This is a genomic window from Inquilinus sp. Marseille-Q2685 (assembly GCF_916619195.1).
In the GTDB taxonomy this organism is placed as follows: domain Bacteria; phylum Pseudomonadota; class Alphaproteobacteria; order DSM-16000; family Inquilinaceae; genus Inquilinus.
In genome coordinates, this window is sequence record NZ_CAKAKL010000012.1 from 111,001 (window position 1) to 164,791 (window position 53,791).

General features: G+C 70.0%; 56 protein-coding genes (1 of these 56 cut by a window edge). 30 read left to right on the plus strand and 26 right to left on the minus strand.

Features of this window, described 5'->3' with window-relative positions; genetic code table 11:
• Positions 1-574, plus strand: the 3' end of a protein-coding gene (locus LG391_RS32225; protein ID WP_225772849.1) for a nitrogen regulation protein NR(II). The gene continues 575 nt to the left of window position 1, outside the view; the window shows 574 of its 1,149 coding nt (coding positions 576-1,149); the start codon falls outside the window, past its left edge; it ends in the stop codon at positions 572-574.
• A 16-nt stretch (positions 575-590) separates the two neighbouring features.
• Here the strand turns inward: LG391_RS32225 and LG391_RS32230 are convergent, their stop codons facing one another.
• The 10 genes from LG391_RS32230 to LG391_RS32275 are packed head-to-tail and all read right to left on the minus strand — an operon-like array spanning position 591 to position 11,613.
• A complete protein-coding gene (locus LG391_RS32230) occupies positions 591-1,691 on the minus strand; it encodes a Xaa-Pro peptidase family protein (RefSeq protein ID WP_225772851.1) in 1,101 nt (366 codons plus the stop codon).
• 45 nt (positions 1,692-1,736) lie between these two features.
• Entirely contained in the window at positions 1,737-2,699 is a 963-nt protein-coding gene (locus LG391_RS32235) for an isoaspartyl peptidase/L-asparaginase family protein (RefSeq protein WP_225772853.1), read from the minus strand.
• Positions 2,700-2,713: 14 nt separating this feature from the next.
• Positions 2,714-3,532 (minus strand): M55 family metallopeptidase, encoded by an 819-nt coding sequence (locus tag LG391_RS32240; protein WP_225772856.1) that lies wholly within the window; start codon positions 3,530-3,532, stop codon positions 2,714-2,716.
• On the minus strand, positions 3,529-4,569 hold the full coding sequence (locus LG391_RS32245) for a P1 family peptidase (RefSeq protein ID WP_225772858.1): 1,041 nt from the start codon (positions 4,567-4,569) through the stop codon (positions 3,529-3,531). Before LG391_RS32245 ends, LG391_RS32240 begins: the two co-directional genes overlap by 4 nt.
• 11 nt (positions 4,570-4,580) lie before the next feature.
• A complete protein-coding gene (locus LG391_RS32250) occupies positions 4,581-5,468 on the minus strand; it encodes an ABC transporter permease subunit (protein ID WP_225772860.1) in 888 nt (295 codons plus the stop codon).
• A complete protein-coding gene (gene gsiC, locus LG391_RS32255; RefSeq protein WP_225772861.1) occupies positions 5,465-6,385 on the minus strand; it encodes a glutathione ABC transporter permease GsiC in 921 nt (306 codons plus the stop codon). The genes LG391_RS32250 and gsiC overlap by 4 nt, the downstream gene beginning before the upstream one ends.
• A 58-nt stretch (positions 6,386-6,443) precedes the next feature.
• Positions 6,444-7,973 carry a glutathione ABC transporter substrate-binding protein GsiB gene (gene gsiB, locus LG391_RS32260; protein WP_225772863.1) on the minus strand — a complete coding sequence of 510 codons (1,530 nt, stop codon included), beginning with the start codon at positions 7,971-7,973 and terminating at the stop codon, positions 6,444-6,446.
• Between the two features lie 45 nt (positions 7,974-8,018).
• Entirely contained in the window at positions 8,019-9,881 is a 1,863-nt protein-coding gene (locus LG391_RS32265) for an ABC transporter ATP-binding protein (RefSeq protein ID WP_225772865.1), read from the minus strand.
• A complete protein-coding gene (locus LG391_RS32270; RefSeq protein ID WP_225772868.1) occupies positions 9,878-10,726 on the minus strand; it encodes a D-amino acid aminotransferase in 849 nt (282 codons plus the stop codon). The genes LG391_RS32265 and LG391_RS32270 overlap by 4 nt, the downstream gene beginning before the upstream one ends.
• Positions 10,723-11,613, minus strand: coding sequence for a MurR/RpiR family transcriptional regulator (locus LG391_RS32275; protein ID WP_255646966.1), 891 nt, complete (start codon positions 11,611-11,613; stop codon positions 10,723-10,725). Before LG391_RS32275 ends, LG391_RS32270 begins: the two co-directional genes overlap by 4 nt.
• A gap of 288 nt (positions 11,614-11,901) precedes the next feature.
• Here LG391_RS32275 and LG391_RS32280 point away from each other — a divergent pair, with 288 nt between their 5' ends.
• The 5 genes from LG391_RS32280 (at position 11,902) to LG391_RS32300 (ending at position 17,167) form a co-directional block, all read left to right on the plus strand.
• Positions 11,902-12,690, plus strand: coding sequence for a class I fructose-bisphosphate aldolase (locus LG391_RS32280; RefSeq protein ID WP_225772872.1), 789 nt, complete (start codon positions 11,902-11,904; stop codon positions 12,688-12,690).
• Between the two features lie 23 nt (positions 12,691-12,713).
• Positions 12,714-14,264 (plus strand): L-fuculokinase, encoded by a 1,551-nt coding sequence (locus LG391_RS32285; RefSeq protein WP_225772874.1) that lies wholly within the window; start codon positions 12,714-12,716, stop codon positions 14,262-14,264.
• A 65-nt stretch (positions 14,265-14,329) separates the two neighbouring features.
• Entirely contained in the window at positions 14,330-15,319 is a 990-nt protein-coding gene (locus tag LG391_RS32290; RefSeq protein ID WP_225772876.1) for an ABC transporter substrate-binding protein, read from the plus strand.
• A 65-nt stretch (positions 15,320-15,384) separates the two neighbouring features.
• Positions 15,385-16,419 (plus strand): ABC transporter permease, encoded by a 1,035-nt coding sequence (locus LG391_RS32295; RefSeq protein WP_225772878.1) that lies wholly within the window; start codon positions 15,385-15,387, stop codon positions 16,417-16,419.
• Positions 16,412-17,167, plus strand: coding sequence for an ATP-binding cassette domain-containing protein (locus tag LG391_RS32300; RefSeq protein ID WP_225772880.1), 756 nt, complete (start codon positions 16,412-16,414; stop codon positions 17,165-17,167). Before LG391_RS32295 ends, LG391_RS32300 begins: the two co-directional genes overlap by 8 nt.
• A gap of 5 nt (positions 17,168-17,172) precedes the next feature.
• On the opposite strand, the gene LG391_RS32305 is transcribed toward LG391_RS32300, so the two are convergent.
• Positions 17,173-17,856 (minus strand): FadR/GntR family transcriptional regulator, encoded by a 684-nt coding sequence (locus tag LG391_RS32305; protein WP_225772882.1) that lies wholly within the window; start codon positions 17,854-17,856, stop codon positions 17,173-17,175.
• A gap of 205 nt (positions 17,857-18,061) precedes the next feature.
• On the opposite strand from LG391_RS32305, the gene LG391_RS32310 reads away from it, so the two are divergent.
• The gene (locus tag LG391_RS32310) at positions 18,062-18,487 is read left to right on the plus strand and encodes a hypothetical protein (RefSeq protein ID WP_225772884.1); all 426 of its coding nucleotides are present in this window, start codon (positions 18,062-18,064) and stop codon (positions 18,485-18,487) included.
• A gap of 325 nt (positions 18,488-18,812) precedes the next feature.
• On the opposite strand, the gene LG391_RS32315 is transcribed toward LG391_RS32310, so the two are convergent.
• Complete coding sequence (locus tag LG391_RS32315) at positions 18,813-19,484, minus strand: hypothetical protein (protein ID WP_225772886.1); 672 nt, start codon at positions 19,482-19,484, stop codon at positions 18,813-18,815.
• 160 nt (positions 19,485-19,644) lie between these two features.
• Between LG391_RS32315 and LG391_RS32320 the strand changes: the two genes are divergently transcribed.
• Both LG391_RS32320 and LG391_RS32325 read left to right on the plus strand, forming a co-directional pair.
• Entirely contained in the window at positions 19,645-20,322 is a 678-nt protein-coding gene (locus LG391_RS32320) for a response regulator transcription factor (protein ID WP_225772888.1), read from the plus strand.
• A 720-nt stretch (positions 20,323-21,042) separates the two neighbouring features.
• The gene (locus LG391_RS32325) at positions 21,043-21,612 is read left to right on the plus strand and encodes a hypothetical protein (RefSeq protein ID WP_225772890.1); all 570 of its coding nucleotides are present in this window, start codon (positions 21,043-21,045) and stop codon (positions 21,610-21,612) included.
• A gap of 16 nt (positions 21,613-21,628) precedes the next feature.
• On the opposite strand, the gene LG391_RS32330 is transcribed toward LG391_RS32325, so the two are convergent.
• Positions 21,629-22,567 carry a calcium-binding protein gene (locus tag LG391_RS32330; RefSeq protein ID WP_225772892.1) on the minus strand — a complete coding sequence of 313 codons (939 nt, stop codon included), beginning with the start codon at positions 22,565-22,567 and terminating at the stop codon, positions 21,629-21,631.
• Positions 22,568-22,785: 218 nt separating this feature from the next.
• Positions 22,786-23,166, minus strand: a complete 381-nt coding sequence (locus LG391_RS32335) for an ester cyclase (protein WP_225772894.1) — start codon at positions 23,164-23,166, stop codon at positions 22,786-22,788.
• 111 nt (positions 23,167-23,277) lie between these two features.
• Here LG391_RS32335 and LG391_RS32340 point away from each other — a divergent pair, with 111 nt between their 5' ends.
• The 14 genes from LG391_RS32340 to LG391_RS32405 all read left to right on the plus strand — a co-directional run bounded on the left by LG391_RS32340 (position 23,278) and on the right by LG391_RS32405 (position 38,063).
• A complete protein-coding gene (locus tag LG391_RS32340; RefSeq protein WP_225772896.1) occupies positions 23,278-24,087 on the plus strand; it encodes a trans-aconitate 2-methyltransferase in 810 nt (269 codons plus the stop codon).
• Positions 24,088-24,298: 211 nt separating this feature from the next.
• Positions 24,299-25,267 (plus strand): hypothetical protein, encoded by a 969-nt coding sequence (locus LG391_RS32345; protein ID WP_225772898.1) that lies wholly within the window; start codon positions 24,299-24,301, stop codon positions 25,265-25,267.
• A 214-nt stretch (positions 25,268-25,481) separates the two neighbouring features.
• The gene (locus LG391_RS32350; protein ID WP_225772900.1) at positions 25,482-26,666 is read left to right on the plus strand and encodes a three-Cys-motif partner protein TcmP; all 1,185 of its coding nucleotides are present in this window, start codon (positions 25,482-25,484) and stop codon (positions 26,664-26,666) included.
• Between the two features lie 3 nt (positions 26,667-26,669).
• A complete protein-coding gene (locus tag LG391_RS32355) occupies positions 26,670-27,476 on the plus strand; it encodes a DUF5131 family protein (protein WP_225772902.1) in 807 nt (268 codons plus the stop codon).
• 220 nt (positions 27,477-27,696) lie between these two features.
• A complete protein-coding gene (glpX, locus tag LG391_RS32360; RefSeq protein WP_225772904.1) occupies positions 27,697-28,692 on the plus strand; it encodes a class II fructose-bisphosphatase in 996 nt (331 codons plus the stop codon).
• A gap of 437 nt (positions 28,693-29,129) precedes the next feature.
• Entirely contained in the window at positions 29,130-30,077 is a 948-nt protein-coding gene (locus tag LG391_RS32365) for a phosphoribulokinase (RefSeq protein WP_225772906.1), read from the plus strand.
• A 168-nt stretch (positions 30,078-30,245) separates the two neighbouring features.
• The gene (gene fba, locus LG391_RS32370; RefSeq protein WP_225772908.1) at positions 30,246-31,325 is read left to right on the plus strand and encodes a class II fructose-bisphosphate aldolase; all 1,080 of its coding nucleotides are present in this window, start codon (positions 30,246-30,248) and stop codon (positions 31,323-31,325) included.
• Positions 31,326-31,343: 18 nt separating this feature from the next.
• Positions 31,344-32,828 (plus strand): form I ribulose bisphosphate carboxylase large subunit, encoded by a 1,485-nt coding sequence (locus LG391_RS32375; protein WP_225772910.1) that lies wholly within the window; start codon positions 31,344-31,346, stop codon positions 32,826-32,828.
• A gap of 13 nt (positions 32,829-32,841) precedes the next feature.
• Entirely contained in the window at positions 32,842-33,240 is a 399-nt protein-coding gene (locus tag LG391_RS32380) for a ribulose bisphosphate carboxylase small subunit (RefSeq protein ID WP_225772911.1), read from the plus strand.
• Between the two features lie 186 nt (positions 33,241-33,426).
• Positions 33,427-34,353, plus strand: coding sequence for a CbbX protein (cbbX, locus tag LG391_RS32385; protein WP_225772913.1), 927 nt, complete (start codon positions 33,427-33,429; stop codon positions 34,351-34,353).
• Entirely contained in the window at positions 34,350-35,006 is a 657-nt protein-coding gene (gene rpe, locus LG391_RS32390; protein WP_225772915.1) for a ribulose-phosphate 3-epimerase, read from the plus strand. Before cbbX ends, rpe begins: the two co-directional genes overlap by 4 nt.
• 171 nt (positions 35,007-35,177) lie before the next feature.
• Entirely contained in the window at positions 35,178-36,464 is a 1,287-nt protein-coding gene (locus LG391_RS32395; RefSeq protein ID WP_225772917.1) for an IPT/TIG domain-containing protein, read from the plus strand.
• A 61-nt stretch (positions 36,465-36,525) separates the two neighbouring features.
• Entirely contained in the window at positions 36,526-37,212 is a 687-nt protein-coding gene (locus LG391_RS32400) for an HAD family hydrolase (RefSeq protein WP_225772920.1), read from the plus strand.
• Positions 37,212-38,063: an HAD-IA family hydrolase gene (locus tag LG391_RS32405; RefSeq protein WP_225772959.1), complete on the plus strand. Its 852-nt coding sequence runs from the start codon at positions 37,212-37,214 to the stop codon at positions 38,061-38,063. Before LG391_RS32400 ends, LG391_RS32405 begins: the two co-directional genes overlap by 1 nt.
• A 28-nt stretch (positions 38,064-38,091) precedes the next feature.
• Here LG391_RS32405 and LG391_RS32410 read toward each other — a convergent pair whose 3' ends face one another.
• The 6 genes from LG391_RS32410 to LG391_RS32435 form a co-directional block, all read right to left on the minus strand.
• Positions 38,092-38,715 (minus strand): hypothetical protein, encoded by a 624-nt coding sequence (locus tag LG391_RS32410; protein ID WP_225772922.1) that lies wholly within the window; start codon positions 38,713-38,715, stop codon positions 38,092-38,094.
• 12 nt (positions 38,716-38,727) lie between these two features.
• Entirely contained in the window at positions 38,728-39,585 is an 858-nt protein-coding gene (locus LG391_RS32415; protein ID WP_225772924.1) for an ABC transporter permease, read from the minus strand.
• The gene (locus LG391_RS32420) at positions 39,582-40,322 is read right to left on the minus strand and encodes an ABC transporter ATP-binding protein (RefSeq protein ID WP_225772926.1); all 741 of its coding nucleotides are present in this window, start codon (positions 40,320-40,322) and stop codon (positions 39,582-39,584) included. Before LG391_RS32420 ends, LG391_RS32415 begins: the two co-directional genes overlap by 4 nt.
• A 212-nt stretch (positions 40,323-40,534) precedes the next feature.
• Complete coding sequence (locus tag LG391_RS32425; protein WP_225772928.1) at positions 40,535-41,500, minus strand: YVTN family beta-propeller repeat protein; 966 nt, start codon at positions 41,498-41,500, stop codon at positions 40,535-40,537.
• A 10-nt stretch (positions 41,501-41,510) separates the two neighbouring features.
• A complete protein-coding gene (locus LG391_RS32430) occupies positions 41,511-42,698 on the minus strand; it encodes an ABC transporter substrate-binding protein (RefSeq protein ID WP_225772930.1) in 1,188 nt (395 codons plus the stop codon).
• Positions 42,699-42,910: 212 nt separating this feature from the next.
• Entirely contained in the window at positions 42,911-43,294 is a 384-nt protein-coding gene (locus tag LG391_RS32435) for a cytochrome c family protein (RefSeq protein WP_225772931.1), read from the minus strand.
• 221 nt (positions 43,295-43,515) lie between these two features.
• Here LG391_RS32435 and LG391_RS32440 point away from each other — a divergent pair, with 221 nt between their 5' ends.
• Together LG391_RS32440 and LG391_RS32445 are read left to right on the plus strand one after the other, a co-directional pair.
• Positions 43,516-44,487, plus strand: coding sequence for a quinoprotein relay system zinc metallohydrolase 2 (locus tag LG391_RS32440; RefSeq protein ID WP_225772933.1), 972 nt, complete (start codon positions 43,516-43,518; stop codon positions 44,485-44,487).
• 27 nt (positions 44,488-44,514) lie between these two features.
• Complete coding sequence (locus tag LG391_RS32445) at positions 44,515-45,306, plus strand: quinoprotein dehydrogenase-associated SoxYZ-like carrier (RefSeq protein WP_225772935.1); 792 nt, start codon at positions 44,515-44,517, stop codon at positions 45,304-45,306.
• 189 nt (positions 45,307-45,495) lie between these two features.
• Here LG391_RS32445 and LG391_RS32450 read toward each other — a convergent pair whose 3' ends face one another.
• Positions 45,496-45,837 carry a hypothetical protein gene (locus tag LG391_RS32450; RefSeq protein WP_225772937.1) on the minus strand — a complete coding sequence of 114 codons (342 nt, stop codon included), beginning with the start codon at positions 45,835-45,837 and terminating at the stop codon, positions 45,496-45,498.
• An 83-nt stretch (positions 45,838-45,920) separates the two neighbouring features.
• On the opposite strand from LG391_RS32450, the gene LG391_RS32455 reads away from it, so the two are divergent.
• From LG391_RS32455 to LG391_RS32475, 5 genes are all read left to right on the plus strand, one after another.
• Positions 45,921-46,376, plus strand: coding sequence for a hypothetical protein (locus tag LG391_RS32455; RefSeq protein ID WP_225772939.1), 456 nt, complete (start codon positions 45,921-45,923; stop codon positions 46,374-46,376).
• A 457-nt stretch (positions 46,377-46,833) separates the two neighbouring features.
• Positions 46,834-48,636, plus strand: coding sequence for a lanthanide-dependent methanol dehydrogenase XoxF5 (gene xoxF5 / locus LG391_RS32460; protein ID WP_225772941.1), 1,803 nt, complete (start codon positions 46,834-46,836; stop codon positions 48,634-48,636).
• Between the two features lie 94 nt (positions 48,637-48,730).
• Positions 48,731-49,282 (plus strand): c-type cytochrome, methanol metabolism-related, encoded by a 552-nt coding sequence (locus LG391_RS32465; protein ID WP_225772943.1) that lies wholly within the window; start codon positions 48,731-48,733, stop codon positions 49,280-49,282.
• 10 nt (positions 49,283-49,292) lie between these two features.
• Positions 49,293-50,129 carry a substrate-binding domain-containing protein gene (locus tag LG391_RS32470; protein WP_225772945.1) on the plus strand — a complete coding sequence of 279 codons (837 nt, stop codon included), beginning with the start codon at positions 49,293-49,295 and terminating at the stop codon, positions 50,127-50,129.
• A gap of 7 nt (positions 50,130-50,136) precedes the next feature.
• The gene (locus LG391_RS32475; RefSeq protein ID WP_225772947.1) at positions 50,137-50,685 is read left to right on the plus strand and encodes a PQQ-dependent catabolism-associated CXXCW motif protein; all 549 of its coding nucleotides are present in this window, start codon (positions 50,137-50,139) and stop codon (positions 50,683-50,685) included.
• Positions 50,686-50,755: 70 nt separating this feature from the next.
• On the opposite strand, the gene LG391_RS32480 is transcribed toward LG391_RS32475, so the two are convergent.
• From LG391_RS32480 to LG391_RS32495, 5 genes are read right to left on the minus strand one after another with little or no spacing between them, the layout of a single operon-like run.
• On the minus strand, positions 50,756-50,935 hold the full coding sequence (locus LG391_RS32480; RefSeq protein WP_225772949.1) for a hypothetical protein: 180 nt from the start codon (positions 50,933-50,935) through the stop codon (positions 50,756-50,758).
• Positions 50,932-51,036, minus strand: a complete 105-nt coding sequence (locus LG391_RS35095) for a type II toxin-antitoxin system ParD family antitoxin (RefSeq protein ID WP_374200825.1) — start codon at positions 51,034-51,036, stop codon at positions 50,932-50,934. Before LG391_RS35095 ends, LG391_RS32480 begins: the two co-directional genes overlap by 4 nt.
• Before the next feature lie 60 nt (positions 51,037-51,096).
• A complete protein-coding gene (locus LG391_RS32485; protein WP_225772950.1) occupies positions 51,097-51,849 on the minus strand; it encodes an ABC transporter ATP-binding protein in 753 nt (250 codons plus the stop codon).
• Positions 51,846-52,628 (minus strand): ABC transporter permease, encoded by a 783-nt coding sequence (locus LG391_RS32490; RefSeq protein WP_225772952.1) that lies wholly within the window; start codon positions 52,626-52,628, stop codon positions 51,846-51,848. The genes LG391_RS32485 and LG391_RS32490 overlap by 4 nt, the downstream gene beginning before the upstream one ends.
• Positions 52,618-53,598 carry an ABC transporter substrate-binding protein gene (locus tag LG391_RS32495; protein ID WP_225772953.1) on the minus strand — a complete coding sequence of 327 codons (981 nt, stop codon included), beginning with the start codon at positions 53,596-53,598 and terminating at the stop codon, positions 52,618-52,620. Before LG391_RS32495 ends, LG391_RS32490 begins: the two co-directional genes overlap by 11 nt.
• Between the last annotated feature and the right edge of the window lie 193 nt (positions 53,599-53,791).

Consider the following 53,791-nt stretch of genomic DNA (forward strand, 5'->3'; position numbering starts at 1 on the left):
CGCGCTGACCCACCAGCTGCTGGCCTTCTCCCGCCGGCAGCCGCTGACGCCCGAGCCGGTCGACCTCAACCAGCGGATCGAGGCGTTGACCACCATCCTCGAACGGTCGCTCGGCAGCGGCATCGCCATCCGCCGCGGCCTCGTCCCGGCGCTGGGCCCGGTCCTGATCGACGTCAACCAGCTCGATGTCGCCATCCTCAACCTCGCGGTGAACGCCCGGGACGCCATGGCCGGCCGCGGCACGCTGACGATCGAGACCAGCGACGCCCCCGAGGCGATCGAGGACGTGCCGGGGATCGCCGCCACCCATGTCCGGGTGACGGTCGGCGACACCGGCTGCGGCATGAGCCGGGAGGTCCTCGCCCACGTGTTCGAGCCGTTCTTCACGACCAAGGCCGAAGGCGAAGGCACCGGCCTCGGTCTCAGCCAGGTCCACGGCTTCGTCGCCCAGTCGGGCGGGCACATCCGCATCGACAGCGAGGTCGGCCGCGGCACGCGCGTGCACCTGTTCCTGCCCCGGGCCTCATCCTGGACCGGCGAGCCGGAAGATGATGCAAGGCAGCCGGCCGGCTGACCGGCGGCCCGTTTCCTCAGACCCGCGCCACGTGCAGGTCGCGCGGCAGCGCGGACAGGATCTCCGGCCCGTCCTCGCGCAGGATCACGATCTCCTCGAGCCGGATCCCGAAGCGGCCCGGGAGGTAAATGCCGGGCTCGATCGAGAACACCATGCCCTCCTCCAGCACCGTCTCGGAGGTGGCGGTGATGTAGGGCGGCTCGTGGCCGTCGATGCCCATGCCGTGACCGGTGCGGTGGACGAAGTATTCGCCGTAGCCGGCGTCGGCGATGACCTTCCGGGCGGCGGCGTCGACCTCCTTCGCCATCACGCCGGGCTTCGCCGCCTTCAACGCCGCCTGCACCGCCTTCTCGACGATGGTGTGGATCTGGCCATAGCCCTCCGGCGGGCGGCCGATCGCGACCATGCGGGTGATGTCGCTGGGAAAGCCGCCCTTGCGGCCGCCGATGTCGACGACCACGGCGTCGCCCTCTTCCAGCCGGCGCCCGCCGGTCTGGTGGTGCGGGAAGGCGCCGTTGCCGCCGCCGCCGACGATCCAGAAGGCCGGCGAGGCGCCTTCCGAGCTGAAGTGCGCCTTGATCACCGCCGCCAGCTCCAGCTCGGTCATGCCCGGCCTGGCCGCGGCGAAGGCCGCCTGCATGGCGCGGTCGGCGATGCCGGCATTCATCTTCAGTTTGGCGAATTCGGCCGCGTCCTTGCGCATGCGCAGCGCGCCGATGGTGCTGTCGGTGAAGCTGTGCCGCGCGCCCGGCAGCACCCCGAGCAGCAGCAGGGCGAAATCGGCCCGCATCGTCTCGTCCAGCACCACATGCGCCGCATTGGTCGCGCCCACATCGGCGAGGGCCGCCGCCAGCGCCGCGTCCGGCCCGTCGGCGTCGTCCCAGGTGTGGAAGGCGATCGCCGTCTCCTCGCGCGAGCCTTCGGCGTTCAGCACCGGCATCAGGAACGCCTCGCGCTCCGGCCCGATCAGCAGCAGGCAGGGCCGCTCATCGGCATGCGGGTGGAAGCCGGCCGCCCATTGCATGTGCGAGCCGGGCCCGAGCGCGACGAGGTCCACGCCCGCCTCCCGCATCTTTCCGCGCAGCGCCGCCAGCCGCTTCCCCGTATCGACCGCCATCCTGTCCTCCCCGCTCGCGGCGACTCGCCGCCATCGACAGCTATCCTAGACCGCTTCCACCCGGAGGGCCTCGCGGTGGATCGCGGTGCGCAGGGCGCCGTCGGCCCCGACCACGCCGCGATACATGCCCTCGCAGTTGAAGGGCAGCGCGACATGCCCCTGCGCATCGACCGCGATCAGCCCGCCGGAGCCGCCGACAGGGCCGAGAAGCGTCTGCACCACGTCCTCGGCCGCCTGCGCCAGCCCCTGCCCGGCCCAGCGCATGCGGGCGTCGATCTCGTGCCCCGCGGCGTAGCGGATGAAGAACTCGCCATGGCCGGTGGCGGAGACGGCGCAGGTGGCGTTGTCGGCCCAGGTGCCGGCACCGATCACCGGGCTGTCGCCGACCCGGCCCGGAGTCTTGCCGGTCATGCCGCCGGTCGAGGTGGCGGCGGCGAGGTTGCCGGCGGCGTCGCAGGCCACGGCGCCGACCGTGCCATGCTTCCGCGCCGGGTCGCCGTCGTCCGGCAGGGCCTGGCGGCGACGCTCCAGTTCCTCCTGCAGCGCCTGCCAGCGCCGCTCGGTGCGGAACCAGGACGGGTCCATATGCTCCAGCCCGGCCTCGCGGCAGAAGCGGCGCGCCCCCTCGCCGGCCAGGAAGACGTGCTCGGTCCGCTCCATCACCGCGCGGGCGGCGAGGACCGGGTGGCGCGGGCCGCAGATGCCGGCGATGGCGCCGGCGCGCCGGTCGCGCCCGTCCATCACCGCCGCATCCATCTCGTTCTCGCCGGCGCTGGTGAAGACGGCGCCGCGGCCGGCGTTGAACAGCGGGTCCTCCTCCAGCGCCATCACCGCGGCGGTGACGGCGTCGAGCGCCGAGCCGCCGGCCGCCAGGACGAGGTAGCCAGCGCGGAGCGCGGCGCGCAGCCCCTGGTGATAGGCCTCCTCCCGCTCCGGAGTCAGCGACTCGCGGCGGATGGTGCCGGCGCCGCCATGGATCGCCAGGACGGCGCGGGATGGGTCGGTCATCGAAGCCTCGGGGTTCAGCGCAAGAAGGCGGTCATGGCGGACACGGCGTTCATCCAGCGGATGGCGTCGGCGACGCTGCCGGCCGGCAGGGCCACGGTGACGCCGTCGCGGCGTTCGGCCGGCGGCAGGGTGGCGGCGAGGTCGGCCAGGGCCGGGCCGCCCATCTCCAGCTCCAGCATGTACGGCCCGTCGATGCGGAAGGGCGGGATCGAGCCGGCGCGGCGGACGGCGCGGGCCGCCGCTTCGCGCAGGGCCGCGCGGGCGGCCGGCAGCGGCAGCGACCGGGCGGCGCGGTTGCCTAGCGCCTGCTTGGTCTGGACGAACTCGGCCTCGGGGAAATGCTCGCGCAGCTCGGCGACGCAACGGTCGTCGCCGGAGACCATGGCCACCGGCACGCCCAGGCTGCCGGCATAGGCGCCGTAGATCCCGGCCTCGCCCAGCGGCCGGCCGTTCAGGCGCACGGCGCGGAAGGCGAAGCCGTTGGTGGTGTGGGCCAGCACGCCCTGCTCCGACGCCCGGGCGTGGTAGCCGAGGCAGAGCACCGCCGCATGGCCGGCATCGAGCCCGGCGAACATGTTGAGCGGCTTCGGCTTGCCCTGGATCAGCTCCGCCGCCGGGTGCAGCAGCTCCGGCAGCAGGTTGGTCATCGGGCCGTGAGCGTCGTTGACCAGGATCCCGGTGGCGCCGCCCTCCAGCGCGCCCTCGATCGCGGCGTTGACCTCCTCGGTCATCAGCCGCCGGGCGCGCTCGTACTCGCCGCTGCCCGGCTGGCCCTGCTGCGGCGAGACCACGCCGGCCACACCCTCGATATCCGACGAGATGTAGATCCTCATGTCCGCTCCTCCGCCTCCAGCCAATCCGCGAGCGAGGGCCGGCTGTGGCCCAGGCGGCCGACGGCGGGCCCGGCGGCGCAGAGGGCGTTCAGCACCGCCTCCTGCGTCGCTTCCGCCGCGGCCTGGAACAGCCGGTCGATGCGCGCCTCGTTGAGCGCCCGGATCGGGACCAGGTCGCGCTTCTGGTCGTGGTCCACCGGATCGGCGGTGGTGAAGCCGAGGGCGATGTCGCCGCTGCCGTGCCCCCAGAAGGCGCCGAGCCGGGCCAGGCCGGCGCCGCAGCGCTTGGTGACGCGGTGCAGCTGGCGGTGCTCCAGCGGCACGTCGGTCGCCAGGACGACGATCACCGAACCTTTCTCGGGTGTCGGCTCGGAGGGCGGGGCCGGGCGCCGGCCGTCGGGCAGCACCAGGTCGCCGGCGCGGCCGAAATTGGCCAGAACCAGCACGCCGAGATGGTGGTGCGTGCGGTCGAGCTTGACCCGGCGCGAGGCGGTGCCGATGCCGCCCTTGAAGCCGAAGCTGCTCATCCCCGTGCCGGCGCCGACCGAGCCCTGGCCGACGCGGCCGCCGCTGGCGGCCTTGATCGCCTCCAGCGCGTCGGTCTCGGTCACCGCCAGGGCCTGGATGTCGGACAGGTAGCCGTCATTGCATTCCAGCACCACCGGGTTGACCGTGCCGGTCTCGCGCCCGATGTCGGGGTTGGCCGCGATGGCGGCGCGGATCAGCGCCGTGGCGCAGGTGCCGACGGCGAAGGTGTTGGTCAGCAGGATCGGCGTCTCGACCGTCCCCAGCTCTGCCACCTGCATCAGCCCGGCGCTCTTGCCGAAGCCGTTGATCACCTCGACCGCGGCGCGGGCCTTGGCCCGGAACAGGTTGCCGGCATGCGGCAGGACGGCGGTGACGCCGGTCAGCACGTCGCCGGCATGCATGCTGAGATGGCCGACCAGTACGCCCGGCACATCGGTGATGGCGTTCAGCGGCCCGGTCGGCAGCGTGCCGCAGACCAGGCCGAAATCGCGGGCGAGACGGGCCGTCACCGATGCCTCCCTCAGGTCTTCAGCTTCGGGTCCAGCGCGTCGCGCAGCCCGTCGCCGAGCAGGTTGAAGGCCAGCACGGTGACGAAGATCGCGATGCCGGGGAAGAGGGTGATGTGGTCGGCGACGCCGAGATAGCTGCGCCCGTCGGCCAGCATCGCCCCCCATTCCGGGCTGGGCGGCTGGGCGCCGAGGCCGATGAAGCTGAGGCTGGCCGCGGTCAGGATCGAGGTGCCGATGCGCATCGAGAAATAGACGATCACGCTGGGCAGGGTGCCCGGCAGGATGTGGCGCAGCATCAGCAGGCGATGGCGCACGCCGATCGCCCGGGCGGCGTCGACATAGACGGTCTGCTTGATCGCGAGCGTGCTGCCGCGCACCAGCCGGGCGAAGACCGGCACGCTGAACACGGCGACGGCGTAGATCACGTTGTCGATGCCGGGCCCCAGCACGGCGATGACGCCGATCGCCAGGATGATGCCCGGGAAGGCCAGCAGCACGTCGCAGAGGCGCATCACGAAGCCGTCGATCCAGCCACCGTAGAAGCCGCTGACGAGGCCGAGCAGGATGCCGGCGACGCCGCCCAGCGTCACCGACAGGAAGCCGACGGCCAGCGAGATGCGGGCGCCGAAGACGATGCGGCTGAGGATGTCGCGGCCATAGGCGTCGGTGCCGGCGAGATGGGCCCAGGACGGGCCTTCCAGCACCCGCTCGTAATCCGGCGCGGCGAGGTCGTAGGGGGCGATCCAGGGCGCCAGGACGGCCACGACCACCAGCGCCGCCAGGAACAGCCCGGCGGCCACGGCGATCTTCTGCCGGCGGAAGCGGCGCCAGAACTCGCGGAAGGGGGAGCGCACGCTCTCGGCGCGGACCGGCGCGGCGGGGGTGACGACGGCGCTCATCGGTAGCGGATCTCCGGGTTGGCGAGCGCGTAGAGCATGTCGACGGCCAGGTTGATCAGGATGAACTCGATCGAGAACAAGAGGATCTCGGCCTGGATCACCGGATAGTCGCGGTAGGAGACGCTGTCGACCAGGAGACGGCCGAGGCCGGGCCAGGAGAACACGGTCTCGACCACGATCGAGCCGCCGAGCAGGAAGCCGAACTGCAGCCCGACCATGGTGATGATCGGGATCAGCGCGTTGCGCAGCGTGTGCTTCCAGATCACCGCGCGCTCGAACACGCCCTTGGCCCGGGCGGTGCGGACATAGTCCTCGCGCGAGATCTCGATGAAGGCGGAGCGGGTGAAGCGCGCCATCACCGCGGCGACGCCGAGGCCGAGCGTGACCGAGGGCATGACGAAATGCTGCCAGGTGCCGTAGCCGCCGGTCGGCAACCAGCCGAGATCGACCGAGAACACGCCGATCAAGAGGAGGCCGAGCCAGAAAGAGGGGAAAGAGATGCCGGAGACGGCCAGCACCATGCCGCCGTAATCCTGCCAGCGGCCGCGCTTGACCGCGGACAGGACGCCGATCAGCAGGCCGACCGCGACCGCCCAGGCCATGCTGACCACGGTCAGCCAGACCGTCGGCATCAGCCGCTCGCCGATCTCGTCGGCCACCGGCCGGCGGGTCTTCAGCGAGGTGCCGAGCTCGCCCTGCGCGATATGGCCGAGGAAGGTCAGGTACTGCTCAACCAGCGGCCGGTCGAGGCCGAGGTCGGCGCGCACCAGGGCGATGTCCTCCGCGGTCGCGTCCGGCCCGGCCACCAGCCGCGCCGGGTCGCCCGGCAGCATGTGGACGAAGCCGAAGACCAGGAGGGAGATGACCAGCATCACCGGGACGATGCCGAGGAGACGCCGGATCAGATAGTGCAGCATGGGGGCTCCGAAGACCGCCCGCCCTTCGGCACAGGGCCGGAGGGCGGGCGGGGAAGGCTTACTGGAACGCCGCGTCCTCGACGATGTAGGCGCGGTCGGGCAGCACGTAGACGCCGGAGAGGTCCTTGCTCCGGGCGCTCAGCACATGGTCGACGCCGAGCGAGATCCAGGGCGCGTCCTGCCAGATCAGGGACTGCGCCTTGGCATAGGCCTCGGCCCGCTTGCCCTCGTCGGCGGTGGCGACAGCCGCCTCCAGCGCCGCGTCCACCTCCGGGTTGGAGTAGTAGGCGACGTTGAACAGCTTCGGCGGGAAGCCCTTGCCCCACAGCAGCGGCCGCAGCGCCCAGTCGGCGTCGCCGGTCGAGGACGACCAGCCGCCGTAGTACATCTGCACCGTCGCGTCCTCGGGCTTCTGCACGCCCCAGACCTTGTCGGCGAGGACGCCGGATTCGAGCGGCGTCACCTGAGCCTTGACCCCGATCTGGGCCAACTGCTGCTGCAGGAACTGGGTCGCCCGGATGGCCGTGGTGTTGTTGCCGGACCACAACACGGCCTCGAAGCCGTCGGGATATCCCGCCTCGGCCAGGAGTTGCTTGGCCTTGGCCGGGTCATAGGGCCAGACGCCCTGCTTGGCGTAGAACTTCAGCTTCGGCGGCATCGGCGAATCCGCCGGGTCGCAATAGCCGCTCAGCACCACCTTGCAAAAGGCGTTGCGGTCGACCGCATAGTTCAGCGCCTGGCGGACGCGGACGTCGTCGAACGGCTTCTTGTGGGTGTTCAGCGCCACATACCAGTTCACGATCGACGGCCCGTCGACGATGGTGAGGTTCGGGTTGCGCTCCAGCACCTTCATCATCTCCGGCGGCACCGGGTGGATGAACTGGGCCTCGCCGGCCTGCAGCATGGCGACGCGGCTGCCGCTCTCCGGCACGCTGCGGATGGTGACGCCGTCGACCTTCGGCTGGCCTTCCTTCCAGTAGGCGTCGTTCTTCACCGCCTCCAGCGTGTCGGCGGACCAGGACTTGAACTTGAACGGGCCGGTGCCGACCGGGTTGCGGCCGATGTCCTTGCCGTATTTCTCCAGCGCCGCCGGGCTGATGATCATCGCCCCGGCATGCGCCAGGTTGTTGACCAGGGCGCCGAACGGCTCTTTCAGCACCACCTTGGCGGTGGCGTCGTCGACCACCTCGACATGGTCCAGCATCGACACCAGCGACTGGCGCTTCAGCTTGTTGTCGGGGTTGGCCAGGCGCTCGAGGCCGATCTTCACCGCCTGGGCGTTGAAGTCGGTGCCGTCGTGGAACTTGACGCCCTTGCGCAGATGGAAGGTGTAGACCTTCGCGTCGTCGCTGACCTCGTAGCTCTCGGCCAGCACCGGCACGAGCTGCATGTTCTGATCGAAGCCGTAGAGGCCCTGATAGAACAGCCGGGTCGCCGCCTGCGACGCCGTCTCGTTGATGTTGGACGGGTCGAGCCCGGTCAGGTTCTGGTCGATGCCGACGACCAGGGGCTTCGCCATCGCCGCCCCGGGCAGCGCCATCAGCGCGGCCAAGGCGCAGGCGGCGAGGTGCCGTTTCCAGCTTTGCATCGGTTCTGTCCTCCTCTGTTTACTCTGATTCACAATCGGGCCGGCTCAGCCGAAATCGCCGACCCGGTGGCGGGCGACGAAATGGCCCGGCCCGACGGGTTCGAGCGGCCGCACCAGCGGCTCGTCGCCCAACAAGCGGATCGGGCTCGGAATCTCGCCCTCGATCAGGCTGGTGTCGCGGTTGCGCCGGGCGGGGTCCGCCACCGGCACCGCGGCCATCAGCCGGCGGGTGTAGGGGTGCTGCGGGTTCTCGAACACGGCCTGGCGCGGCCCGATCTCGACGATCTGGCCGAGATACATCACCGCGACGCGGTGGCTGACCCGCTCCACCACCGCCATGTCGTGCGAGATGAACAGGTAGGACAGGCCGTGCCGCGCCTGCAGGTCCATCAGCAGGTTCACCACCTGGGCCTGGATCGAGACGTCGAGCGCCGCCACCGCCTCGTCGGCGATGATCAGCTTCGGCTCCGACGCCAGCGCGCGGGCGATGCAGATGCGCTGGCGCTGGCCGCCCGAGAACTCGTGCGGGTAGCGCTTGGCATGCTCCGGCCTGAGGCCGACCTGGGTCAGCAGGTCGGCCACGCGCTGCTCCACCGCCCGGCCGCGGGCAAGCCCATGGGTCAGCAGCGGCTCGGCGATCGAGAAGCCGACCGTCAGCCGCGGGTTCAGCGAGGCGAAGGGGTCCTGAAAGACGTACTGGATCTTCTGCCGCAGCCGGCGCCGCTCCTCCGCCTTCATCTCGGCCATGGCCCGGCCCTCGAAGCGGATGGTGCCGGACGAGGGCTCCAGCAGCTGCATGATAGTGCGGCCGGTGGTGGACTTGCCGCAGCCGCTCTCGCCGACGAGGGCCAGGGTCTCGCCCGGCTGCAGGGCGAAGCTGACCTGCTCCACCGCATGCACCCGGGCGGCCAGCCGGCCGAACACGCCGCGGCGCACGTCGAAGCGGGTCGAGAGTCTGTCGACCTCCAGCAGCGGGGCCGCGCCCGCCCGCACCGTGTCCTGCGGCGCCGGCGGCGGCTCCTTCGATCCGTCGACGCGGACCAGCGGGAAGCGCGCCGGCAGGGGCTGGCCCTGCAGGCTGCCCAGCTTCGGCACCGCCGACAGCAGCGCCCGGGTGTAGGGGTGCTGCGGCGCCGCGAAGATCCGTTCGGTCGGCCCCTCCTCCACCTTGCGGCCCTGGTACATGACCACGACCCGGTCGGCGACCTCGGCCACCACGCCCATGTCGTGGGTGATGAACATCACCGCCATGCCCATCTCGCGCTGCAGCTGGCGGATCAGCCGCAGGATCTGGGCCTGGATTGTGACGTCGAGCGCCGTGGTCGGCTCGTCCGCGATCAGCAGCTTGGGCCGGCAGGACAGCGCCATGGCGATCATCACCCGCTGCCGCATGCCGCCGGACAGCTGGTGCGGGTGGCGGTCGAGCATCCGCTTCGCCTCCGCGATCCGCACCCGCTCCAGCATGCGCAGCGCCTCGGCCCGCGCCGCCTTGGCATCCTTGCCCTGGTGCAGCATCACCGCCTCGGCGATCTGGTCGCCGATGGTGAAGACCGGGTTCAGCGAGGTCATCGGCTCCTGGAAGATCATCGCGATCTCGTCGCCGCGCAGCGACCGCAGCGCGTCGGCCGGGGCCTGCGCCAAGTCGCGCACCTGCCCGTCGCGGCCGCGGAAGCGCACCGCGCCGCGCGCGATCTTCCCGCCGCCGTAGTCCACCAACCGGATCAGGCTGAGCGAGGTGACCGACTTGCCGGAGCCGGATTCGCCGACCACCGCCACGGTCTCGCCCGGGGCGATGGCGAAGCTGAGATCCTCGACCGCGGTGACAGGGCCGTCCTCGGTCCGGAACCGGACCGTCAGCCCGTCGACCTCGATCAGCGGCCCCCCTTTTGCTGTCAGGGCCGCGGTCATGCCGGCAGACCGACCAGGCGGTCGAAGGCGTCGCGCACCTGCCGCCACACCGGCCCGGGCCGGCCGGAGCCGACCGCAGCGCCGTCCAGCCGCACGATCGGCGCCAGCTCCTTGGTCGTGCTGGTGATCCAGATCTCGTCGGCGGCGCGCAGTTCCGCCTCGGCCACGTCGCGCTCCTCGACCGCGATGCCGAGCCCGGCGGCCAGGCGGATCGCGAGGCGGCGGTTGATGCCGTCGAGGATGCGGTGGTCTGCGACCGGCGTCGCCACCCGGCCGTCCCTGACGACGAAGACGTTGCTGGCGGCGCATTCGCTGACCAGGCCGTCGCGCAGCATCACCGTTTCCAGCGCCCCGGCCTCGGCCGCGTTCTGGGCGGCGAGGACGGAGGGCAGGAGCGCGATCGACTTGATGTCGCAGCGCAGCCAGCGGATGTCGGGGGCCGAGACCAGGGCGAAGCCGTCCTCCAGCTGCGCCCGGCCGAGGCGCTTCAGCGTGCCGGCGAAGGCGAGGATGCTGGCCTGGGCCGAAGCCGGAAAGGCGTGGCTGCGCTGGGCCGGGGCGCCGCGGGTGACCTGCATGTAGATGGTCGCGGCCGGGCGCGGCGCGGTCTCCGCCAGGCGCCGGAACACCGCGGCGAGCGCGGCGCGGTCGAGGCCCGGATCAATCCGGACGGCGGCGAGGCTGCGGGCCAGCCGGTCGAGATGGGCGTCCAGCTCGAAGATCCGGCCGTCATAGACCGCCACCACCTCGTAGACGCCGTCGGCGAAGAGGAAGCCGCGGTCCAGCGGCGAGACCTTGACCTCGTCGAGGGGGAGATAGGAACCGTTCCAGTAGGCGAGAGTCATCGTCGGCGTTCCGGGGCAAGAGGGCGGGGACGCCGGACGGCGGTCGGGGCGTCCTCGACGAGAAGGTAGGGCCTGATCTCCTCGATCAGCTCGGCCGCGCCGGCGACCGTGCCGCGGCGCCGGGCGATGGCGCCGGCCAGCGCCTCTGCCACCGCCATCACCGCGATCGAGGAGCCGTGCAGCACGTCGTGCTCGGCCGGGCCGAACAGGGCGGCGTCGCTGTCGGGCACCAGCGGCGACGCCGGGCCGTCGGTCAGCGCCAGCACCCGCAGGCCGCGCGCCTTGGCCTGGCGCAGCAGGTCGATGGTGGCGCGGGAATAGCGCGGCACCGAGATCGGGACCAGCAGGTCGCCCTCGCCGAAGCGGAGGAGCTGGCGGACCATGCGCTCGGTCCCGCCGGTTCCGTCCAGCACCTCGACCGAGGGGCAGTAGGGCAGCAGCAGCTCCGCCAGGAACCGCGCGATGACCGCGCTGATGCCGAGGCCGAGCGGCACCACCCGGCTTGCGCCCAGCACCAGCTCAACGGCGCGGGCGCATCCGTCCTCGGTCAACAGCCCGGCGGCCTGGCCGAGATTGGCCGACACCCTGTCGAGCGATCCGCGCAGCACGGCATGGGCGGAGTCGGCCCCCTGCTGCGTCGCCCGCAGCTTCTCGACCGGGGCCAGCGCGCGCTGGAACTGCTGCAGCAGCTCGGACCGGAACTCGGGGAAGCCGCCGAAGCCGAGACGGTGGGCGAAGCGGTTGGCGGTGGCGACCGAGACGGACGCGGCGCCGGCCAGCTCCTCGATCCCCATCGTCGCCGCACGGAACGGGTGCGCCAGGACGAAATCCGCCAACCGCCGATGCGCCGGGGAGAGCGCGTCGACGCTCTGCGCCAGCCGGTTCATCAGGGTCTGCGGCGAGTCCTGGGGCATGCAGCGAGGGGCAAGGAACGGATGAAAAGCCGCCGGGCGGCGGATGAAAATTCTTCTGTCATTCACCTCTCGATATGTAAAGTTTTTTTCATATCCGATTGATGCAGGTGCCTGTGCGCAGGCGGGTCGCTGCGTTGCGATATCGCAGTCGCGAAATAATCATTCGTTGACGACAGATATCAGATAACTAACATGCGAATCGTCAGCGCATCTCCCATCGCCAGCCGTCCCCTCCCGCAACCAACCGGTGAGCCACAGGCCATGGCCAGACTCTCCTTCGGTGATCGCGGCATCGTCATCGCCATGGACCACGCCCGCACGCTCGGGGTGGTGCCGGGGCTCGAGGACCCCGGCGCGGTGCTGGACCGCGTGATCGCGGCCGGGGCCGACGCGATCATGACCTCCTACGGCGTGATCAAGCACTATCGCGACAGGCTTCTGGGCCGGCTGCCGGTCTATCTGCGGCTGGACGGCGGCCCCAGCATCACTCGCGAGGACTGGCTGCGCTATACCGAGTGGAGCCTGCTGCACACGGTGGAGGACGCCCGCCGGCTGGGCGTCGACGGCGTCTGTGTCATGGGCTTCATGGGCGGCGCGGTCGAGATGCGGACCTACGACATCGTCGCCCGGGTGGTCGGCGACTGCGCCGCCGACGGGCTGCCGGTGATGGTCGAGGCGCTGCCCTGCCCGGCCGAACGCATCCCCAACCCGCTCGACCCCGGCGCCATGGCCTCGGCCTCGCGCATCGCCTTCGAGCTCGGCGCCGACATCGTCAAGACCTACTACACCGGCTCGGTCGACGGCTTCCGCCGGGTGACCTCCAGCTGCCCCGCCCCGGTGCTGATCGCCGGCGGGGTGAAGATGGAGACGGTGCGCGACGCGCTGGCGGTAGTGCACGGATCGGTCCAGGCCGGCGGTCGCGGCGTCGTGTTCGGCCGCAACATCTGGCAGGCGCCGGACCCGGCGGCGGTGGTGCGCGCGCTGGCGGCGATCATCCATCGCGGCCAGGGCGTCGACGAGGCGATGGCCGCCGGCGGCCTGGCCGGCTGAAGACCAGCACTGCGGGGCCGGAGATGGCGACGCGCTTCGATCCGCCCTTCCTGATCGGCATCGATGTCGGCACCCGGTCGGTCCGCGCCATCGCCTTCGATGCGCGCGGCCGCCGGGCGGCGCAGGCGGCGCGGCCGACCCCGGCGCGGATGATCGGCGGCGGCCGCGGCGAGTACGATCCCGACAGGCTGTTCGCCACCGTGACCGACTGCCTGGCCGAGGTGGCGCGCTCTCTCGCCGGCGGGCCGGTCGCCGGCCTCGCGGTCGGCAGCGTCGGCGAGAGCTGCGTGCTGCTCGGCGACAGCGGCCGGTCGCTGGCGCCGTCGCTGGTCTGGTTCGACCGGCGCACCGAGGCGGCGGCGCGGGAGCTGGCCGAGACGATCGGCCCGGACCGGATCTTCCAGATCACCGGCATCGCCATCGACCCGACGCTGACGCTGTGCAAGCTGGCCTGGATGCGGGCGCATTGGCCGGAGGCGATGGGCCGCGCCCGCCGGGTGCTGAACATCGCCGACTGGATCGCCTTCCGCCTGACCGGCGTGGCCGCGACCGAGCCGACCCTGGCCTCGCGCACCCTGTGCTTCGACATCCATGAGCGCCGCTGGTCGGAGGAGCTGCTGGGCCTCGCCGGGCTCGACCCCGCCCTGCTGCCGCCGGTCATGGCCTCCGGCACCGCGCTCGGCCCGGTGCGGCCGGAGGTGCTGGCGGAGGCCGGCCTGGCCGGCCGGCCGCTGGTCGCCACCGGCGGGCACGACCATCTCTGCGGCTCCTACGCCGCCGGGATCACCCGGCCGGGCATGCTGCTGGACAGCCTGGGCACGGCCGAGGCGGTGCTGCTGGCGACGGCCTTCCCGCTGCTCGACCCGGCGGTGATGCGGCGCGGCTTCGTCCAGGGCGCGATCGAGACCCACCGCCCGCTCTCCTATCTCGGCGGCGGCATCAACAGCTCCGGCGGGGCGGTGGAATGGTTCCGGGCCCTGACCGGCCAGGCCGCCCATGAGGCGCTGATCGCCGAGGCCCGGGCGGTCGAGCCCGGCAGCCAGGGCGTGGTGTTCCTGCCGCATCTGGTCTACAGCCCGCCGCCCGCCCCGGACACCAGCGCGCGCGGCGCCTTCATCGGCCTGACCGCCCATGCCGACCGCGGCGCCCTGTTCCGGGCGGTGCTGGAGGGGCTCGCCATGCAGGCGCGGCTGATGGTCGACGCCATGGCGGCGCTGCCGGGGATCACCCCGCCGACCGAGATCCGGGCGATCGGCGGCAGCTCGCGCAACGCCCTGTTCCTCGAGATCAAGGCCAATGTCTATGGCCGCCCGGTGACGGTGGTGGACGAGCCCGAGGCCACGGCGCTGGGCGCGGCGCTGCTGGGCGGCGTCGCCGCCGGGCTGTGGCCGGATCTCGACGCCGCCCTCGCCGCGATCGAGCAGCGGCACCACACGGTGGATCCCGATCCCGTCCTCGCCGGACGCTACGACGCGCTGCACCGGTCGGTGTTCGAGCGGCTGCATGCGACGCTGACACCGCTGAACCAGGCCCTGGCCGGCTTCGACCGCAAGGCCGAGCTGGTCCCGGCCTGACCCCGCGCCGGAGGGCCGGCGCCAACGACGAAGAGAGAAGAACAACCAGACAGATGGAGGAAACGATGGAACGGCGCTTGTTCATGTCCCTTCTGGGCGCCTCGGCCGCGCTCGCCGGCACCGCCGCGGCGGTCACCCCGGCCAAGGCCCAGGGCAAGAGCTTCAGGATCGCCCTCGTCCCCGGCCTGACGACCGACGCCTTCTACATCACCATGCGCCGCGGCGCCGAGGCGGCGTGCAAGGCGGTCGGCTGCGAGCTGGTGTTCCAGGGCGCGCCCGAGTTCAACGCCGTGCTGCAGGTGCCGGTGCTGGACGCGGTGATCGCGCGCAAGCCCGACGCGCTGCTGGTCGCGCCGACCGACAAGACCCAGCTGATCGAGCCGCTGCGCAAGGCGGCCGATGCCGGCGTCCCGGTCTTCACCGTCGACACCTTCATCGGCACCGGCGTCTACCAGGCCGGCGAGGGCAATGCAGACTTCCCGCTGTCCTACATCGCCTCGGACAACATCCTGGGCGGCCGCATCGCGGCGCGGGCGCTGGCCCGGTCGATCGGCGGCAAGGGCAAGGTCTACGTCTCCAACGTCAAGCCCGGCATCTCCACCACCGACCAGCGCGAGGAGGGGTTCAAGGACGAGATCAAGGCCCATTCCGGCATCGAGGTGCTGGAGACGCAGTTCAACGACGACGACGCCAACAAGGCAGCGTCGCAGCTGCAGGCGGTGCTGGCCCGCAACCCGGACCTGGCCGGCGTGTTCGGCGCCAACCTGTTCTCCGCCCTCGGCGCCGCCAACGGCGTCAAGCAGGCGGGCAAGGCCGGCGCGGTCAAGGTCGCGGCCTTCGACGCGCCGCAGTCGATCGTCGAGGATCTGAAGAACGGCACGGTCGACATCGCCATCGCCCAGCACCCGGCCGAGATCGGCTGGTTCGGCGTGATCAGCGCCTTCGCCCACCTGACCGAGCAGTCGGTGCCGACCGCGATCGGCACCGGCTTCACCGTGATGGACAAGGCGAATGTCGACGACCCGAAGGTCGCGAAGTTCCTCTACACCGGCTGATGCCGGCCCGTAGCGGGCCGCCGGAGGACGGCGGCCCGGCCTTTCCGACCAGGAGCCGGTGCCCCATGTCGATCTCCTCGATCCCCTCCCCGACCACGAGCAGCAGCCGGGCCTTCCTCCTCCGGGTGGCGGAGCTGCGGGCCTGGCTGTTCCTGGTCCTGCTGGTCGTCTTCTTCGAGGCCTGGGCCCGGATCGTCTACGACACGACCTTCATCCTGAACCCGTACAACCTGCAGTCGATCGGCATCTTCGCGGTGGCGCCGCTGCTGCTGGCGATGGGCCAGACCTTCGTCATCATCTCGGCCGGAATCGACCTGTCGGTCGGCTTCACCATGGGGCTGGCCTCGGTGGTCGCGGCCCATGCCGCCAATCTCGGGCCGGCGATCGGCCTCGGGCCCGTGCCGGCGATGCTGCTGGGCCTCCTCGCCGGCGTGGCGGTCGCCTTCGTGCCCGGGCTGGTGAATGGCGGGCTGATCGCGCATCTGAGGGTGCCGCCCTTCATCGGCACGCTCGGCATGTACGGCGTCGCCCGCGGCACCGCCTTCCTGATCGCCGGCGGCACCACCGTGCCGGTGGCCAATGCCTGGTTCGCCACCATCGGCAACGGCCGCGTCGCCGGCATCCCGACCGTGGTGCTGATCACCGCGGTCGCGGCGCTGGCGATGCACTACCTGCTGTCGCAGACCCGCTTCGGCCAGCACACCTATGCCATCGGCGCCAACCGCAACGCGGCGCTGCGGGCCGGGATCGACGTGCGCCGCCACGCCATCCGCCTGTACCTGCTGTCGGCGGTCTGCGCCGGCCTCGCCGGATCGCTCTACGCCGCCCGCTTCAACGCCGGCGCGGCCCAGGCGGGCGAGCCGCTGCTGCTGGATTCGATCGCCGCGGTGGTGATCGGCGGCGCCAGCCTGTTCGGCGGGTCGGGCACGATCGGCGGCACCATCGCCGGCGCCCTGGTGATCGCCGTGATCCAGTACGGGCTGGTCTTCATCGACGTCGAGCCGTTCTGGCAGTTCGTGGCGGTCGGCGTCGTCATCATCATCTCGGGGCTGGTGGACCAGAGCCAGCGCCGGCTGGCGCGGGGGCGGCAGGATGACTGAACAGCCGATGGCCGAGCCGCTGCTGTCGGTCCGCGGCCTGTCCAAGCGCTTCGGCGGGGTCCAGGCGCTGAACGCGGTGTCGCTCGACCTGCATGAGGGCGAGGTGGTGGCGCTGGCCGGCGACAACGGCGCCGGCAAGTCGACGCTGATCAAGGCGATCTCCGGCGTCCACCGGCACGACGAGGGCGAGATCCGCCTGGCCGGCGAGCAGGTCTCCTTCGCCACGCCGCACGACGCCCGCGACCGCGGCATCGAGACGATCTACCAGGACCTGGCGCTGGCCGACAACCTGTCGATCGGCGCCAACATCTTCCTCGGCCGCGAGCCGAAGCGGCGGCTGTTCGGCCTGCTGCCGGTGCTGGACCGCCGGCACATGGCCGAGGCGGCGCGAGAGACCATGGCGCGGCTGGACTTCCATGTCGACCGGCTGGACGCGCCGGTCGCGACCTTCTCCGGCGGCCAGCGCCAGGCCGTCGCGATCGGCCGGGCGATCTACTGGAACGCGCGGATCCTGATCATGGACGAACCGACCGCGGCGCTGGGCGTGCCGGAGCAGCGCAAGGTGCTGGCCCTGGTCCGGTCGCTGAAGGCGCAGGGCAAGGGCGTGGTCTTCATCTCGCACAATCTCGGCGACATCTTCGCGGTGGCTGACCGCATCGTCGTGCTGCGCCGCGGGGTCAAGGCCGGCGAGCGCCGCACCGCCGAGACCGACGCGGACGAGGTGGTCCGCCTCATGGTCGGAGGCTGATCCGCTCACGGCCCATTGAGGTCGGCGACGATGTCGAAATGGGCGACCATCAGGGCGCGGGCGCGGTCGGGGTCGCGGGCGCGCACCGCCTCGGCCAGCTCGATATGGCAGCGCAGGGCGCGCTGGGTGGTGGCGAGGTCGCGCTTCAGCTTGGCGTTGCGCATGGTCTCGCGCGTCGAGGCCTCGAGCGCCTCGAGCAGATGGGCCAGGAGGCGCTGGCCGGCGATCGCGGCGAGGCGGCGGTGGAACAGGAGGTCGGCCTCGACCCAGGGGTCGATGGTGCGGATCTCCGACGCCATCTGCTCGACCGCCTCGATCAGCCCGGCGACCTCATCGGCGCTGGCGCGGGCGGCGGCCAGGCCGGCGACCTCGATCTCGACCGCCCGGCGCAGGGCCGAGAACTCGGCCGGGGCGATGCCGTAGGCGCGGGCCAGCGTCGCGAACAGGCCGGCGACGGCGCCGCCCGACAGCGGCTGCACCACGGTCTGCCGGCCGTGGCGGATGGCGACGACGCCCTGCACCGCCAGCCGCGCCATGGCCTCGCGCACCACCGGCTTGGACACGGCGAAGCGCCCGGCCAGCGCCGCCTCCGGCGCCAGCGGCTCGCCCGGGTTCAGCCGGCCGGCGGCGATGTCGTCGAGGATGCCGTCGACGACCGAGGCGGCGAGGCGGTCGAGGCTGCGCCCCATCTCAGCCGGCCCGTTCCGTTCCGCTGCGCCGCATGCCCCCCCCCCCGCCGATCGTCATCCCTGCGGCGAGCATACACCGCCCGCGCCCGGCTTGGACCAAAGGACAACGGACCTAGCGCGCGCGGCCCGCCATACTCACCCGAACGGGCGGGTCCCGGGCGCCGTCGCGCGCCGCCGGGCCGCCGCACAGGGGAGGGAGCCCGAGATGCGTGCACCGACGATCGCGGCGGCGGCCGCCCTGCTGCTGGCGCTCGGCACCGCCGGCCCCGCCGCGGCCCAAGCGGGGCTGACCACCCGCGCCACCACTCTGGAGCCGCTGAAGCTGTCCTCCGGCGTGCCCTTCCCGGAGAAGCCCTACGAGCTGGAGGCCGGCAAATACTACCGCTGGACGATCGAGGCCGACGGCACCGCCGAGCTGGCGATCGCGGCGCCGGAGTTCTTCCGCAACATCTGGATCAACGAGGTGGTGATCAACAAGATCGAGGTGCGGCCGCTGGGCCTCGATTCGATCGAGTTCGACGACGAGGGCAAGGCCACCATCTCCTTCGTGCCGATCCGCCCCGGCACCTTCACCTTCCACGCCCCGGGCACCGAGGCCGAAGGCATGCGCGGGACGTTCGTGGTGAAGTAGACAGCCCTTCCCGCAGCTGCCGCTCTCCTCCTCCCCTCGCGGGAGGAGGCAGGGGGGAAGGGGTTGCCGCAGCCAGACCGACGGCCCCTGATTCCGTCTCGTCCCCAAACCATTGGCGCGCGGACGCGCGCAGGCCCCTCCCCCTTGCCCCCTCCCGCAAGGGGAGGGGGAGAGTGGAAGGCCGGGCAGGCTCGGGACGCGCCCGCAATGGGCAGTGCCGTCATCGCGAGCGCAGCGAAGCGATCCAGGGCGGCTCGAGACGGCCCCTGGATTGCTTCGTCGCTTCGCCTCCTCGCAATGACGGTGTGGGGCCGTGCCACGACGGCTAGCTGCTGTCCGGCTTGGACGGCTCCGGCACGGGCCGGCCGGCGTCGGACGCGTCCGGCTCGGCGGACCAGCCGTCCATCGGCTCGCGATCGGCGGCCTCGGCGCGCTCCGCCGGGGCCCGCGGCCCGGCGGCCGGCGGATCGAGGATCTCGTCCCAGCTGCGCGGCAGCCGGATCGGGTCCGGCGGGTGGCCGATCCTGCGGCACACCGCCTGCACGAACTCCGCCGCCGACAGCGTGTCCAGCTGCGCGTCCAGGATCTCGTCCTCGACCAGGCGCTCCCACGCCAGCGACTGCATGCGCTCGGCATCCAGACCCGCCTCCGGCCGCGCCGCCGCCGCGGCCACCATCCCGGCCGCGCGCTCCCGCCGCTCCCGCCGGCGCTGCTCCTCGCCCGACGCCGTGCGCTCGTCCCGCCGCGTCATGAAGCCGGTGCGGATCCGCTCGGTCAGGGCGATCGTCAGACGCAGCGAGCGCGTCAGCCGCGCCTGGATCGGCCCGAACTCCGACGGCGCCTCCGGGTCCGGATGCGCCCGCTCCTGCTGCCGCTCGGTCATCCGCTTGCAGCGCATGTCGATCTCGGCCGCGTCGCGCAGCAGGCGCAGCGCCCAGCCCGTCCAGTTCATGTCGGGATCGGTCGGCCGGTCCGGTTCGGAATGCGCCTCATCCATGGAACGCATCATGAACACAAGTCGCGAATTAAGGCAATACCCCACCGTCCGCACGCGCCGGCGCGCCGCTTTGCCCCGGCGACTTGGTCGCAAGGACGACGGACAGAGGGGGGCCGGACGCGATAGCATCCGGCGGAACCCTTGACACCGTTCGCACCGGATGACCAGGACCCTGTCCGACCTGACCCCCGCCCTGGGCGGAGCCGAGGCCAACCCGATCCGCATCGGCTTCGCCGACAAGAACCCGCTGGTGCTGCGCGGCCTGCAGTCGCTGTTCGGCGAGGACCGGCGGTTCGAGCTGGTGGTCTCGGCCAGCGACGGCGAGCGCTTCCTGGACGCCGTGGCACGGTTCGAGCTCGATGTCGGCATCATCGGCTGGGTGATGGCCAATGGCGACGGCCGCGCCGTGCTGGAAGGCCTGCGGGACCGCGAAAGCGCCCTCGCCAGGGGGGCTTCCCCCCGCATCGTCGTCTACACCGGCGCGGACCTGGCGGTGGCGCGGCTGGCGATGCAGCTGGGCGCCGCCGGCTTCCTGTCCAAGTCCGAGCCGCCGGAGCGCCTGCTGGACGTGGTGGCCGAGGTGGCGCGCGGCCGGATGATGTTCCCCTTTCTCGACCTCGGCCGGGCGCTGGCGGACGACCCGCTGGCCTGCCTGACCGTGCGCGAGCGCGAGCTCTTGGAACGGCTGGCCGAGGGGCTGAGCAACGAGGGGCTGGCCCGGCGCTTCGGCCTGTCCCCCAACACGGTCAAGTTCCACCTGCGCAACCTGTACGAGAAGCTGGGCGCCGCCAACCGGGCCCAGGCGGTGGCGGTGCTGCTGGGGCGGGACCGGGGGTAGCGGCGGCGCGATCCTTTCAGAACGACTCCGCTCTTGCGGCATGGATTTTTCATCCTCCCCCTCCCCTTGCGCTAGGGCATATACATATCTGCCCGGCGCCATCCGATTGCCTCTCCCGCTTGCGGGAGAGGTCGGGCTCGCGCAGCGAGACCGGGTGAGGGCGGCTCGGCCGCGACACCAGGATCAGCACCTCAGGATGGGGTGGATCATGCGCTCGCTCCTGGCAGAGCTGTGCTCTCGGAGAGGCCGCTATCCCCTCACCCGGACATCCTTCGGATGTCCGACCTCTCCCGCAAGCGGGAGAGGCAATCTGTTCGCGCGCCCGTCGTTGGTGTCGCCGACCGATGTGTATATGCCCTAGTCCCCTTGCGGGAGGGGGTAGGGGGAGGAGTTCTCTCTCTCTCGGCTCGACCAGCCCCGGATCATCGCAGGCCGGCGGAACCGAGAGCTCCGCTCACTGCCCATTCGCGCGGACGCGCGCAGCCCCCTCCCCCTGCCCCCTCCCGCAAGGGGAGGGGGAGTGTGGAAGGCATAGAGCGAGACGAACGGCTGAGTTCTGAAAGGCCCCGTGGGCGAGGCCATGCGTCCGGTGCCGGCCGCCGGCATGGCGCCCGCAAATTTTCCGCCCGGCGTCCTACGAACGTAGGACGACGCGGGCCGGCGGCGCGTGGTTCCCTGCGGTCGAGAGGGCTTTTCCCAACGGCTTCCGAGACGCCAGCCATGCAGATGCTCGACGCCAGAGACCCGATCCGCCTCGCCGCCCCGCCGGCCGGTGCCGACGACCATGTGCTGCAGGCCGAGCTGCAGCCGGTGCTGCGCAGCACCGTTCCGGGGCCCGAGCCCTTCAACGCGCTGGTGCTGGTGCGCGGCACCCTGCCCGCCGGCGCGGTGGAGACCGGCGGCACCTTCGCCGTGCGGACCAATTTCACGCTGGCCGGCTTCGACCCTGCGGATCCGCCGCCCTTCAAGCATTCCTCGACCGCGGCGCTGCGCCGGCCCGGCGCGCCGGACGCCGAGATCGAGGCCATCGACCACGGCTTCTTCGACGATGCCGGCCGCTGGGTGCTGTTGGTGCACGGCGAGAGCCTGCGCCGGCGCGGCGCGGTCGAGCTGACCAGCTGGGTGATGTGCCGCGAGCCGGCGGCGGGCGGGGCCGACGGGCGCCTGGGATTCCGCAGCTATCCCTTCTACGTGCCGCCGCGGCCGCCGCAGCCGGCGGACGCCTGGGGCCGGGCCGTCGCCCGCCTGTTCCCCCGCCGCCCGGACGCCGCGGCCCGCGCGCCGGCTTGAGGCCCTCGATCCCCCCTCAGAGCAGCACGTCGTCGGCGGCGAGCCGGGTCAGCGCCTGGCCCTGGTACCAGGTCGGCTCGAGGATCACCTGCATGTCGGACCGCCCGTCGCCGTCGACATCGGCGGAGACCAGAAGCCCGCGGCCGAGCCGCTGATAGTGCAGCTCGCCGGCGGTGTAGCTGAACGGCGCGTCGCCGATCAGCGTGAAGGCCTGGTCGCCCGGCGCCGTCTGGTCGGCGTCGATCCGCGACAGGTCGAGCACGTCGCGGCTGCTGAAATCGGTGACCCGGTCCTCCTGCCCCGGCGGGCTCTCCACCAGCCGGTCGATGCGGATGATGTCCTCGCCGTCGGCGGTGGTGATGTCGTCCGACCCCAGCCCGCCGACGAAGGTGTCGTTGCCGGAGGGCGTGGGATCGTCATAGCTCATCAGCGTGTCGTCGCCGCCGCCGCCGGAGAGCAGGTCGTGCCCATAGCCGCCCTGGAGGGTGTTGGCCTCGCCGTCGCCGACCAGGATGTCGTTGGCGGGGGTGCCGCTCAGATTCTCGATGCCGCGCAGGTCGTATTGATAGGTCAGCCCGGACTCCCGGAGCGCCGCCCGGCCTTCGGCCAGGGTGATGAAGGCGCCGTCGCTGCCGCCATACCCAGCGCTGAAGGTGTCGACCCCGTCGCCGCCGTCGATCAGGTTGCCGGCGCCGGCGGACTGCAGGGCGAAGGTGTCGTTCCCGCCCCCGCCATACAGCCGGTTGGCGGCGCCGTGGAAGGAGATCGTGTCCTCGCTCGCGCCGCCGCGGACCGTGTCTCCGCCGTCGTCCAGAGAGACCGATATCCGCCTGGCGCCGAGGGTCGTCCGGATCTCGATCACGTCCGTGCCGGTATAGGCATTGACGAAATAGTACTGGTCGTCGCCCTCGACGATGATGTGGTCGTTGCCTGGGGTGCCTTCGATCGTCGCCATGGCGGCCTCCGTGGTGTCGGCGTCGGTGCGTCGCGGCCGTCCCGACATTCCGCCCCGACGGCCGCTCGACGATAGGAAGGCGGTCAGTATAAGCGATGCACGGTCCTATGGAACCCGCAAAGGGCTGAGACCGGCCGGCGAGGCCGGCTCTCCCCCTCCCGCAAGGGGAGGAGGGACTAAAAGCTTATTTCCGAGATGTGAATCCGATAGCCCGAAGGTCAGAGCTGGGCCTCGATCGCGGTCTTGTCGATCACCGACCAGACCTGGACGATCCGGCCGCCGCGGAATTCGTAGAAGACGTTCTCGCTGAAGGAGACCGTGCGGCCGTTCACGTCGAGCCCGAGGAACCGGCCCTTCGGCGAGCAGGTGAAGTCCAGCCGGGCGGCGACCAGGGGCGGGTCGCAGGCCAGGAGCCCGATGGTGAAGCGCAGGTCCGGGATGTCGCGGAAATCCTGCTCCAGCATGGCGCGGTAGCCGGCCAGGCCGAAGGGCCGGCCGTTGTGGCGCGCCGCCTCGTCGACGAAATCGCCCAGCCGATCCCAGTCCTGCCGGTTCAGGCAGTCGATATAGGCGCGGTAGAGGGTGGAGAGGTCGGTCACGGCGATGCCTCCTGCGCTGGCGGACGATTCGGGTTGCGATCGCACCGACGATAGCGCGGCCGCGGGCGCCGGCCATACCGCCGGCAGCTTCGCGACCGCCGAAAGGCCGCCATGGCGCCGGGCGCCGCGATCGCGCAGGATGTCCACGAGACCGCCGGGGGCCGCGCGATGGCGAACACCTTCTCGATGAACTCCTATCTCGGGCAGAAGATCCTCTCCCTGGTCCGGGACGGGGACTACGCCCATGCCGGCGAGGAGGAGGCGATCGAGCTGGCCATGGCCGGCATCGGCAAGGATGCGGGCCGCCTGATCCTGGACGCCGGCTGCGGCCGGGGCGGCACGGCCGACTATCTGCACCGGAACGGCTGGGGGCGCGTCGTCGGCATCGACGTGCAGGCGGAATCGGTGGAGGCCGCGCGGCAGACTTATCCGGGCTGCCGCTTCCTGGTCTGCGACGTGGTCGACGCCGACCGCCGCGTCGGCGAGGCCCCGGACCTGATCTGCCTGTTCAACGCCTATTACTGCTTCCGGGACCAGGACGGGGCGCTGCGGGCCCTGGCCCGGGCCGCCGGGCCGGGCGCCCGCATGATCCTGTTCGACCATGTCGACCGCGGCGGCTATCAGGACGCGCCGCTGCTGGATGCGGGCGAGCCCTTCCTGCGCAACCCGCCGCGCCTGGCCGGGTTGCCGGAGCAATTGGCCGAGGCCGGGTGGCGGACGACCGGGATGCGGGAGATCCACGACGCCTATATCGGCTGGTACACGAGCCTGGTCGGCAAGATCGAGCGGGCGCAGGACCGGATCGTCGGGATCGCCGGCCGGGAGGGGTACGACCATGTCCATGCGCTGTACCGCGGGCTGCTGGACGCGGCGCTGGACGGCAGGCTGGGGGCGGCGATCGTCACGGCGGTGCGGGCGTAGCGGCCGCCGGCGCTCCCCTTTGTCATTGCGCGGCTTGACCGGGCAATCCAGGGGCTCCAAGAGCCACTCGGGCAGCCCCTGGGTCCTCGGGGCGAGCCCGAGGGTGACAATATAGGGTCACCGCCCTGGCGCAGCGCCTCCGGCGCCTTGCATTCTCCACAATCCGTCGCAAGGGTTGAGGGGGTTCGACGGGCACCGTTCGGGAGGGGGAATGGCGAGCAGCATCCGGGCGGTGCGCCGCGAGCAGGAGCGCGCGGAGCGCCGGCGCCTGGCCTATGAGAAGGCGGCGCAGAAGCAGGCGGCGCTGGAGGCCGCTTCCTCCGCCGCCCAGGAATACGACCGGCTGATCGAGGCGCTGACCGGCGCCCACCGGGTCGTGCTCGAGCGCCGCGACTGGCACGCCCTCGCCTCGGCCCCGCCGCCGCCGGCGCCCGAGCGCGGCGCCGTGCACGAGGAGGCGGCGCGGCGGGAGCAGGAGGCCTATCGCCCCGGCTGGTTCGCCCGCATTTTCGGCGGGGCGAAGCGGCGCCAGGTGGAACTGACCGCGGCGGTGGAGGATGCGCGGGCGCGCGACGAGGCGGAACACCAGGCGCGGCTGCGGGAGGCCGAGGCGCGCCGGGCCGAGATCGGCTTCGCCCGGCGGCTGGTGGCGCGCGACCCGGCGGCGGTGGCGGAGGCGCTGGGCCGCTTCACCCGGCTGGGCGACCTGCCCTTCTCGGTCGAGGGGCTGGACCTCGTCTTCGTCGAGGGCGGGCGGATCGTCGCCATGATCGACGGGCTGGACCTGGAGGACCTGCCGGACCGGTCGGTGACGCTGCTGCAATCGGGCAAGGCCTCGGTCAAGCCGCTGTCGCAGGCCAGGCTGCAGGAGCTGCACCGCGACGCGATCTGCTCGGCCGCGGTGCGGGCGGCGGCGGAATGCCTGGCCGCCCTGCCGGTCGACGAGATCGAGGTGGTGATGCAGACGGACCTCCTGGACCGCGGCTCGGGCCATATCGGCGCCGCGCCCGTGCTCTGGCTCCGCGCCACGGCCCAAGCGCTGGGGATGGTGAACCTGCCGCTGACCGACCCCGCCGCCCTGGTCGAGCGCCTGGGCGGCCATTTCGACTGGAGCCGGCGGGAGGGTTTTCGCGCGATCAGGCTGGGGGAGGTGGATGTGCCGGTGAGAGAGAGAAAGTGAAGCGCCTGCAGGAGAGGGTTGAATAGGGCTTTCCCAGCGATTGTGTCAGAAGGCGGAATGAAGCATCGTTGACATTGATATAGGTTACTGTTTGCGTGATCGGAATTGAGGATCGGATTAAGAGGCTTGTTCCCATTTTGTTCCAAGCGTATTATACGGTGATGTGGCTGTACCCAGACGCCTTCAATGCCTACAGAGGGGCATGGAGATCCAATTGGCGAATCCCGCATCATCGTTCTTTCCAACCAAGCCGCTGGCCTATGCCAGCTTAGCTTCGCAGAGGAACGATATGACAAAGAAGTTTTTTGAAGAGAGAACGGAGGAGTCGCGGGTCAAGGCTCAGATCGTTGATAAGTACTTTCGCGCCTGGGCGCACATAGTGGCACCGCGAGCGAGAGACGGAAGGATTGCGTATATAGATTTGTTTGCTGGTCCGGGACGATATAAAGATGGATCAGCATCTGTTCCGCTTATGGTATTACAAAATACTATAAACGATGACAAAATTAGAGATAAACTTGTATCGATATTTAATGATAAAGACGAAAACAATACAAGAACTTTAGAAGAAGAGATTAATAAGCTACCTGGAATTGAAAGACTTAAATATAAACCCCAAGTCTCAAATCAGGAAGTCGGAACCGATATTGTCAAAAGCTTTGAAGAAAGTGGGTTAATACCAACTTTATTTTTTGTCGATCCGTGGGGATATAAGGGACTTTCTCTTCGATTAATTAATTCAGTTTTGCAAAATTGGGGGTGCGATTGCATTGTGTTTTTTAATTACAATAGAATAAATATGGGATTAGGAAACTCTATTGTCAAAGATCATATGGATGCACTATTTGGATCTGATCGAGCCAATGAGCTTAGAACGGAATTGGAAGGGATTCCAGCCCACAAACGTGAGTTGATGATTGTTGAAAAAATTTCGGAAGCACTTCGTGAAATGAAGGGCGAATACGTCCTTCCTTTCTGCTTTAAAAATGAGGCAGGAACGCGAACAAGTCATTACTTGATATTTGTTTCTAAAAATGTTACTGCATATACTATAATGAAAGGCATAATGGGCAACGAAAGCTCAAGGCATGATCAAAACGTCCCATCTTTTTCTTATTGTGAAGCTGATAGCTCAATGCCATTTTTATTTGAGTTCGCTCGCCCTCTTGATGATTTGGAAAAGATGATTCTGAAAAAATTCTCAGGGAAGACGATGGCAATGAAAGAAATTTTTGACAGCCATCATGTAGGAACACCGTATCTAGCGAAGAACTATAAGGAAGTGCTGATTAAGCTGGAGGGCAAGGGGAAAATTGTGGCAAACCCGGCGGCGGCGGACAGGCGGAAAGGCACCTTTGGCGATAACGTCATGGTTACCTTCCCCGGAAAAGGAGGATGAGTCGTGAGCAGATCTGGAATCGAGTGGACCGAAGCCACATGGAATCCCATAGCTGGATGCACTGTCTTATCTCCTGGCTGCACGAATTGTTATGCAATGCGCATGGCCTCAAGGCTTGAGGCTATGGGACAAAAAAAATACTTTGGAACCACTCGGATTTCAGGCAATCGGCCTAAATGGAATGGGAATATCACGATTGATGAAAAATCGATTGGCATTCCATTTTCATGGAGCACCGGCCGACTAATATTTGTTAATAGTATGTCAGATCTATTTCACGAAAACATTCCGATAGATTTTGTAAAAAAGATCTTTTCTGTAATGAATGATACCCCACACCATACTTACCAGATATTGACGAAGAGATCAGACAACCTTCTGAGGATGTCTAGTGAATTGATTTGGACTGAAAATATTTGGATGGGCGTAAGCGTTGAAAATGAAGATTATAAGTGGCGAATTGATCAATTGAAGCAGACGCATGCTCAGATAAAGTTTCTGAGCCTGGAGCCACTACTAGGACCATTGGACACTATCGATTTAAGGGGCATCGACTGGGTCATCGTCGGCGGCGAAAGTGGCCCTGGAGCCCGCCCTGTGGAACTAGAATGGGTTCGTTCAATTCGAGATCAGTGCATCCATGGTGACGTCGCATTCCACTTTAAACAGTGGGGAGGTGTAAACAAAAAGAAATCAGGACGGCTTCTGGATGGTCGCACATGGAATGAATGGCCCATCGGAGCAAAGCAAAAAAATAGCCAGCTCAAGGAAATTCAGAAAATTAAGGGCAGTCACCAGATTGCATTGTAGAAATGATGATGATTTCCTGGCTCTGATCCAATATCTCCGTTCGCCCCACCCATCCGGGTAGCTTCCACCCCACCCGTAAGATCGCGTCCGCCCACCCGGGCGGGCGTTCCGGTCCGCTGGCCCCTCCCCGATCCTGACCGTCCTGGGGAGCGCCAGACTCCCCGCCAAGCCCCGCCCCCGGCCCTTCCGGCCGCGGTGCGGAGATCGGGTGGAGATGCGCATGACCGGTGCCGCCATCGCCGAGGACGGGTTCATCTACGCGCTGCGCCGCGTCACCGAGGCGGCCGCCCGCGCCGCCTTCGACTGGATCGGGCGCGGCCGCAAGGACGAGGGCGACGCCGCCGCGGTCGACGCCATGCGCACCGTGCTGAACCATCTCGACATCGACGGCCGCATCGTCATCGGCGAGGGCGAGAAGGACGAGGCGCCGCAGCTGTACAAGGGCGAACGGCTGGGCCTGGGCGCCCGGAGCGGCAAGGGCCTGGCCGTCGACATCGCGGTCGACCCCGTGGACGGCACCAGCCACCTGGCCAACGGCCAGACCAACGCCCTGGCCGCCGTCGCCATGACGCCGCAGGGCGCCATGTTCGACCCCGGCCCCGCCTTCTACATGGAGAAGTTTGCCGGTCCCCCGGCGGTGCGCGGCCGGATCGACCCGCTGGCCCCGACCCGCGACAAGCTGCGCGTGCTGGCCGAGGCGCTGGGCAAGCCCGTCTCCGAGCTGTCGATCTATGTGCTGGAGAAGCCGCGCCACCGCCGGCTGGTGGAGGAGATCCACGCCGCCGGCGCCCGCGTCGCCCTGTACCCCGCCGGGGACGTGGCCGGCGCCATCGTCGCCGCCATGCCGGGCGGCGGGGTGGACGCGCTGATGGGCACCGGCGGCACGCCCGAAGGGGTGCTGGCGGCCTGCGCCATCCGGGCGCTGGGGGGAGAGTTCCTGGGCCGCATCGACCCGCAGCTGGAGCATGAGCGCGCCGCCGTGGCCCTGGCCGGCATCGACACGAGCCGCTGGTGGGGGGTGGAGGAGCTGGTGCGCAGCGACAAGGTGTGGTTCGCCGCCACCGGCATCACCACCGGCCTGCTGTTCGAGGGCGTGTCGCGGCGGGGAGCGAGCACCCGCACCCAGTCGCTGATGTTGACCGCGCCGGACCGGCGCTGGCAGGTGCTGACGACCTATGTGGAGATGCCGACGGCGCCCCAGGAGGCGGGGCGGTGAGTGCGCACCCTTCCTGCTGGGCCGGAGCCGCCCCTCACCTCCACCGCCAACGCGGCGGGTCCCCTCCCTCTCCCCGAGGAGAGGGGATCGAGCCGCGGCGATGAGTGCCCCGGACCATGGCTTTTCACCCTCCCCCTCCCCTTGCGGGAGGGGAGAGGTCGGCGCCGAAGCCCTGCGCCGGCTCCGGTGGAGACACACCCCTCCCCCTACCCCTCCCGCAAGGGGAGGGGGAGGATAGGAAATCACAGGCCGCGGTTGAGACCGCTCCGGCCATCCCGACCCTTCCGCCCGACACGTCGACACCCAGGGCGGAGGCAGCCCCCTCCCCTTCTCCCCCTGGGGGAGGGGGCGAGCCTGACGCGGCGGGCCGCAGCTGGATCCATCCTTCCGAGCCGCGCCCGAGGCTCGCCGATCACGAACCGAGACGGGAGACAAGAATGACCAAGCCCTCCTTCGACCGGCCCATCATCCTCGGGATCGTCGGCGACAGCGCGGCCGGCAAGACCACGCTGTCGCGCGGCATCGCCGAGATCCTGGGGCCGCAGCGCTGCACCCTGATCTGCACCGACGACTATCACCGCTACGACCGGCGCGAGCGGGCGGCGAACGGGGTCTCAGCCCTCGACCCCGCCGGCAACTACATCGACATCCTGGAGCAGCACCTGCACCTGCTGCGCCAGGGCCAGCCGATCCTGAAGCCGATCTACAACCACGACCAGGGCACGCTGGACCGGCCGGAATACATCGAGCCGAAGGAGTTCGTGGTGGCGGAAGGGCTGCTCGGCTACGCCACGCGGGCGATGCGCGACTGCTACGACGTCAAGATCTACCTCGACCCCGAGGAGGAGCTGCGCGTCCGCTGGAAGGTGCACCGCGACACCACGAAGCGCGGCTACACCGCCGAGCAGGTGCTGGAATCGCTGAAGAAGCGGGAATACGACAGCCCGACCTTCATCCGGCCGCAGCGGCTGTTCGCCGACATCGTCATCCGCTTCCAGCGGCCGCCCGGCGCCAATTCCTCGGCCGGGGCGCCGGAGACCGACCACAGGCTGGACGTCGCCCATATCCTGCGCCCGACCCTGCCGCACCCGAACTTCTCGCGGCTGATCGAGGCGGTGGGCGACGGCAGCGTCGGCTTCGAGCTGACCCGCGACGAGGGCAAGCCGGTGGACGTGCTGGAGATCCGCGGCTCGATCTCCGACCGCCGGGCCGAGCGGGTGGAGGAGTATCTCTGGGAGCACATCCCCGAGGCCAGCCACCTGCGCGACGACCTCGGCCGCTACGACGGCGCCGCCGGCCGGGCGGTCAGCCACCCCCTCGCCCTCACCCAGCTGCTGGTCGCCTTCCACATGGTCAAGGCGGCGCAGGGCGTGCACGCGGTGTGAGGCGGCTCTCGGCGGAGACAACCCCTCCTCGCCCCTCCCGCGGGGGAGGGGAGAGCAGAAAGCCAGGTCCGGCCGCCCTTTCACCCTCCCTCCCTTGCGGGAGGGGGCCGGGGGGAGGGGTCGGACGGAAAGCCAGATCGCGCTTCGACAGACCCCCAGGAGGCCCAGATGGCCCGTATCACTCTCAGACAGCTGCTGGACCACGCCGCCGAGCACGGCTACGGCGTGCCCGCCTTCAACATCAACAACATGGAGCAGATCCTGGCGATCATGGCCGCGGCGAAGGCGGTGGATGCGCCGGTGATCCTGCAGGCCAGCCGCGGCGCCCGGTCCTACGCCGGCGACCTGATGCTGGCGAAGATGGTGGAGGCGGCGGAGGCGATGCATCCCGGCATCCCGATCTGCCTGCACCAGGACCACGGCAACGACGACGCCACCTGCCTCTCCGCCATCCAGCACGGCTTCACCAGCGTGATGATGGACGGCTCCCTGGAGGCCGACGCCAAGACCCCGGCCAGCTGGGACTACAATGTCGGCATCACCGGCCGCATCGCCGCCGCGGCCCATGCCGTCGGCGTGTCGGTGGAGGGCGAGCTCGGCGTGCTCGGCAGCCTGGAGACCGGCCAGGGCGAGGCCGAGGACGGGCACGGCGCCGAGGGCGCACTGGGCCACGACCAGCTGCTGACCGACCCGGACCAGGCGGTGGCCTTCGTGCGCGAGACCCGGGTCGACGCCTTGGCCATCGCCATGGGCACCTCGCACGGCGCCTACAAGTTCTCGCGCCGGCCGGACGGCGAGATCCTGGCCATGCATGTGGTCCAGGCGATCCATGAGCGGCTGCCCGAGATCCACCTGGTGATGCACGGCTCCTCCTCCGTCCCCGAGGCGCTGCAGGAGCAGTTCAACCGCTTCGGCGGCGAGATGCCGAAGACCTGGGGCGTGCCGGTGGAGGAGATCCAGCGCGGCATCCGCTTCGGCGTGCGCAAGGTCAACATCGACACCGACTGCCGCCTGGCCATGGCCGCCGAGATCCGCCGCGTGGCGGTGGAGAAGCCCGGCGAGTTCGACCCGCGCAAGTTCCTGCAGCCGTCGATGGCGGCGCTGGAGGCGCTGTGCCGCGAACGCTACGAGCAGTTCGGCACGGCCGGCCAGGCGTCGAAGATCACCCCCCTGCCCCTGCCCGAGATGGCGAAACGCTACCGCTCCGGCGCGCTGGACCCGCGCATCGCGATCGGCGCGGCGGCCTGAGCGAGAGAGGAGAGCGCGATGAGCACGAACGTCACCACACTCGACACCAAGGCCGCGACGACCGTCACCGGCAAGGAGCGGTACAAGGCCGGCGTGCTGCAATACCGGAAGATGGGCTATTGGGAGCCCGACTACCAGCCGAAGGACACCGACGTGCTGGCGCTGTTCCGGATCACGCCGCAGGACGGGGTCGACCCGGTCGAGGCGGCGGCGGCGGTGGCGGGCGAGAGCTCCACCGCCACCTGGACCGTGGTCTGGACCGACCGGCTGACCGCCTGCGAGAAGTACAGGGCCAAGGCCTACCGCGTCGACCCGGTGCCGAACCAGCCGGGCCAGTACTTCGCCTACATCGCCTACGACCTCGACCTGTTCGAGCCGGGGTCGATCGCCAACCTGACCGCGTCGATCATCGGCAACGTCTTCGGCTTCAAGCCCTTGAAGGCGCTGCGGCTGGAGGACATGCGGCTGCCGGTCGCCTATGTGAAGACCTTCGACGGGCCGCCGACCGGCATCGTGGTCGAGCGCGAGCGGCTGGACAAGTTCGGCCGCCCCCTGCTCGGCGCCACGGTCAAGCCGAAGCTGGGCCTGTCGGGCCGCAACTACGGCCGCGTGGTGTACGAGGCGCTGAAGGGCGGGCTCGACTTCACCAAGGACGACGAGAACATCAACTCGCAGCCCTTCATGCACTGGCGCGACCGCTACCTGTACTGCATGGAGGCGGTGAACCGCGCCCAGGCGGTGACCGGCGAGGTCAAGGGCACCTATCTGAACGTCACCGCCGCGACCATGGAGGACATGTATGAGCGGGCGGAGTTCGCCAGGTCGCTCGGCAGCGTCATCGTCATGATCGACCTGGTGATCGGCTACACCGCGATCCAGTCGATGTCGAAATGGGCCAGGCGCAACGACATGATCCTGCACCTGCACCGCGCCGGCCACGGCACCTACACAAGGCAGAAGACCCACGGCGTGTCGTTCCGGGTGATCGCCAAATGGATGCGGCTGGCGGGAGTCGACCACATCCATGCCGGCACCGTGGTCGGCAAGCTGGAGGGCGACCCGAACACGACGCGGGGCTTCTACGACATCCTGCGCGAGGACCACCTGCCGGTGACGCTGGAGAACGGCGTGTTCTTCGAGCAGGACTGGGCGTCCCTGCGCAAGGTGATGCCGGTGGCGTCCGGCGGCATCCATGCCGGGCAGATGCACCAGCTGCTGGACTATCTGGGCGAGGACGTCGTCCTGCAGTTCGGCGGCGGCACCATCGGCCACCCGATGGGCATCCAGGCCGGCGCCACCGCCAACCGGGTGGCCCTCGAAGCCATGATCCTGGCCCGCAACGAGGGCCGCGACACCAAGGTCGAGGGGCCGCAGATCCTGGCCGACGCCGCCCGGCACTGCCAGCCGCTGCGCCAGGCCCTCGACGTCTGGAAGGACGTCACCTTCGACTACGCCTCGACCGACACGCCGGACTTCGTCCCGGCCGTCACCGCCGCCAGCTGAGGAGGCCGCCACCATGCGCCTGACCCAGGGATGCTTCTCCTTCCTGCCCGACCTGACCGACCGGCAGATCGCCGCCCAGGTGCAGTACTGCATCGACAACGGCTGGGCGGTGAACATCGAGTTCACCGACGACCCGCACCCCCGCAACACCTATTGGGAGATGTGGGACCTGCCGATGTTCGACATCCGCGACGCCGCCGCGGTGATGACCGAGCTGGCGTCGTGCCGGAAGGCCTATGGCGACCGCTACATCCGCATCTCCGGCTTCGACGCCACGGCGGGGTGGGAGTCGCTCAGGATCTCCTTCCTGGTCAACCGCCCGCCGGAGGAGGCGCGCTTCGCCCTGGAGCGCCAGGAGGTGGAGGGAAGGAGCATCCGGTACACGACGAGGCTGGTGGCGGGGCCGCAGTAGTCCCGACCGCCTGAGCCACCCCCTCACCCGAAATCGCTGTGCGATTTCGACCTCTCCCCAAGGAGAGGTGATCGGAGCGCTGCCCTCCTTTCCCTCTCCTGGGGGAGAGGGAGGGACCCGTCGCGCAGCGACGGGAGGGTGAGGGGGAGAGCCGCCCCATCAGAACGACGAACCAAGAGGCCCGCCATGACCGAAGCTGCCGTCGCCGCGCCGCCGGCCGACACCCGCATCGACCTCGCCCGGGAGTTCGCCGAGACCCGGATCGACGAGGTGTTCGAGGCGCTGGACCGCGAGCTGGTCGGCCTCGTGCCGGTGAAGACCCGGATCCGCGAGATCGCCGCCCTGCTGCTGGTCGAGCGGGTGCGCCGCAGGCTCGGCCTCGGCGCCGAGGCGCCGACCCTCCACATGAGCTTCACCGGCAACCCCGGCACCGGCAAGACCACCGTGGCCATGCGCATGGCCGACATCCTGCACCGGCTCGGCTATGTCCGGCGCGGGCACCTCGTCTCCGTCACCCGCGACGACCTGGTCGGCCAGTACATCGGCCACACCGCGCCGAAGACCAAGGAGATCCTGAAGCGGGCGATGGGCGGGGTGCTGTTCATCGACGAGGCCTACTATCTGTACCGGCCGGAGAACGAGCGCGACTACGGCCAGGAGGCGATCGAGATCCTGCTGCAGGTGATGGAGAACCAGCGCGAGGACCTGGTGGTGATCGTCGCCGGCTATGGCGACCGGATGGAGAAGTTCTTCACCAGCAACCCCGGCTTCCGCTCGCGCATCGCCCATCACGTCGAGTTCCCGGACTTCTCCGAGGAGGAGCTGATCGCGATCGGCGAGGGCATGCTGGCGCGGCAGAACTACCGGTTCAGCCCGGAGGCGCTGCAGGCGTTCCGCGACTACGTCGCCCGCCGCATCCGGCTGCCGCATTTCGCCAACGGCCGGTCGATCCGCAACGCGCTGGACCGCGCCCGGCTGCGCCAGGCCAACCGGCTGGTGCGGGAGATGCCGCCGAATCTCTCGGTCGAGGATTTCGTCACCCTGGCCGAGGCCGACATCCGCGCCAGCCGCGTGTTCTCGGTCGAGCCGCCGGACCTGGAGGCCAAGCTGTGAAGACCGTCATCGCCCCCTCGATCCTGTCCGCCGATTTCGCCCGGCTGGGCGAGGAGGTGCGCGCGGTCACCGCGGCCGGCGCCGACTGGATCCATATCGACGTGATGGACGGGCATTTCGTGCCCAACCTGACGATCGGGCCGGATGTGGTGAAGGCGCTGCGGCCGCACAGCGACCGGGTGTTCGACGTGCATCTGATGATCGCCCCGGCCGATCCCTATATCGAGGCCTTCGTCACGGCCGGGGCCGACATCGTCACCGTGCATGCCGAGGCCGGGCCGCATCTCGACCGGTCGCTGCAGCATATCCGCGGCCTGGGCAGGCGGGCCGGCGTGGCGCTGTGCCCGGCGACGCCGGCGGAGGCGGTGGCGCATGTGCTGGACCGGGTCGACCTGGTCCTGGTGATGACGGTCAATCCCGGCTTCGGTGGCCAGGCCTTCATCCCGGCGATGGTGGAGAAGATCCGCCGGATCCGCGCCATGATCGGCGACCGGCCGATCCGGCTCGAGGTCGATGGCGGCATCACGCCGGAGAGCGCGGTGGTGGTGGCCGAGGCCGGGGCCGACGTGCTGGTCGCCGGCTCCGCCGTGTTCCGAGGCGGCCCGGCCGCTTATGAGGCGAACATCGCCGCCATCCGGGAGGGCGCCCGATGACCGCGCCCATCCCCTGCCGCCCGATCGGCACGACAACGCGGTTGCATTCTTTTGAGAAATGCTTCCTACTGGCGCCGGCAGTATCCGCGCCAGTACTGGCCCAAATGCAACTTGGAATTCAGAAGTATTTTTCCTTTTTTATCGGCGCATTTACCAAAAAGGATTTCCGTGATGCCGGACTATTCCACCACCACGAAGATCATGATGACCCTGGCGGCGCTGGCCTCGGACGCAGCCGATCCTCGGCCTTCGGGCGAGAAGCGCGAGCACCACATCGCCCGGATCAAGCAGGGCATCACCACCCAGCTGGCCGACAAGGACCTGGCCACCCAGGGCCAGTGGAAGCTGAGCTGGGTCGGGCTGACCAAGGACGGCGCCAACCTGGCCTACATCGCGCAGGGGCCGAACGACGACAGCGGCACGGTCTACGCGCTGGTGTTGCGCGGGACCGTGATGGACAGTCTGGTCGATCAGCTGGAGGACCTGCAGGTCGGGATGCTGGTGCCCTTCCACCCCGACGGCACAAAGCCCATGTGGCCGCTGCCCCAGATCTCCCTGGGCGCGATGGTGGCGTACGGCGCCATCGTCTCGAACACCGACCTGAAGACGCAGCTGGCGCAGCTGAAGCCCGACACGCTCTATGTCGTCGGCCACAGCCTGGGCGGGGCGATGGCGACCACGATCGCGCTGTACCTGCAGCAGCAGGCGTCGGCCGGCATGCTGTCGATCGGGAGCATCCGGCCCTACACCTTCGCCGCCCCGACCGCAGGCGACAAAACCTTCGCCGCCTGGTTCGACACGCAGTTCCCGAGCGCCGTCTGCATCTACAACAAGTACGACGTGGTGCCGACCGCCTGGGCGACCCTGGCCTCCCTTCCGGAAAACTGGCAGAAGAATCCCTTCTATCCCGGCCCGGACAGCAACCCGCCGGGACCTGGCCCCGTCGCCAAGCCGGACAACGCGGTCGGCCAGCAGATCGCCAGCATGGCGGGCAACACCAACGGCAACGTCTATGTCCAGCCGACCCAGCAACCGCCGCTGAACGCCGGGCCGTCGCCGGTGTTCCTCGAGCCCTATCCCGAGCCCGCCGACACGGATGTGGACAAGTTCATGCAGCAGGTCGGGTTCCAGCATTGGAGCAACACCTATCTGAAGCTGCTGGGCGCCCCGCAGGTCCCGGTCGTCGTCCCCATCGCCTCGGTCAGCCCGACCAGCGGCCACTTGCTCGGCGGCACCTCGGTGACGATCCTGCCGCCGAAAGGCCAGGCCTTCACCCCCGACTCCGTGGTGGATTTCGGCACCGTCGCGGCGAAGTCGCACAGCGTGGCCTCCGACGGGTCCAGCATCACCGCCGTGTCGCCCCCCAGCCTCCTCATCGGCACGGTCGACATCCGGGTGACCAACATCTACGGCACCACGGCGGCCGGTCCGAGCGACCAGTTCACCTACACCCTCTAGGATCCACGCCCACCCGGCCCCGGCTCGCCGGGTCCGGGCGGGGCCGCGGGGAGGACCGGCCATGAGCCCGGTCCTTCCTGGCGCCCCCCGCACTCGTGCGGTCGTGTTCGACCTGGACGGCACGCTGGTCGACAGCGTCGCCGACGTCGCCGCCGCCCTGGCCGCGGTGCTGCGCGAGGCCGGGATCCACCCGCTGTCGGAGGACGAGGTGCGCGGCCTGATGGGCCATGGCGCGCCCGGGCTGCTGCGCGGGGCGCTGCGGCTGCGGCGCTGCGACCCGGCCGAGGCCGAATGGATGACCCGGCGCTTCCTCGACCGCTACGCCGCGGCGCCGGCGGTGCGCAGCGCGGCCTATCCCGGCGCGGTCGAGGCGGTGGCGGCGCTGGCTGCGGCCGGGATCCCGGTCGGCGTCTGCACCAACAAGGCGGCCTGGACCGCGCGGGCGGTGCTGTGGGCGCTGGGCTTCGCGCCGCATGTCGGGGCGCTGGTCGGCGGCGACAGCGGCCACGGCATGAAGCCGGATCCGGCGCCGCTGCTGGCCTGCATCGCCGCGCTCGGCGCCGGGCCGGAGGACACGGTCTATGTCGGCGACCACCATGTCGACGTCGCCACCGCCCGGGCGGCCGGGGTGCGGGTGCTGGCGGTGCCCTTCGGCTATGGCGACGGCGCCGGGCTGGAGCCGGACGGCATCCTCGCCGATTACGCCGCGCTGCCCGGGATGCTCGGCCTCGCCGAGGCCGGGGCGTGATGCGGCTCCGGGCCATCCTGTTCGATGTCGACGGCACGCTGGCCGAGACCGAGGAGGCGCACCGCCGGTCCTTCAACGCCGCCTTCCGCGCCGCCGGGCTGGACTGGCACTGGGATCGGGATCTCTATCGCGATCTCCTGGCCGTCACCGGCGGCAAGGAGCGGATCGGCCGGTTCCTGGCCGGGCTGGCCGCCCCGCCGGGCTGCGACGTGGCGGCGCTGCACCGGGCCAAGACCGAGCGCTACACCGCGCTGGTGGCGGCGGGCGCCGTGGCCCTGCGCCCCGGCGTCGCCCGCCTGCTGGCCGAGGCGCGGGCGCAGGGCGTGCGCCTGGCGATCGCCACCACCACGACCCCGGCCAATGTCGCGGCGCTGCTGGCGGCGGCGCTGGGGCCGGAGGGGCCGGCGCTGTTCGAGGTGATGGTCGCGGGCGACGCGGTGCCGCGCAAGAAGCCGGCGCCGGACGTGTACCAGGCGGTGCTGGAGGCGATGGGGCTGGATCCGGCCGGCTGCGTCGCCATCGAGGATTCGCGCAACGGCGTGCTGTCCGCCCGCCGCGCCGGCCTGCCGGTGCTGGCGACGCCGGGGCTCTACAGCCGCGACGACGATCTGCGCCATGCTTTTGCAGCCCTGTCCGACCTGGGCGAGCCGGACGCACCCTACCGCCATCTCGGCGGCGCCGGGGCCGGGGATGGCTGGGTCACGGTCGAGGCGCTGGAGCGGTGGGTGCCGGAGAGTGGGATGTTGGGACACAAGAGCGCTTTCCCTCCAACTGTCATTGCCGGGCTTGACCCGGCAATCCAGAAGGTCTCGACGCTCTCTGGATGCCCGGGTCAAGCCGCCCGGGCATGACAGAATAGAAAGGGCGCGCCCCCCGCCCCTACTTCCCGATCTCCTCCTGGATCGTCCGCGACAGGGCGAACAGGCGGCGTTCCAGCACGAAGGGCTGGTCGCAGATCGCCGGCAGCAGGCGCTCACGCTCGTCGAACACCCGCTGGTCCCAGGTCAGCTGGGTCTCCAGCTGCTGCCGCTTCTGCGCCACCGCCATGTCGGTCGAATTGGCGTCGACGCCGTCCAGCGCCGCCGTCGTCTCCTCGATCCGCTGGGCCAGCGCCGCCTGGCGGGCGTTGAAGCGGCGGATGCCGCGGATGATGGTGGCGCGCTCGCCGTTGATGCTCTCGAACAGCCCGGCGAACAGCTCGGACAGCGCCACCTTGCGGTCGCCCTCATAGCCGGCGGCGAAGCGCTTGATCTCGGCCGTCGCCTGGTCGACCGTGACGCGGCGCGGCGCCACCCGTTCGACCAGTGCCGCCACCACCGCGTCGTCGCGCCAGGACGGGCCGTTCACGGTCGGGTCGTCGCCCGGCCACATGGCGCCGACCGACAGCTCCGGCTGCAGCACCTGGACGCAGGGCCAGTCGTCCTTCTTCGCGGAGTCCTGCGCCCCGGCCGCAGCCGGCAGCAGCGTCAGGAGGACAGGGATAAGCCACGCGGATCGGACCATGACGGCCTCCTTTCAGCCGGCGCCGGGGCCGCGGACGCGGGCGACGAGGCCGCGCGCCGGGTCATAGGCCAGGATCGCCCCGCCGAGGAACACCGCGGTGCAGGCGAGAACGATCACGAGAGACTGGATGTCGACCTGGCCGTAGAGGGCGAAGCGGTTCAGCTCCACGGCATAGGTGAAGGGGTTCAGGCCGCAGACGTCGCGCAGCAGCGGGCTAGCCTCCTCCACCTTCCACAAGGGGTAGAGGGCCGAGGAGGCGAAGAACATCGGGAAGATCACGAAGTTCATCACCCCGGCGAAGTTTTCGAGCTGGCGGATCGCCGAGGACAGCAGCAGGCCGAGCGCGCCCAGCATCAGGCCGGACAGCACCAGCGCCGGCAGCACGGTGAGATAGCCCGTCGGCGGCGGTTCGATGCCCCAGAGCCGGGCGATCAGCAGGAAGACATAGACCTGCGGCAGCGACAGCAGCGTGCCGGCCAGGAGCCGCGCGGCCAGCAGGAACCAGCGCGGCATCGGGCTGGTCAGCAGCACCCGCATGCTGCCCACCTCGCGGTCGTAGACCATGGACAGCGAGCTCTGCATCCCGTTGAACAGCTGGATCATCGCGATCAGCCCGGGGACGATGTATTCGTCGTAGAGGATATAGGTCTCGTAGGGCGGGATGATCGAGACGCCGAGCACCGAGCGGAAGCCGGCGGCGAAGATGAACAGCCAAACCAGCGGCCGCACCAGGGCCGAGACGAAGCGGGTGCGCTGGTGCACGAAGCGCAGCCCCTCGCGCCACAGGATGCCGTTGAGACAGCGCAGGGCGCCGGCCGGGGTGACGGTGCCGAGGGGCTCGCGCCCGGCGAGTTCGTTCACGACGCTCATGCCGCCTCCGTCAGCCGGCGAAACGCGTCCTGCAGCCCGCCGGCGCCGAGATCGGAGATGATCGACGCGGCCGGGCCCTGCCGCAGGATGCGGCCGCGATGCAGGATGATGGTGGGGTCGAGGGATTCGACCTCGTCGATCAGATGGGTGGCCCAGACCACGGTCAGGCCGCGGTCGCGCACCAGGCCGCGGACATCGGCCAGGATCGCGGCCCGGCTGCGGATGTCGAGCCCGACCGTCGCCTCATCGCACAGCAGCAGGCGCGGCTGGTGCAGCAGGGCCCGGGCGATCTCGATCCGCCGCGCCTCGCCGCCGGAGAAGCCGCGGATCTTGCGGTCGGCCTCCGTGGCCAGGCCGACCCGCTCCAGCTCCGCCGCGATGCGGGATCGGGCGACGCCCCCCGGCATGCCGTGCAGCGCCGCGTGGTAGCGCAGGTTCTGCCGGGCCGAGAGGTCGGGGTCGAGGGCGCGCTGCTGGAACACCACGCCCATCAGCGCCAGCGCCTTTCCCGGTTCCTGCGCCAGGTCGTGGCCGAACACCCGGATGTGGCCCGACTGGGCGCCGTAGAGCCGGGTGACGAGGGAGAACAGCGTGGTCTTGCCGGCGCCGTTCTGGCCGAGCAGCACGGTGAAGGTGCCGGGCCGCACCGCGATTTCGATCCCCGCCAGGATCTCGCGCTCGCCGATCCGGTGGGAGAGGCCGGTGACGGAGAGGGCGTCGGGGTCAGCGGGGGGCATGGCTGAACGTCCCGCCCCGCACAATCCACTCCTCCCCTTGCGGGAGGGGTAGAGAGGGTTTGTCGATCGAAGAGGCCGATATCGCCCAGATCCGAGCGGTGGAACGATCGCGGCCAGTCCGAATGCCAACTCCGCGGCAACACCCCTCCCCCCACCCCCTCCCGCAAGGGGAGGGGGAGGATAACGGGGCGGGCCGGCGCGATCGTCGCCATCTAGCGGATCGCCACGCCCCAGGGCAGTTCGCCCACGGGGATCGACTTGATCACCTTGCGGTCCGCCACGTCGATCACCGAGATGTCGTTCGAGGCGCCATTGGTCGACACCAGGTATTTCCCGTCCGGGGTGAAGGCGAGCTGCCAGACCCGCTGGCCGACCAGGAGATAGTCCGTCACCTCATAGGTCGCGGTGTCGATCACGGCGACGCGGTTGGCCGGGCCGAGGGCGACGAAGGCGGTCTTGCCGTCCTTGGTGATGCGCACGCCGACCGGCTGGATCGTCTCCTTGCGCACGCCCTGGACCGCGAAGCCGATCTTCTTCACCACCTGGCGCGACGTCGTGTCGATGACGCTGACCGTGCCGCCGATCTCCGCCGAGACCCAGACCTGCTTGCCGTCCGGCGTGAACTCGGCGAAGCGCGGCCGGGTGTCGACCAGCACGTTGTCGGCCACCTGCAGCGTCCCGGTGTCGATGAAATGCGCCATGTTGGTGGTCTCGGAGGTGTTGACCAGCCACTTGCCGTCCGGGCTGACGCCCATCCCTTCCGGCTCCACCCCCACCGGCACCTCGGTCTCCATCGCCTGCTGCTCGAGATCGAGGACCGTGACCATGTTGTCGTCCTCGTTGGCGACGTAGAGCCGCTTGCCGTCCGGCGCCAGCACGAACAGTTCCGGATCCGGGCCGCTGGGCAGGGTGCCGAGCGGCTTCAGCGTCGCCGTGTCGATCATCTCGATGTGATCGTCGTCGCTGGTGCAGACGTAGAGCACCTTGCCGTCATGGCTGAGGGTGATGCCGCGCGGCCGCTGGCCGACCTGGATGGTCTGGGTCACCGCCATGGTGTCGAGATCGACCACGCTGACGGTGTTGCCCTTCTCGTTCGAGACATAGGCGGTGAAGGCCTGCGCCTGGGCGGCGGCGAGGAGGGTTGCCGCGGCAAAGGTCATGAACACGAACCTGGTCATGCGCGCCTCCTCAGGGGTTCAGCCGGCACTGCGATTCCGGCTCGTCGTAGCCGAGCGTGTCCAGCGGCGTGCGCTGGTGCAGGAAGCCCTCCTGCGGCGAGACCGAGACCAGCATCATCGGCGAGGCCAGCAGGATCGGCTGGCGCAGCTGCTGGTCCCAGCGGCGGAAGGTCAGCGGCACGCCCTTGAAGGCGGCGAGCTGGAAGGCGTCGGACACCAGATAGTCGCGGATCGCCGCCGGATCGGCCTTGCCGGTGCGGGTGACCGCCTCGCCCAGGGCGCGGACCGCCGCCCAGGCGGCGTAGTCGCGCTCCAGCATCCAGCGGCCGGCGGCCTTCTGGAAGCGGCGCTGGACCTGGGTGCCGCCCCACTGCTCCTGGCTGCGGTGCCAGGCGGTCGGCACCAGCCCCTGGGTGCCGACGACCGGCCGCGCATCCCAGGTGCGGTAGGGCAGGTACTCGCCGAACACCTCGCTCTCGTCGGCCACGACCATGACGTCGTAATCCGGCAGGCGCTGGGTCAGCTGGGTCATCTGCCGCTGCACCTGCTGCTCGCCGGTGTCGGCACGGCGGGAGCCGGCCTGGAACTCGTATGTTCGTTCCTCGACGATCCGGGCGCCGTAGCGCCTGGCGGCGCGGCGGACGGCGTAGGCGAAGGCCTTGTCGTCGTCCAGCGTGCCGGAGACCAGGACCCAGCGGGTCCAGCGCTTGAACGCCAGGTACTGCGCCAGGGCGTCGGCCTTCATCGCCCGGCTGGGGATGGTGTGGAAGACATTGGCGCGGCAGTCGGCGACGCGCAGCCGGTCGTCCTGGGCGCGGGCGTCGAGGATCACCGCGTCCTTCATCTCCGGCAGGTCGGCCAGCTGCAGCAGGCGGTCGGCCGCCAGGTCGGCGACGATCAGCCTGACGCCCCTTCCGGCCATGGCCGCGGCCGCACCGGCCAGGTCGCCGCCGGCCGGGACCACCGTCTCGTCCAGCGCGTAGTCCTGGCCGAGAAAGCGGCCGGTGGTCTGGTTGTCGGTGAGGGCGAGCCGGGCGCCGGCCAAGCCCTTGTCCCTGGCCACCGGTTCGACCAGCGACGGCGGCTCCGGCTCCCGGACCGCCTCGCCGAGCCAGCCGATGGTGACCGACAGCTTGGGCGCCGGCTGCTGGGCCGCGGCCGGAACGGCCGACAGAAGCACCGCAAAGCCAAGCGCCACCCAGCCATTTACTCTCCCCCTCCCCTTGCGGGAGGGGGTAGGGGGAGGGGTTTGTCGATCGAAGAGTGCCGGCGCCTGGCCGCCGCGAACCGCGGCCGTCGGCGGCGCTGATCCGCGAAGGCCTGCTCCGGCGGCAACACCCCCTCCCCCTACCCCCTCCCGCAAGGGGATGGGGAGGTTGAAAAGGAAGAGGCGGCTCGCAGGGCCCATGGTCAGCTCGCGCCCGCCTCCTTCAGATAGGCGATGACGGCGAGCCGGTCCTCTTCCTTCGGCAGGCCGGGGAACACCATCTTGGTGCCCGGCACCAGGGTCTTGGGATTGGCAAGATACTTGTCGAGCGTCGCGTCGTCCCAGGTCAGATGCGCGTTCTTCATGGCATCGGAATACTTGAAGCCCTCGAGCGTGCCGGAGGTGCGGCCGACCACGCCGTGCAGCGACGGGCCGAGCTTGTTGGTGCCGGCATCCATCGAATGGCAGGCTTGGCATTTGGCGAAGACCTGCTTGCCCTTGGCCGCATCGCCCGCGGCGTCCTGGGCCTGGGCCGCGATCGGCAGGGCGAGCGCGGCGACTGCCGCGACGAGCGCAAAACCTCGCATCTCGGACGTCCTCCTGCTGGGCCGGACGGGCCGGCGTTCCGCTTCGGCGCGGCGGTGGCCGGAGGCCGGCCGCACCTGCCCGCTCGACGGCGGGGATTGGCCCGACTGTATGAACCGCCCCCGGGCCCGACAAGGCGAGAACAACCAACTGAGACCAAAGTCCAATTCAGCCGCACGGCAAAAGCGCGCCCTGTTGTTCCTGCCATTGCGGGAGAATTCGGGTGCCGCCATTCGCGCACGGGCGAAAGCCGGACCGGCCGGGGGCGCTGAGCCGCCGGAACGCGATCGGCGGCGCCCTGGCGCTGGGTCTGCTGGGCGCCGCCCCGCCGGCCGCCCCGCCGCTGCCGGTGACCGAGGTCGCGCCCGGCGTCTTCGTGTTCCGGGGCGCGCATGAGGAGGCGACGGCAGCCAATCTCGGCGGCATCGCCAATCTCGGCTTCGTCGTCGGGAACGACGCGGCGGCGGTGATCGACACCGGCGGCAGCGCCGCCGAGGGACGGCGGCTCCGCGCGTCGCTGTTCCACCGGACCGCCCTGCCCGTCCGATGGGTCGTCAACACCCATTTCCACCCCGACCACGCGCTGGGCAACGCGGCCTTCGCCGGGCCGGGCACCACCATCGTCGGCCATGCCAACCTGCCGCGCGGCCTGGCGGCGCGGGCCGACACCTATCTCGACGGGCTGCGCCGGGCGCTGGGCGATGCCGCCACCGGCACCGGGATCGTGCCGCCGACCCTTCTGGTGCGCGACCGGCTGTCGCTCGACCTCGGCGGGCGGACGCTGGAGCTGAAGGCCTGGCCGGCGGCGCACACCGATGCCGACCTGACCGTGCTGGACAGCGCGACCGGCACGCTGTTCGCCGGCGACCTGGTGTTCCTGGAGCGGGTGCCGGCGATCGACGGATCGCTGCGCGGCTGGGTCGACGCCATCGCCGGGCTGCGGCGCGAAGCCGGGATCCGGCGGGTGGTGCCCGGCCACGGTCCGGCCTCCGCCCCCTGGCCGGATGCGCTGGACGACGAGGAGCGCTATCTTCGCCTGATCCTGGACGAGACCCGCGCGGCGCTGGCCGCCGGGCGCAGCCTCGACCAGGCGGTGGCCACGGTCGGCCGGTCCGAGCGCGGCCGCTGGCTGCTGTTCGACGACTACAACGACCGCAACGTCGCCACGGCCTATACCGAGCTGGAATGGGAGTAGGCGAAGAATGGCAAGGGGGAGGACACGATGCCGAAACACGCCGCAGCCCTGATCCTGGCCGCCCTGCTGGCCCTGGCTGGCCCCGCCCGGGCGGAGGACCCCTGGCCCGACCTGAAGACCGCGATCTTCGGCGACAAGGCGGTCGCCGACGGCAGCGCCTTCATGCGGGTCGAGGCGCCGCAGCGCGCCTATGACGCCGCCGTGGTGCCGGTGACCATCCGCTTCGACCGCGAGCATAGGCCGGCCGGGCGGATCCGCGCCGTGACCCTGGTGGTGGACAAGAACCCGGCGCCGGTCGCCGCCGTGTTCCGGTTGGGCGACACCATCGCCGACCCGACGATCGGCACCAGGGTGCGGGTGAACGAATACACCAACATCCACGCCGTGGCCGAGACCGAGGACGGGTCGCTGTTCATGGCCGCCGCGTTCGTCAAGGCGGCCGGCGGCTGTTCCGCCCCCGCGACCAAGACGCCGGACCAGGCCGAGGCCCATCTCGGCGAGATGCGGGCCAAGAACCTCGACGCGGTGCAGATCGGCGCGCCGAGCCGGGTCGAGCTCCTGATCCGCCACCCGAACTACTCCGGCATGCAGATGGACCAGATCAAGCGCACCTACGTGCCGGCGCGCTTCATCGAGACCATCGAGGTCAGCTACGACGGCGCCCGGCTGCTGCAGGTCGAGGGCAACATCTCGCTGAGCGAGAACCCGGTGGTGGAGTTCAGCTTCACCCCGACCGAGACCGGCCGGCTGAGCGCCACGGCCAGGGATTCCGACGGCGCCGTGTTCACGCAGGCCTGGCCGGTGCCGGCGACGATGTGAGCCGGGATGCCGATGCCGGAGACCCATCCAGGAATGGGCAGCCGCGCGCCCACGCCCCCTCTATTGTCATGCCCGGGCTTGACCCGGGCATCCAGAGAGCGTCGACACCTTCTGGATTGCCGGGTCAAGCCCGGCAACGACAGGGAAGGGAAAACGTCTCCCTCCGGAGGATTACCGGTCGGGCAGCCTCTAGAAACACCGGAAATCGGCTTCGATCTGCGCCAGGCGCAGCGTGTCGACCATGGTCTTCAGCATCGTCATCTCGCGGAAGATGCCGGCCTGGTCGCCGGTGGCGAACTGCATGCGCAGCACGGTCTCGGCCTTCTCGTAGTCGGCATAGGGCATGATCGAGGACACCGCGTCGATGCTGCAGGAGCAACGCTGCAGCATCTCCTGCGTCTCACCGTTGCTGGCCATGCAGCCGATCACGTAGTCGGCCACCACCGGGGTCGGATAGTCGTTCGCGCGCGCCGGGCCGGGCGTGGCGAGCAGCGCCGGGGCAAGGAGGGCGAGAACCGCACAGCCCTTCATGGCGATCGCTCCGCAGTCGCGTCGGGGGGCCAGCAGAGCAAAGGGGCGCGGGTGGGTCAATTCGTTCCAAGGAACGAGACCCCATGACCGGCCCGGTCCCGGCGGCGCTGGTGGCGACCCTGCTGACCGCCGTCTCCGGCTACACCGGCTATGCCGTGCCGGGCGATCCGCCGGTCGTGATGATGGTGCCGCATGCGGCGCTGGAGGCGATGGCCTGCGACCATCCCTGCGCCGTGATGGGCTATGCCGAGCCCGACGGCACCATCACGCTCGACGACTCGCTGCGCATCGGCACCGACCCGGCCGACACCAGCATCCTGGTGCATGAGCTGACCCATTTCCTGCAGCGTGCCGCCGCGGGCGGGGCGGCGGCGGCCGATTGCGCCGCCTGGATCGAGCGCGAGCGCGAGGCCTATGACGTGCAGTACCGCTGGCTGCGCGACACCGCGCCGACCATGCGCGAGTTCTCGATCCGCCTCGCCCGCCTCGGCCCCCATCCGCTGATCCCGCCCTGCCGGCCCGGCCAGCCCATGCCCTGAGCGGCGCCGCGACATGATTGGGCCAAGGGTGCGGAACTATTGCCGTTGCCCTTGAACAAGCGGTCCCGCCGCCTTCTTTCGCGCCGCAAAAGCCCTATCGAGGCCTCGGCTTCACTGCCGGACCGCCCATCACGCCCCGGCCGATCCCCACATTGTCGGCCCGAACGCAAAATCAATATTTGAAGATTGTACCTTGGTCTAATCCAAGTATTTTATTCGCAGCTGCGAAATTCCGATTTCCTACCAAAGAACAATACGATTTTGTGTGTTTGCAATTGACTGGGATTTGGATGTCTTCGCAAAGTGATGGCGGTCGTCTTCCGAATGAAGCACCAACGGCCCGGAGACGAGGCCATGACGACCGGGCCCGATGGCGTGAACGACCGTCGAGGCGGACCTCCGGCATGCCGCTGGCATCGCCGCGGGTCCCGCATCGCGATCAATGGGAGGATAGCGAATGCCCAGATTGCTGCGCGTTTCCGGGACCGCCTTGGCGCTTGTGCTCGCGCTGGCGGCCGTGCCGACGGTGGCGTCGGCCAATGACGAGCTGCTGAAGCTCGAGAAGGACCCCAACCAGTGGACCCAGCCGCTGGGTGACTATGCCAACACCCGCTACAGCGCGCTGAAGCAGATCACCACCGAGAACGTCAAGAACCTGCAGGTCGCCTGGACCTTCTCGACCGGCGTGCTGCGCGGCCATGAGGGCGGGCCGCTGGTGATCGGCGACATGATGTACATCCATGCGCCGTTCCCGAACACGGTCTACGCCCTGGACCTGGCCAACAACGGCAAGATCGTCTGGAAGTACGAGCCGAAGCAGGACCCGAACGTCATCCCGGTGATGTGCTGCGACACCGTCAACCGCGGCGTCGCCTATGGCGACGGGATGATCTTCCTGCACCAGGCCGACACCACGCTGGTGGCGCTGGACGCCAAGACCGGCAAGGTGGCGTGGAGCGTCAAGGACGGCGACCCGACCAAGGGCGAGACCGGCACCTCGGCCCCGCTGGTGGTCAAGGACAAGGTCCTGATCGGCAATTCCGGCGGCGAGTTCGGCGTCCGCGGCCACATCTCGGCCTACGACATGAAGACCGGCAAGCTGGCCTGGCAGGCCCATTCGATGGGCCCCGACGCCGACACGCTGATGGACCCGGAGAAGACCACCGAGCTGGGCAAGCCGGTGGGCAAGGATTCCGGCATCTCCACCTGGCAGGGCGACCAGTGGAAGATCGGCGGCGGCACCACCTGGGGCTGGATCTCCTACGATCCGGAGACCAACCTGATCTACTACGGCACAGGCAACCCCAGCACCTGGAACCCGGTGCAGCGGCCCGGCGACAACAAGTGGTCGATGACCATCTTCGCCCGCGACGCCGACACCGGCATGGCGAAGTGGGTCTATCAGATGACGCCCCATGACGAATGGGACTATGACGGCGTCAACGAGATGATCCTGGTCGACAAGCCGTTCAACGGCAAGGACCGCAAGCTTCTGGTCCATTTCGACCGCAACGGCTTCGGCTACACGCTGGACCGCGTCACCGGCGAGCTGCTGGTGGCCGAGAAGTACGATCCGGCGGTCAACTGGGCCAGCAAGATCGACCTGAAGACCGGCCTGCCGGTGCGCGACAAGAAGTACTCGACCGAGGCCAATGGCGAGGACGTCAACTCGCAGGGCATCTGCCCGGCGGCGCTCGGCTCGAAGGACCAGCAGCCGGCGGCCTATTCGAAGGACACCGGCCTGTTCTACGTGCCGACCAACCATGTCTGCATGGACTACGAGCCGTACAAGGTGGCCTACACCGCCGGCCAGCCCTATGTCGGCGCGACCCTGAGCATGTATCCGGCGCCGGGCGGCGACCATCTCGGCAACTTCATCGCCTGGGATGCGGAGAAGGGCAAGATCGTCTGGTCGATCCCGGAGCCGTTCTCGGTGTGGAGCGGCGCGCTGGCCACCGCCGGCGGCGTCGTCTTCTATGGCACGCTCGAGGGCTATCTGAAGGCGGTCGACGCCAAGACCGGCAAGGAGCTGTACAAGTTCAAGACCCCCTCCGGCATCATCGGCAACGTCAACACCTTCACCAGCAAGGGCAAGCAGTACGTTGCCGTGCTCTCCGGCGTCGGCGGCTGGGCCGGCATCGGCATGGCGGCAGGGCTGACCAACCCGACCGAGGGCCTCGGCGCGGTCGGTGCCTATCAGTCGCTGTCGCAATACACCCAGCTGGGCGGGACGCTGACCGTCTTCGCCCTTCCCGACTGAAGCCTCCCTGTGCCTCGGAGGCGGGCTTCGGCCCGCCTCCTTCTTCTTGGGATCCAGCCACGCCGACATGCCACATCATCCGAGAGGATCGAGGATGCCTTTCCGCGCCTTCCTGTTCCGCACCGCCCTCCTGACCGGCGGCCTGATCGCGATCGGCGGCTTCGCCGCCGCGGGCTTCGCCCAGGACAAGAGCAGCGACCCGGCGGTGCAGCAGCCCGCGGCGAATGCGCCCGCGGCGGCGGCCGAGGGGGAGGAGAAGCCCTACAAGATCGCGGCGGACGGCACGGTCGCCTGGTCGGTCTACAACGGGTTCCGCCGCTACAACGGCATCTGCTACGTCTGCCACGGGCCGGACGGCGAGGGCAGCAGCTTCGCCCCCAGCCTGGTCGATTCGCTGAAGACGCTGTCCTTCGACCAGTTCATGGACACGGTGGTGAACGGCAAGGAGACCGTGAACACGGCCAGCGAGAAGAAGATGCCGGCGCTGGGCACGGATCCGAATGTCATGTGCTACATCAACGACATCTACGCCTATCTCAAGGCCCGGTCCGACGGCGCCGTGGGACGCGGCCGGCCGGCCAAGTTCGAGAAGAAGACCAAGGACTATGCCGAGGCCGAAGCCTCCTGCATGGGGACGCCCGGCTAGGGCGCCCGCCATGCCCCCCTTCACACGGCGCGCCGCGGCGCTGGCCCTCCTGGCCGGCGCCGTGCTGCTGTCCGGGCCCGGCCGGGCCGAGCCGCCGCGGCCGGAGGCGATCGACCGCTCGGCCCTCAGGGTCTGCGCCGACCCCGCCAATCTGCCCTTCTCCAACGACAAGGGCGAGGGCTTCGAGAACCGGATCGCCGAGCTGCTGGCGCAGAAGCTGGGCGTGCCGGTGCGCTACACCTGGTACCCGAACTCGACCGGCTTCCTGCGCATGACGCTGCGCGCCCGGCGCTGCGACCTGGTGATGGGCATCGTCGCCGGGGCGGATCTGGTGCAGAACAGCAACCCCTATTACCGCTCCGGCTACGTGCTGGTGACGCGGCGCGAGGACAAGCTCGACGGGCTGAGCAGCCTGTCCGACCCGCGGCTGAAGTCGCTGCGCCTGGGCATCACCGCCGGCACGCCGCCCGCCAACCTGGCGGCGCGCGACGGGCTGATGGCGCAGGCCCGGCCCTATCCGCTGGTGGTCGACAGCCGCTACGACGCGCCCGGCAAGCAGATGATCGACGACCTGGCGTCCAGGCAGATCGACGTCGCGGTGCTGTGGGGGCCGATCGCCGGCTATTTCGCCAAGCAGCATGGCGACGCGCTGGCGGTGACGCCGCTGTCGAACGAGGCGAAGGACACGAGGCTCGACTTCTACATCACCATGGGCGTGCGGCCGGGCGAGAGCGACTGGAAGAACCGGATCAACAAGCTGATCCGGGAGAACCAGGACGCGATCACCGCGATCCTGAAGGACTACGGCGTGCCGATGCTGGATGCACGCGGCCAGCCGATGCTCTGAGGCGCGCATGATCCGCCCCCTGCTCCGCCTCGCCGTGCTGGCGCTCTGCCTCGCCGCCGGCCCGGTGCCGGCGCAGGTGGCGGAGCCCGACGGCTACCGGATGGAGGCCTACCGGGCGCCGGTGCCGGCGACGCTGCAGGGCGCGACGGTGGTCGACGCCGCGGCGGTGGAGGCACTGATCCGCGGCGGGCCGGTGGTGGTGATCGACGTGCTGCCGCAGCCGCCGCGGCCGGACAAGCTGCCGGCGGGGACGGTGTGGCGGCCGCCGGAGCGGCGCGACATCCCGGGCAGCGTCTGGCTGGCCAACACCGGCTACGGGGCGCTGTCGGCGGAGATGGAGGCGTATTTCCGCAACGCCCTGGCGGCGCTGACTCTCGGCGACCGCGCCCGGCCGCTGGTGTTCTACTGCGACGCGGAGTGCTGGATGTCCTGGAACGCCGCCAAACGCGCGGTGGCCGAGGGCTACACCGCGGTGCACTGGTTCCCGGGCGGGGTGCAGGACTGGACCGCCGGCGGCCGCCCGACCCTGCCGAACGCGCCGCTGCCGGTGAAGTAAGGTCGGACGCCTCTCACAATTCCCATTTCGTCATCCCGCGAAAGCGGGGAGGTGGTGGGGTAAAGCCGCTTCAGCGGCGCTTCTCCGTTCGGTCGCGCAACTTGGTCAGACTTTCGAGAACCTCTTCGCCGGTGAGAAGGCTCGATGGATCGGCCCTGGCTTCGTCATAGGCGGCCACGACTTCGGTGCGCAGCCATTTCTCCAGCGCCCGGTCGCGGGCCTGCAGGGCGCGCAGCCCGTCCCGGATCACACCTCGCTCTCGCTGGCATACTCGCCCGAGGCGACCTTGGCCCGGACCATGTCCGCCATCTCGTTCGGAAGAGTGACGCTGAACTGCTGGGTGGTGCGCAACTGCGCCTCCGATCCTGCTGAATAGGATGGAACACTATCACAGATCCGGTTGGAACGCAGTCAGGCGCGGTCCGCCGGCTCGTCCTCGCCCGCCGGCACCGCCAGGCCCGGGTCGAAGCGCAGCAGGGCGTCGACGACTGCGTCGATCCGCGGGTCGGCGGGGTCGCGCGGATGCGGCAGCTCGATGCCGCGCTGCAGCGACACCCGGCCGGCGCCTTCGGCCAGCACCACCACCCGGTCGGCCAGGGTCACCGCCTCGCGCAGGTCGTGGGTGACCAGCAGCACGGTCGGACGGTGGCGGCGCCAGTAGTCCGCCAGCAGGGCCCGCATGCGGCCGGCCAGGGCGTGGTCGAGCGAGACCAGCGGCTCGTCCAGCAGCAGCAGGTCGGGCTCGACCAGCAGCGCCCGGGCCAGGGCGGCGCGGCGCTGCATGCCGCCGGAGAGCTGGCCGGGCCAGGCATCCTCGCGGCCCGCCAGCTCGACCGCGGCCAGCCACTCCCGCGCCTCGGGCTCGGCGGCGCGGCCGGCGACCAGCAGCAGGTTGTCGAGCAGGCCGAGCCAGGGCACCAGGCGCGGGTCCTGGAACACCGCGGCGCGGCGGCGCGGCGGCCCGTCGGGCCAGTCGATCCGGCCCTGATAGCCGGAATCGAGCCCGCCGATGATGCGCAAGAGCGTGGTCTTGCCGCGGCCGGAGGGGCCGACCAGGGCCACGAACTCCCCCGCCCCGATCGAGAGATCGACGCCGTCCAGCACGTCGCGCGGCACCGGGGCGGCGAAGCGCCGGCGGATGCCCTGCAGCGCCAGGCCGATCACGGCGACCGCCAGCGGCCGGCGGCGCGGTCCAGAGGCTGCAGCAGGAAGGCCTCGATCGCCAGGATCACGGCGATGAACACCAGCGTGTAAGCGAGGATCCCGGCAATGTCGAAGAAGTTGAAGAAGCTGCGGATCTGGAAGCCGACGCCGTCCGGCCGGCCCAGCAGCTCGACCACCAGCACGATCTTCCAGGTCAGGGCCAGGCCGGAGCGGGCGGCGGCCATCAGGCTGGGCGCCAGCTGCGGCAGCACGATCCGGCGCAGCACCCGGCCGCGCGGCACGTCGAACAGCTGCGCCATCTCCATCAGCGGCCGGTCGAGCGCGCGGGCGCCCTCGCGAGTGATCGCCACCACCAGCGGCGCCTTGTTGACCGCGACCGCGATCACCGCCGCCCATTCGTTCAGCCCGAACCAGACGTAGCAGAGCACGATGGTGACCAGCGCCGGCATGTTCAGCGCGATCACCAGCCAGCCGTCGAACAGCTCGTCCAGCAGACGGCTGCGGCCGAGGACGATGCCGATGGCGGTGCCGATCACCATGGCGGCGGCGAAGGCGGCCAGCACCCGGGCCAGGGTGATCGCGACGTTGTACGGCAGGTCGCCCGCGACCATGTGCTGCCAAGCCGAGGCCGCGACCTCGGCCGGCGGCGGCAGCACGGCGCTGTCGGCCAGGAAGGCGGCGAGCTGCCAGATCGCCGCCAGGATCGCAAGGGAGAGCAGCCAGCGCCAACGCCGCAGGCTTGGCGCCGTTTCGGCGGCCGGCGAGGCGTCAACCGCCATGGCCGGGCCAGAAGGTGCCGGGCGGCAGCGCCGTCAGCCCGCCGACAGCGGCCGGGGTGATGCCGGCCATCAGCCGCAGCGCCGCGGCGGCCGCCGCCTCGTCCGCCGGGCTCGGCGGCGCCGGGATGCCGGCGCGGTAGCCGTCGCGCAGGGCGGCGAAGACGGCGTCGTCCTCGGCCTTCATCTCGGGCTTGAGCCGCTGCCACAGCGCGTCGTCGGTCTTCATCGCGGCCTTGGCGGCGAAGGAGGCGTCGAGGAAGCCGCGCGCGAGATCGGGGTTCTGCGTCGCCCAGGAGTCCCGGAACACCCAGCCGAGCAGCGGCGGCGGGCGGTCGAGGCCGAGCGCCGGCAGGATCTTCGCGATCTCGACCACCGGCTGGAAGCCCTTCGCGGCCAGGCGGGCGGCGAACTGCCAGAAGTTCAGCACGGCGTCGAGATCGCCGCGCAGCGCCAGCTGGTTCAAGAGCGGCGGGGCGGCGGAGGTGACGGGGGCGGCGGGCGGCAGGTCGATGCCGGCCTGGCGGGCATAGGCCTGGATCAGCACCCAGCTCTTGTCGTCCTCGCCGCCGGCGACGCCCAGGCGCTTGCCGGGCAGGTGCCGGATGGTGCGGATGCCGGTCCTGGGGTCGGCCATCAGCGAACCGACGGTCAGCGAGAACGGCACGAAGGTGACGTCGCGCCCGGCCTGGCGCTGCCGCGCCACCCAGATCCAGTCGGTGACGATCAGGTCGACCGCGCCGGACTGGAAGGCGACGGCGGCGGCGTCCTTGTCGGCCAGGACCAGTGGCTCGAGCACGAAGCCGTGGCGGCGGTCGAGCCCGTCGCCGATCACCGCCAGCTCCCAGTTCACCGTGCCGAGCTGCAGCGTGCCGACGCGCACCCGCGGCAGGTCCTGGGCGCGGAGCACGGCCGGCGCGGCCAGCAGCGCGCCCCCGATGAGCAATTCGCGGCGGCCGATGAGAGGCGGCATGCGGACCATGGCGAGGGAAGCCTCTTCGCTACGCTGTCATGCCCCGGGCCTGACCCTGGCATCCAGAGACTGTCGACACCGTCTGCCCGGCCTGGTCAAGTCCCCTGGGCCGGTTCTCCCCCTCACCCTCCCGCTGCTTCGCATCGGGCCCCTCCCTCTCCCCGAGGAGAGGGGTGGTTCACCTCTCCCTCGG

Bases quoted from the DNA above. Each gene is read 5' to 3' on its own strand.
- LG391_RS32230 (WP_225772851.1), bottom strand. From the start codon at position 1,691: ATGGCGGTCGATACGGGGAAGCGGCTGGCGGCGCTGCGCGGAAAGATG.
- LG391_RS32235 (WP_225772853.1), bottom strand. From the start codon at position 2,699: ATGACCGACCCATCCCGCGCCGTCCTGGCGATCCATGGCGGCGCCGGC.
- LG391_RS32240 (WP_225772856.1), bottom strand. From the start codon at position 3,532: ATGAGGATCTACATCTCGTCGGATATCGAGGGTGTGGCCGGCGTGGTC.
- LG391_RS32250 (WP_225772860.1), bottom strand. From the start codon at position 5,468: ATGAGCGCCGTCGTCACCCCCGCCGCGCCGGTCCGCGCCGAGAGCGTG.
- gsiC (WP_225772861.1), bottom strand. From the start codon at position 6,385: ATGCTGCACTATCTGATCCGGCGTCTCCTCGGCATCGTCCCGGTGATG.
- gsiB (WP_225772863.1), bottom strand. From the start codon at position 7,973: ATGCAAAGCTGGAAACGGCACCTCGCCGCCTGCGCCTTGGCCGCGCTG.
- LG391_RS32265 (WP_225772865.1), bottom strand. From the start codon at position 9,881: ATGACCGCGGCCCTGACAGCAAAAGGGGGGCCGCTGATCGAGGTCGAC.
- LG391_RS32270 (WP_225772868.1), bottom strand. From the start codon at position 10,726: ATGACTCTCGCCTACTGGAACGGTTCCTATCTCCCCCTCGACGAGGTC.
- LG391_RS32275 (WP_255646966.1), bottom strand. From the start codon at position 11,613: ATGAACCGGCTGGCGCAGAGCGTCGACGCGCTCTCCCCGGCGCATCGG.
- LG391_RS32280 (WP_225772872.1), top strand. From the start codon at position 11,902: ATGGCCAGACTCTCCTTCGGTGATCGCGGCATCGTCATCGCCATGGAC.
- LG391_RS32285 (WP_225772874.1), top strand. From the start codon at position 12,714: ATGGCGACGCGCTTCGATCCGCCCTTCCTGATCGGCATCGATGTCGGC.
- LG391_RS32290 (WP_225772876.1), top strand. From the start codon at position 14,330: ATGGAACGGCGCTTGTTCATGTCCCTTCTGGGCGCCTCGGCCGCGCTC.
- LG391_RS32295 (WP_225772878.1), top strand. From the start codon at position 15,385: ATGTCGATCTCCTCGATCCCCTCCCCGACCACGAGCAGCAGCCGGGCC.
- LG391_RS32300 (WP_225772880.1), top strand. From the start codon at position 16,412: ATGACTGAACAGCCGATGGCCGAGCCGCTGCTGTCGGTCCGCGGCCTG.
- LG391_RS32305 (WP_225772882.1), bottom strand. From the start codon at position 17,856: ATGGGGCGCAGCCTCGACCGCCTCGCCGCCTCGGTCGTCGACGGCATC.
- LG391_RS32310 (WP_225772884.1), top strand. From the start codon at position 18,062: ATGCGTGCACCGACGATCGCGGCGGCGGCCGCCCTGCTGCTGGCGCTC.
- LG391_RS32315 (WP_225772886.1), bottom strand. From the start codon at position 19,484: ATGGATGAGGCGCATTCCGAACCGGACCGGCCGACCGATCCCGACATG.
- LG391_RS32320 (WP_225772888.1), top strand. From the start codon at position 19,645: ATGACCAGGACCCTGTCCGACCTGACCCCCGCCCTGGGCGGAGCCGAG.
- LG391_RS32325 (WP_225772890.1), top strand. From the start codon at position 21,043: ATGCAGATGCTCGACGCCAGAGACCCGATCCGCCTCGCCGCCCCGCCG.
- LG391_RS32330 (WP_225772892.1), bottom strand. From the start codon at position 22,567: ATGGCGACGATCGAAGGCACCCCAGGCAACGACCACATCATCGTCGAG.
- LG391_RS32340 (WP_225772896.1), top strand. From the start codon at position 23,278: ATGGCGCCGGGCGCCGCGATCGCGCAGGATGTCCACGAGACCGCCGGG.
- LG391_RS32345 (WP_225772898.1), top strand. From the start codon at position 24,299: ATGGCGAGCAGCATCCGGGCGGTGCGCCGCGAGCAGGAGCGCGCGGAG.
- glpX (WP_225772904.1), top strand. From the start codon at position 27,697: ATGACCGGTGCCGCCATCGCCGAGGACGGGTTCATCTACGCGCTGCGC.
- LG391_RS32365 (WP_225772906.1), top strand. From the start codon at position 29,130: ATGACCAAGCCCTCCTTCGACCGGCCCATCATCCTCGGGATCGTCGGC.
- fba (WP_225772908.1), top strand. From the start codon at position 30,246: ATGGCCCGTATCACTCTCAGACAGCTGCTGGACCACGCCGCCGAGCAC.
- LG391_RS32375 (WP_225772910.1), top strand. From the start codon at position 31,344: ATGAGCACGAACGTCACCACACTCGACACCAAGGCCGCGACGACCGTC.
- LG391_RS32380 (WP_225772911.1), top strand. From the start codon at position 32,842: ATGCGCCTGACCCAGGGATGCTTCTCCTTCCTGCCCGACCTGACCGAC.
- cbbX (WP_225772913.1), top strand. From the start codon at position 33,427: ATGACCGAAGCTGCCGTCGCCGCGCCGCCGGCCGACACCCGCATCGAC.
- LG391_RS32395 (WP_225772917.1), top strand. From the start codon at position 35,178: ATGCCGGACTATTCCACCACCACGAAGATCATGATGACCCTGGCGGCG.
- LG391_RS32400 (WP_225772920.1), top strand. From the start codon at position 36,526: ATGAGCCCGGTCCTTCCTGGCGCCCCCCGCACTCGTGCGGTCGTGTTC.
- LG391_RS32405 (WP_225772959.1), top strand. From the start codon at position 37,212: ATGCGGCTCCGGGCCATCCTGTTCGATGTCGACGGCACGCTGGCCGAG.
- LG391_RS32410 (WP_225772922.1), bottom strand. From the start codon at position 38,715: ATGGTCCGATCCGCGTGGCTTATCCCTGTCCTCCTGACGCTGCTGCCG.
- LG391_RS32415 (WP_225772924.1), bottom strand. From the start codon at position 39,585: ATGAGCGTCGTGAACGAACTCGCCGGGCGCGAGCCCCTCGGCACCGTC.
- LG391_RS32420 (WP_225772926.1), bottom strand. From the start codon at position 40,322: ATGCCCCCCGCTGACCCCGACGCCCTCTCCGTCACCGGCCTCTCCCAC.
- LG391_RS32425 (WP_225772928.1), bottom strand. From the start codon at position 41,500: ATGACCAGGTTCGTGTTCATGACCTTTGCCGCGGCAACCCTCCTCGCC.
- LG391_RS32435 (WP_225772931.1), bottom strand. From the start codon at position 43,294: ATGCGAGGTTTTGCGCTCGTCGCGGCAGTCGCCGCGCTCGCCCTGCCG.
- LG391_RS32445 (WP_225772935.1), top strand. From the start codon at position 44,515: ATGCCGAAACACGCCGCAGCCCTGATCCTGGCCGCCCTGCTGGCCCTG.
- LG391_RS32450 (WP_225772937.1), bottom strand. From the start codon at position 45,837: ATGAAGGGCTGTGCGGTTCTCGCCCTCCTTGCCCCGGCGCTGCTCGCC.
- LG391_RS32455 (WP_225772939.1), top strand. From the start codon at position 45,921: ATGACCGGCCCGGTCCCGGCGGCGCTGGTGGCGACCCTGCTGACCGCC.
- xoxF5 (WP_225772941.1), top strand. From the start codon at position 46,834: ATGCCCAGATTGCTGCGCGTTTCCGGGACCGCCTTGGCGCTTGTGCTC.
- LG391_RS32465 (WP_225772943.1), top strand. From the start codon at position 48,731: ATGCCTTTCCGCGCCTTCCTGTTCCGCACCGCCCTCCTGACCGGCGGC.
- LG391_RS32470 (WP_225772945.1), top strand. From the start codon at position 49,293: ATGCCCCCCTTCACACGGCGCGCCGCGGCGCTGGCCCTCCTGGCCGGC.
- LG391_RS32475 (WP_225772947.1), top strand. From the start codon at position 50,137: ATGATCCGCCCCCTGCTCCGCCTCGCCGTGCTGGCGCTCTGCCTCGCC.
- LG391_RS32490 (WP_225772952.1), bottom strand. From the start codon at position 52,628: ATGGCGGTTGACGCCTCGCCGGCCGCCGAAACGGCGCCAAGCCTGCGG.
- LG391_RS32495 (WP_225772953.1), bottom strand. From the start codon at position 53,598: ATGCCGCCTCTCATCGGCCGCCGCGAATTGCTCATCGGGGGCGCGCTG.